Genomic DNA, 57,671 nt, shown 5'->3' on the forward strand with positions numbered 1-57,671 from the left:
TCACCCTCTCAGGTCGGCTACCCGTCGTCGCCTTGGTAGGCCATTACCCCACCAACAAGCTGATAGGCCGCGGGCCCATCCCACACCGCAAAAGCTTTCCACCAACCACCATGCGACAGTTGGTCATATCCGGTATTAGACCCAGTTTCCCAGGCTTATCCCAGAGTGCAGGGCAGATCACCCACGTGTTACTCACCCGTTCGCCACTCGAGTACCCAGCAAGCTGGGCCTTTCCGTTCGACTTGCATGTGTTAAGCACGCCGCCAGCGTTCGTCCTGAGCCAGGATCAAACTCTCCATGAAAAAACAGTGAAACAAAACCAACCCCACAAGGGCCGGCGTTTCAACACAATCAGGAAAGCACAACCTGACCAAAATAGACCTAGCAAAATGTGACACCCAGGACGGGGCCCGAGCGCCACACAAAAAACAAACATCTACATCCACAAAAGATGCACGATGCCAAATGGCATCAGACAATTCATCATCACACTATCGAGTTCTCAAAGAACACACACCCACCAGCTACCCACCCCAAAACAGGGCTCTCACCAGCAGACTTCGCATTCAACCTTGCCAGCCACCCCGTCTCCGGGGCAACTCTTCCAGCCTACCAGACCCATCCCGCAGCCCGCAACCCCGAAGAATTTCGGACTCAGGTGACCTGGCAGCCCCAACATCCTACCCGAAACACAAAGTCCCGAACCAGAACAAACAAGGGGCGGTCAACGACAAACCCGGTCTCCACTCCCCGCCATCAGACCCTTCCAGGTCCTCCGGGGCGGCGCCGTGGCTCGCTGACTCGACATAAGTTACGCACCGCCGTACCCGTCGTCAAATCGCCTGGTCAGAGTGGGTACGACGCGCGATGCGACGACCTCGGAGTGCAGACTTCGCAGACTGTTCGGTCGACAAGCCGCGACGGTGCCACGGGGACCGACCAGAGCGGAGGATCCGCCCGCTGATGCGGCCGCAGCCGGGCCTGCCCGGTTGGGTTCCCGAAGCGTCGGGCTTGTCCCGCCTTCGACAGGACCGCACATAACAAGAACCCCCGCCCGGGTGTCCCGGGCGGGGGTTCTTGGTGTTGGTAGCGGGGACAGGATTTGAACCTGCGACCTCTGGGTTATGAGCCCAGCGAGCTACCGAGCTGCTCCACCCCGCGTTGGTGAACACAACGTTACACACCGGTTTGTCAGCGATGCAAATCGATACTCCAACCCCACCCGACCTGGGGAAACGCCAGTGACGGCGGTCACTCGCACCTCGATTTCCCCAGGTGACGTGACGACCCGGACGACCCGTCCTTCGCCGCTGTTCAATGTGATGCCAGTCACATCAGGCGTACACTCGGCTCACGAGACGCCCCGCCGAGGAGGAACCATGAACACCCACCGCTTCCACCACGAGAGCCACGGGAACCATCCGATGAGTTTCGTCGGATTCGTCTTGGCACTGACCGGATTCGCCATGGCCGCGCTCTGGCTGGTCCACATGGCGGTCGGGAATGTCGGCCCCGCGATCATCTGCGGCCTGCTGATGGTCGCGGCTTTCACCACGGCGGTGTCGATCTTCTTCTCGCTGGGCCACCGGCACCACCACAGCCCGGTGCTCCCCGACAACACCCCCAACGAAACCGAGCGCTACCTGCGGAAATACCGCGGATAGCGGTATGACTCGCAGATAGCGCCCGGCCTGGGTCGTCGTTCGACTAGTTGGGAGCCGCCAGCGACTCGTAGCGGGCAACCGCCTGACTCAGCTGGTCGAGTGCCTCGCCGTACGCTGCGAAGTCGCCACTCTGCTGAGCCTGGCGTAGCGCCGTGATCGCGTCACTGATGGCGTTTGCCGCGTCGTCCCGCTCGGGCGAATCACCCTGCTGCGGAGGTTGATTCGGCGTCGGCGTGGCCGGTGCCGGCGTTCCGGCCTGGTCCGGCGCGGGCGGTGCCTGCTGATCTCCGGGGACCACTCCGGCAGCGGGCGTGATGCCGACCTGCCGCAGAGCCTCGCGGGTCGTGGGTGCATAACCGATCCCGGATACCCGGTCTGCCGATTCGAACCTCGTGATCACACGGAACAGACGGGGGAAGGCCTCTTCGCCCTGGGCCTGTGCGTACAACGGGACGACGTACAGGATGCCGTTGTCGCCCACCGGAAGCGTGAGGAGATTACCGAAGGTTACCGTCGCCGTGTTCTCGAGCGACTTCAGTGATTCCGCCACCGTTCGGTCGGTGCGCATCGGGTTGAACGCCTGCTGCGGACCGGACCGTTGGGAGTTGCTGGGCAACTGCTTGACCGTCATCTGACCGTAGTTCTCGGGATTCGACGACACGGTCACATAGGCGCCCAGGATCGGTCGGTTGAGTCGCGTCAGCACCGAGGTCAGCTGGAACGTCGGCTCACCGCTCTCCGGATCCGAGGCCACGAAGTAGTACGGGGGCTGGTCCAGTCCGCGCTGCTCGGCGTCCGGGTCCGTCGGATCGGAGGGCACCGACCAGAAATCGCTCGCCTGGAAGAACGTCTGGGGCGAATCGACGTGGTAGCGGGTCAGCAGCGACCGCTGGATCTTGAAGATGTCCTCGGGGTAGCGGACGTGATCCCGCAGGGAGGTCTGCGCGTCGAAGTCTGCGCGGGACTTGACCGTGTCGGGGAAGACCTCCATCCACGTCTTCAGCACCGGGTCATCGGTGTCGAACTGATACAGCTCGACCTCGCCGGTGTAGGCATCGACGGTCGCCTTCACCGAGTTGCGCACGTAGGACACGGTCTTGTTGATCTGCGTCCGACCGGTCTGCCCCGGGTTGAGGTCCTGGGCGTCGGCGGTCGCGCTCTGCAACGACGTGGGCTGCGAGTACGGGTAGTCGTCGAGGGTGGTGTAACCGTCGACGATCCACTTGATCGAGCCGTCCTCCATCACCGCGGGGTACGTCTTCGAATCGACCGTCAGCCACGGTGCGACCTGTTCGACGCGGTCCCGGGGATCGCGGTTGTAGATGATCTTCGATGCCGAGTTGATCTCGCCCGACAGCAGGAAGTTCCGCTCGGCGTATTTGCCGGCATAGAGGGCTCGGGAGAACCAGTTGCCGAGCGAGACTCCCGCCGGCCCCTGGTAGGTGTACTTGTCGTCCCCGATGTCGTGTTCCCGAGCCTGCCCGTCGTCGGAACCGACGATCGCGTAATCCGGGTCGATCTTCGCGAGCAGCTCGCCGAAGTAGATCCGCGGCTGTGACACCTTGATCGGGGCGTCCCGCTTGTACTCCTCGGTCTGGTAGTTCGAGGTGTCGCTGACGTAGTAGAACGGATCGCCGCCACCGTCGACGTTGTTGACGTCTGTCGACTCCTTCACCCGGTTGGCCGGGGCGGCGACGAACCCGTCGCCGTGGGTGTACACGAGGTGCTTGTTCAGCCAGTTCTGCTGGTTTTCGAGGTAGCGACTCGGATCGAGCTCGCGCACCGACACCACGAAGTCGCGTAGCTCGCCGTCGATGCGATAGCGGTCGACCGCCAGCTGCGTCGGGAATCCGTAGAAGTTCTGGCGCTGCTGCTGCTGGATGAACGTCGGGGACACCACATTCGGGTCCAGGATCCGGACGTTCGACAGCGTCGGTTCATCGCTGTTCACCAGCGCCGGGTTTGCCGGCCCGGCGGTCCAGCCCGGCTGGGTGATGACTTTGTCCGGCCCGATGCCGTACGCCTCGCGGGTCGAGGTGATCGCGCGTTCTATGTACTCGGCTTCCTTCTGCGCGGCATTCGGCTTGACCGAGAACTGCTCCATCGTCAGCGGCCAGCCGACCCCGATGAGCAACGCGGAGAACAACATCAAGACGGTGGCCAGTGCCGGCACCCGCAGGTCGCGGAGCACGATCCCGGCGAAGAACGCCACCGCACAGATGATCGCGATCGCCATCAGGATGAGCTTCGACGGCAGCACCGCGTTGATGTCGGTGTAACTCGCCCCCGGGAAGATCTCGGCCTTCCGCTGACTGGACAGCAGGGTGTACCGGTCGAGCCAGTAGGCGGCCGCTTTCAGCAGTAGGAAGGTGCCCGCCAGCACCGCGAGCTGAATGCGTGCCGCGGTCGTGACCGAACCACCGCCTTGCCCCAGGCGGATACCGCCGAACAGGTAGTGCGTGACCAGGTTCGCCAGGAACGCCACCACGACCACGACGAACAGCAGGTTGAGCACGAAGCGGAAGAACGGCAGGTCGAAGGCGTAGAACCCGATGTCGAGGTTGAACTGCGGGTCTGTCCGACCGAACGACTGACCATGCAGGAACATCTGGACGGTCGCCCAGGACCCCTGCGCGACCAGGCCGGCCAGGGCGCCGATGATCACCGCCGGAACGATGGCGAACCAGCGGACCTTGCCCATGATGGCCGTGCGGTACCGGGCGAGCGGATCGTTCGGGCCCGCGGTCGGTACGAACACCGGGCGGCTGCGGTACGCGAGGGAGACCGCCCCGAAGATGATGAGTCCGACGACGATCGTCGTGATCAGGAACAGGATCACGCGCGTCCAGATCACCTTGGTGAAGACGCTCGAATATCCGACGTCGGAGAACCAGAGCCAGTCGGTCGCGAGACCGATCAGGCGTGGCCCGACGAGCAACAGCACCAGGACGGCCACGCCGAGCCCGATGATGATCTTGCTCCTGCGTGACAGTGTCGGCATTCCCGCCGGCCCTCGGACGCCCACCAGACCCACTCTCCAAAGCTCTCAATCCGGACACCACCCGCGCACACGTGCCTGCTGGGCGTGGTGCCCACTGTACTGGCACCACCCGGGTGACCAACTCACTCGGGGCGCCCGCTCAACGATCGCCACACCTCAGCGGTTCCCTGGCGGCGTCGCAGACTCGCGGTCGCACCGCGATCCGGGGCAGGATGAGCACGTGCCCGACCTCCCGACGACCCCACGCGCCTTCTCCACCGACGATCTCGGCAGCGCGTTGAACGAGATCATGGAACACCTCGACTCCCGTGGCTGGGGTCAGTCACCGTCCGTGTTCGCGCTGGCGCCGACCGCCCTCCTCCACGCACAGCTTCCCGAGGTGATCGCCGACGACGGTTCGGTGTTCACCCCGGTGGAGGAAGACGTCGACGACCTCGACGAGTTCCTCGCCTCGGCGGTCTGGCCAGAGGAGGTCGCCGGGGCGGCGGTGAGTATGGAGATCGTCATCGCCGATCCCGAAGACGACGACGACCGGACGCCCCGCTTCGTGGTCACCGACACCGGCGATCACCATCCGGGCGAGGAGGTTGCGCGGCTGGTGGTCGGGGTGCTGCGCACCGGCGCCGATCTCGCGCTGATGCGTCTTCGACCCGAACCCGACGGGGAACCCGAACTGCTGACCCACCCGCAACTGGCACTCGAACTGCGGGCCGCGCTGCGCGACACCTTCGCTCCCGATCTACCGGAGTCGTCCGACCGGGGCTGACGCGGCAGTATTGGCAAGCCTCAGCAGGTCGGCGCCGGACGGCCCGCGCCGACCGCGTTCAGCGCGTCGACAGCGCCCTCGAGGGTGTCGACCTTCACCAGCTCCAGTCCGTCCGGTCGCTCCGAGACCGCCTCGGCACAGTTGCGGGCGGGGACCAGGAAGACGGTCGCGCCGGCGTCGCGAGCGGCCCGGGTCTTGTGCGTGATTCCACCGATGGGACCGACAACCCCCTCGTCGGTGATCGTGCCGGTGCCCGCGATGAACTTGCCGGAGGTCAGCTCGCCGGGACTCAGCTGGTCGATGACCGCGAGTGCCAGCATCATCCCCGCCGACGGTCCCCCGATGTCCCCCACGTTATAGGTAACCTCGAGGCGCGGATCGGCATCGACCACCTCCGGAACGACGCCCAGGTATCCGGCCTCGGAGTCGGCCGGATGCGTGCCGAGGGTCACCGACACGGTCTGCCGGGCACCGGCGCGGACGATCTCGATGGGCAGGACGGTCCCCGGCGGATTGTCGCCGACGACCTTCCGCAGCTGCTCACCCGTTTCCACCGGCACGCCGCCGGCCGCCACGACCTCGTCGCCGGCGCGCAGCACGTCGACCGCGGGCCCGTCGGGTGCGACGCTCGCGATGCGCAACGCGGTGGGACGATCGAGGTAACGGAGCGCGGCGACCGTCGCGTTCTCCTCGGACCCCGTCATCTGCTGCGCGTTCTCCTCCTGAACCTGCTCGGTGGTGCGGTCGGGCGGATAGACCTGGTCGCGCGGCGTCAGCGAGTAGGTGCCCGACACCCACATGCCCAGGGCGTCGAACAGCGAGATCCCGTCCCGCACCGAGACGGTGGTGAGGTTGAGGTGGCCGGTCGTCGGATCGGTCGGCGCACCGTCGATCTGCACGACCTTGCGCTCCACCACTGCCCCGTCGTCCTCCACCTTCGTCGTGCCGAGGGTGTTGAGGGTGGGTCCGGGCCCGAGCGCGGCGTAGGGCACCTGCACCTGCGTGCCGAGCACCAGCAACGCCAGCAGGACCACGGTGGAGACCGCGGCCGCGGCGATTCTCCGGAATCGGGGGCTCGAACTCATTCCGCACACGATAGTGCCCCGCAGCGACCACGAGTCGGATGCGCCGACGACCATGAGCCGACTACGCGCAGGGCGAACAGTCGTCGCCGTTTGCGGGCCTCACCGGGCGGTACGGTGGAGCCCATGAGTGATCTGCCCTTCGGCTTCTCGTCGTCCGGTGACGGCGATGACGACCGCGACAAGAACAGCGGTGACAAGAACAAGCCGGGCGACAATCCCGGTGGCAACCCGTTCGGCGGGGCCAACCCGTTCGGATTCGGGGGCGGGCAGGGGTTCGGCGGCGGTCCCGGCGGCGACTTCGACCCCTCGAAGTTCGATCCCAACATGATCGGCCAGATGTTCTCGCAACTGGGCAACATGTTCAGCGGTATGGGCGCGGGCATGGCGGGCGGCGGAAACGGTCCGGTGAACTACTCGGTCGCGACCAATCTCGCCCGGCAGCAGATCGGTTCGTTCACCCCGATCCTCGAGAAGGAGATCTCGGCCTCGGCCGATGCGGTCCGGCTCGCCGACGTCTGGCTCGACGACGCGACGAATTTCCCCAGCGGCGTCACCCAGACGGTGGCGTGGACACCGGTCCAATGGCTCGAGGAGTCGATGGACACGTGGAAGGGTTTGTGCGACCCGGTGGCCGAGCAGCTGGCCCGAACCTGGCAGGACAACCTCCCCGCCGAGGCGGCCCAGTTCGCCGGCCCGATGATCGGGATGCTGACCCAGATGAGCGGCATGGCGTTCGGCACCCAGCTCGGACAGGGGCTCGGTCAGCTCGCCAAGGAGGTGCTGACGTCGACCGACGTCGGGCTGCCGCTGGCGCCCGAGGGGATCGCCGTCCTGCTCCCCGAGGCGATCGCCAAGTTCGCCGAGGGTCTGGAGCAGCCGGCGCAGGAGATCATCGTCTTCCTCGCCGCGCGCGAGGCCGCCCATGTGCGCCTGTTCACCCACGTCGGCTGGCTGCGTCAGCGGTTGCTGACCACCGTCGAGGAATACGCCCGCGGCATCAGTATCGATTTCAGCGGTATCACCGACGCCACCGCCGGGATCGACCCGACCCAATTGCTCTCCGACCCTTCGAAACTCGAGGAGATCATCAGTTCATCGACGTCGTTCGAGCCGACCACGACACCTGAGCAGAAAGCGGCCCTCGGCCGTCTCGAGACCCTCCTCGCCCTGATCGAGGGCTGGGTGGAGCAGGTCGTGACCCGAGCGCTCGGCGACCGGATCCCGAGTACCGGGGCACTCACCGAGACCATGCGGCGTCGGCGCGCGTCGGGCGGGCCGGCCGAGCAGACATTCGCAACCCTCGTCGGTCTCGAGCTTCGGCCCCGCAAGGTCCGCGAGGCGTCGGAGCTGTGGCGCCGCGCGCTGGAGGCCACCGACGTCGCGACCAGGGACGGCGTGTGGGCACACCCTGATCTGCTGCCGGATGCCGACGACCTCGACAACCCTGCGGGTTTCATCGACCGGCTCCTGGGCGGCGACGACCTCGACGACCCGATCGCCCAGCTCGAGAAGACCATCGCCGAGGAGAAGGCGCGCGACGCCACCGACGAGTCCCGTAACGATGACGGCGGCGAATCGGCACGAGGCGGATCGTAGGAATCCACACCACCGGTGGAACACGCCATGCTGTGGATAACCTGCTCGCCGAGCGCCCGCGACGGCGTTCGGCTGGCAGAGTTGCCGCATGTCGCCAGCCCGGACGAGTTCCAGCGCCATCTCGGTGTCCCCCTGCGCTGTTCCGCCCGCGGTCCCGCGGCTGCTCCCGGGGACGCCCGTCATCGTCCAGCCGGGCAACTCGGTCCGCGTGGGCATCGATCCGGCCGACAGCCTGCTCCTCGACTTCGACGCCTCGGTGTCGGCGTATTCCGTCGCCGGGCTGCTTCGATCGTTGGAGGATCCGTGCACGGCGGACACCTTCGCTCGCCGCGCCCGACGGGCCGGCCTCCACGACGACGACCTCGATCTGGTCCTGAGCAGTCTGGTGTCGGCCGGCCGAGCGGTTGTCGACCGCCCGCCCACGGCCGCGGAGTTCCACATCCTGATCCATGGCCAGGGGCCGATCAGCGAACAGCTGTCGAATTCGTTGCGCAGCATGGGTTTGTCAGCTCGACGGACGATGCGGCGGCTACCCGACGGGACGCTCGATGCCGTCGACACCGACCTGGTGATCCTGACCGACTTCGTCGTCCACGATCCGCGGGTGGTGTTCGCACTGACCCGGGCCCGGATACCCCATCTGCTGGTCCGGGTCCGCGACGGGGTGGGCATCGTCGGCCCGCTGGTGCTCCCCGGACTGTCGAGTTGCCTCATGTGCGCGGACCGTCACCGGTCCGACGCGGACCCGGACTGGCCGGCCCTGGCCGTCCAGCTGATCCGGACGTCGGGTCAGGCGAGCCCGGCCGTGGTGGCGATGACCGCCGCGATGGCCCACTCGCAGATCGAGCAATTGGTGGAGGCCGTACGCGACCGGCCGCATGTGGAGCCACGACCCGATCCGCAGCTGCTCGACCATGTGTTGGAATTCCGAGATGACCCGACGCGGCTGGACATCAGACAATGGTCGCCGCACCCGGCCTGCGATTGTCGTCCCGCACCGGATCAGCAAGCCAGGTCGTCTATTGTGTGACGCGGAAAGGATGCTATGACCGACATCACCAAAGGACAGGGTCGCCGCAACGCGAAACTGGCCTCTCTTCCGATCGGTATGGCCGGGCGGGCTGCTGCCGGTTTCGGCAAGCGCATGGTCGGAAGGGACAAGGACGAGGTCAACCAGGAGCTCCTGGAGAAGTCCGCCGAACAACTGTTCGCCGTTCTCGGCGAACTCAAGGGCGGCGCCATGAAGGTCGGGCAGGCGCTCTCGATCATGGAAGCCGCGATCCCCGACGAGTTCGGCGAGCCGTTCCGCGAAGCGCTCACCAAGTTGCAGGCCGACGCCCCGCCCATGCCGGCCGCGAAGGTCCACAAGGTGCTCGACCAGCAGCTCGGCACCCGGTGGCGCGAGCGTTTCCGGGAATTCTCCGACGAGCCCGCGGCATCGGCGTCGATCGGACAAGTACACAAAGGAATTTGGTCGGACGGCCGTGAGGTCGCGGTCAAGGTCCAGTACCCCGGGGCCGACCACGCACTGAAGGCCGATCTGAAGACCCTGTCCCGCATGTCCGGACTCCTGCAGCGCCTGTCCCCCGGCACCGACGTCAAGGCGATGATGGACGAACTCATCGACCGGACCGAGGCCGAGCTCGATTACCTCGGCGAGGCCGACAATCAGCGCGCCTTCGCCAAGGCCTACGACGGCCATCCCGACTTCCTCATCCCCAAGGTCGTCGCGAGTGCACCCAAGGTCGTCGTCTCGGAGTGGGTCGACGGCGTCCCGCTGTCGAAGATCATCACCACCGGGGACCAGCAGACCCGCGACGACGCCGCCGCGAAAATGGCCGAATTCGAGGTCAGCTCGCCGTACCGGGTCGGACTCCTCCACGGCGATCCGCATCCGGGCAACTTCTTCCGGGCCACCGACGGGCGGTTCGGCGTACTCGACTTCGGTGCGGTCGGCCACTATCCGGAAGGCCTCCCGCCCGAGACCGGACCGATTCTCCGTCTGGCGCGGGACAAGAAGTACGACGAACTCAAAGAACTCATGATCTCCGCCGAGTTCATCCGCCCGTCCCACGCGAACAAGGTGACGAGTGCCGACCTCGAGGCCTACCTGCGTCCCTACGTCGATCCGCTCTACAGCGAGTCGTTCCACTTCACCCGGAAGTGGATGCAGCGGGCCGCGGGCAAGGCCACCGATGTTCGCGGCGAGGTGTACAAGACGTCACGAAACCTGAACGTGCCCAAGCGTTTCGTGATGGTCTTCCGCGTGCTCGGGGGCTGCGTCGGCATCGCCTCGCAGCTCGAGGCGCATGCCCCGTACCGGGCCATCATGGAGGAGTGGGTCCCCGGCCTGGGCGACTGACCCCACCCCGCAGACACGACACCGACGCCGCGAGCATTTCTGCTCGCGGCGTCGGTTTTGTTGTCATGCAACGTTCTTACGCGGGCGACCGCGGGGACGCTTGCGCGCGATGACGGCTCCGCGCTCGAAGATCTCGCCTCCCCAGACCCCCCAGGGCTCGGATCGATCGAGTGCGGCCTGCAGGCACTGGGCCCGCAACGGGCATTCGGCGCACATGGCCTTGGCACGCTCGAGGTCACGGGGGTCTTCGGCGAACCACAGATCTGCGTCGGCGACCTGGCAGGGCAGGTCGAGCCGGGCGGTCGCTGCGCGGTCCGCCGACATACAGGACTCGAGGACGCATTCGACAGTCATTGGTTTCTCCACATCTGCTCGTTTGGGGTGTTGAACCCGAGTCCTCGATGTGGCTCTGTGTCCGAGACCCCTGGATCGGGGTGGAGATTCGGTGACAGAAAAAGAGGGCCACGGGTGTCGCCTCTGCGATTCGCCCGTGGCCCGGAATGTCTCGGAGATCTAACTCCGGGAACTTCGGAACAGAACGGGGAACCGACGCGGCGCGGCTGCTACTGCTGCTGCGGGCGGTGCGATTCGCGCGACGCGCGCTTCGGCTGTCAGGTGCAGAGCCGCCGGCGGAACGGCGACCGGGCGTGCAAAGCTCGTGCACGCTCGGGCGACCGGCATCCAGGAGCGGGTGCGACCGGTACGCGCGATGGCGGGCTGATTCGGCTTCAGCGCATGCAATTTCGGCGCATACGTGTCGGCTGCTCTCAGGTTCGCCGCAGACTGGCAGATGCCGGCCTGGCTCACGGTGATTCCGTTCACTGATCCACTCCCTTCTGGTCTCGTGGCTTTCCGCGTTCGTGTCGGTCGTCGGTGACTGTGGCGGGCCGGTGTGACGGACGCACACAACCCATCCCCGTACTGACGGGACTCAGAGTAGACGCTGGGCCGAAACCCGCACAACCTATTTTTGACCTGCGGTTTTGACGAGTTCGATGATGTCGGCGCCGTACTCGTCGACCTTCTTCGCCCCGATTCCCGAGATCGCCACCAGCGCAGCGGTATCGGTCGGTCGTTGCTCGGCGATCGCGGTGAGCGTCTTGTCGGAGAAGACGACGAAGGCCGGCACCTTTTTCTCCTGGGCCCGCTCGCGACGCCACTCCTTGAGCGAGACCAGCAGTCCTTCGTCCAGATCCGACGGGCACCCGGCGCAGCGACCGAGCAGCGTCGCGGTCGAATCCATCAACCGGGAACCGCAGACCCGGCAGGTCGGTCCGCGGCGGGGCGCGCGCTCCTTCGCGATCGGCGACGCGGGTGAGTCGTCGGGCACGAGGTCGGCGAGGAACCGCGAGCGACGCCGGGCACGGCCGCCCTCGTTGCGGGCCAGGGCCCACGACAGGTGCAGGTGCTCGCGGGCACGCGTCACTCCGACATAGAACAGTCGCCGCTCTTCCTCGACCTCTTCCCAGGACCCCTTGATCGCCTGGCTGATGGGCAGCGACCCGTCGGTGAGTCCGACGAGGAACACCGCATCCCACTCGAGTCCCTTGGCCGCGTGCAGCGACGACAGCGTCACGCCCTGCACCGTCGGGGGATGGCGCGCCTCGGCGCGGGCGGCGAGTTCTGCCGACAGCTGCGGCAGCGTCAGTTCCGGGTTCTCGGCGACCATGTCCTCGGTCAGCTGAACCAGCGCTTTCAGTGATTCCCACCGGCTACGCGCCTGCGCACCGGACGGCTGCTCCTCGCTGAGACCCAGCTCGCCCAGCACCGCGCGTACGACGTCGAGGAGCTCCACGTCGGGTCTGACCTCGCGGCCAGCGACCGTCGCGAGCTGCCGCATGGCCTGCCGGACCTCGGTGCGCGCGAAGAACGCCTCGCCGCCGCGCACCTGGTACGGGATGCCCACCTCGGTCAGGGCCTGCTCGTAGTTCTCGGACTGTGCGTTGACGCGGTACAGGATCGCGATCTCGGCGGGCGCGACCCCCGATCTGATGAGGTGTTTGATCTCGATGGCGATCGCCGTCGCGGCGGCGGGCTCGTCGTCGTACCCGGCGAACTGCGGCGCCGGCCCGGGCGGGCGCTGTCCGATGAGCTGCAGGCGGGTTCCCGCGATGCGCCCCCGGGCGGCGCCGATGACGCGGTTCGCCAGATCGACGACCTGCGGGGTGGACCGGTAGTCGCGCTCGAGACGGACGACCGTGGCCTCCGGGAACCGGCGACTGAAATCCAAGAGATGGTTCGGCGAGGCACCGGTGAACGTGTAGATCGTCTGGTTGGCGTCACCGACGACCGTCAGGTCGTCGCGTTCCCCGAGCCAGGCGTCCAGCAGACCCTGCTGCACCGGCGTCACGTCCTGGTACTCGTCGACGACGAAACACCGGTACCGCGAACGGAATTCGTCCGCGGCGCCCGGTTCGACGGTGAGGATCTGGGTCATGTAGATGAGCATGTCGTCGAAATCGAGCAACCGGTCCCCGTCGGGCGAGACCTTGGCGTCCTCGTAGTGCCCGTACACGGCCGCGACCTTCGGCGGCGGTGCCGGGGACTCGCGGCCGAGCCGGCCGACCGCCTCGACGTAGTTCTCCGGTGAGATCAGCGAGGCCTTGGCCCACTCGATCTCCGACGACAGGTCTCGCAGCGTGTCGGTCGAGGTGTCGAGGCCGGAGCGGCGAGCCGCCCGCGAGATGAGCGGGAACTTGTTGTCCAGGAGCTCCCACCGGGCGTCACCGAAGGCACGCGGCCAGAAGTACCGCAGCTGACGCATGGCGGCCGCGTGGAAGGTCTGGGCCGCGACGCTGCCCCCCGTACCGCCGACACCGAGACTGCGCAGGCGGGTGCGCATCTCGCCGGCGGCGCGGGCGGTGAAGGTGACCGCCAGGACCTGGCCGGGATTGACCTGGCCGGTGTCGACGAGGTGGGCGATGCGCCTGGTGATGGTCCGGGTCTTGCCCGTGCCCGCCCCGGCCAGCACGCACACCGGTCCGCGCGGCGCCAGGACTGCGGCGCTCTGCTCGGGGTCGAGTCCCTCGACCGCGCCGCCACTCGCCGACACCGCGGCACGACGCGGGGACTCGGGTTTCGCGGCAGAAGTCGGGTGAGGCACGGCGTCCACTATGTCACCAACCACCGACGCCGCCGGCAGGCGAACAACGCGGACGGGAACAGCAGGCCCGGACATGGTGTTATGGGACCCATGAGCAACGTGATCGACGACGAGGCCGGCGCCCGCACCTCCGACTCCGGTGAGCTGACCATGTACACCACGTCGTGGTGCGGCTTCTGCGCGCGCCTGAAGCGCGGCCTCAAGAGCAGCGGTATCAGCTGGCAGGAGATCGACATCGAGCTGAACCCGGACGCCGCCGAGTTCGTGGGCAGCGTGAACGGCGGCAACCATGTCGTCCCGACAGTCCTCTACGCCGACGGCACCACCGCCACCAACCCGTCGATCGCCGACGTGAAGGCGAAGCTGGGCGTCTGAGTCCGGTCGGCCGGCGATGAGTCCAGCGCGACGGCGGCCCGTCTATCCGGCCGCCCAGGCCTCGATCATCGAACGAGCGATGGAGATCGATCCGGGGAGGCGCAGACGGTCGGCGTCGTCGGAACCCAGCGCCTCGGCGCGGGACCAGCCGTCGCCCCGGGTCAGCGCCGCCCGGACCTCGTCGCGATGGAACCACTGCGCATCGCCGATCTCGCCGTCGAGGAACGCCAACTCGTCGGCCGGGTCGCCGAGTGCGGCGAATCCCAGCATCAGCGACCTCGGGAACGGCCACGGCTGACTGCCGAGGTAGCGCGGTTCCCGCACCACGATCCCGACCTCTTCGTACACCTCGCGCAGGACGCACTGTTCGAGCGACTCCCCCGGCTCGACGAAGCCGGCCAGCGTCGAATACCAACCCTGCGGCCACACCGACTGGCGGCCGAGCAGGATGCGATCGGCGCCGTCGTGGACGACGGTGATGATCGCCGGGTCGGTCCGCGGGAACTCGTCGCGGCCGGAATCCACACTGCGCCGGACCCAACCACCGCGGGCCGGCCGGGTGACGGAACCGTCGACCGGTGAATGACTCGCGGTCGCATGCCAGTTCAGGATTCCCAGGGCGGTCGCGAGGAGCCCCGCCTCGTCGGCGGACAGTCGCGTCGCACCGCGTCGGGCGTCATCGGTCGGTCCGTCGATGTGGTCCACCCGGCGCGTCCACAGGTCGGCTCCACCGGCGCCGCCCGACCCGTCGAAGCCGAGGATCACCGCATCCCCGGGCGGCGCCTCGGCCACGGTCGGAGCCGCAACCCAGTGCAGCGCACCGGAATCGGTGACCGGGTAGCGGCCGGCCGCGTCGATCAACAGCACCTTGGCCGTCGGCCAGCCGGCGGCCATCCGCTCGGCGTCGTCGCGGATCGCGTCCGCCCGGTCGAACACCGCCCGCGACAGCAGCGGCGGCTGGGGCATGTCGAAATGCACGGTGACACGGCCTTTCTCGATGACGGAACGATCAGTCGTCGTTGGGGTTGGTGCGGACGTACAGCAGCCGGTCACCGACTTCGATCTGTTCGACCTCGCTGTCGTCGACGCGGTGCAGCACACCGTTCCGCACAACACCCAGGACGATGTCGCGGGTGTGGGCGGGCGATCCGCCGGTCTCGGTCGGGTCGACCTCGCGTTCGGCGATGGCATAGCCGGCGTCCGGGGTGAGGAGGTCCTCGATCACCTCGACCACCGACGGGGTCATCGTCGCGATCCCGAGGAGGCGGCCGGCGGTCTCCGACGACACCACCACCGAGTTGGCGCCGGACTGGCGCATCAGGTGGGTGTTCTCCGACTCCCGGATCGACGCGACGATCTTCGCCCGTGGATTGAGTTCGCGGGCGGTGAGCGTGGCGAGGACCGCGGTGTCGTCGCGGCTGGTGGCGACGACGATGCTGGCGGCGTGCGCGACACCGGCGAGGCGGAGCACATCCGACTTGGTGGCGTCGCCGCGCACGGTGACCAGCCCGTCGGAGGCGGCTGCCTCGAGCACGGTGGCGTCCGCGTCGACGACGACGATCTCGGAGGGCTTGATGCCGTCGCCCCGCATGGCGTCCACCGCGGTGCGGCCCTTGGTGCCGTAGCCGATGACCACGGTGTGATTGCGCACGGTATTCCTCCAACGCTGGATCTTGAGCGCCTGGCGCGACCGTTCGGTGAGCACCTCGAGGGTGGTACCGATCAGCACGATCAGGAACAGCACGCGCAACGGCGTGATGATGACGAGGTTGATGAAACGGGCGAACGGGGTGATCGGTGTGATGTCGCCGTAGCCGGTCGTGGAAAGGGTCACCGCGGAGTAGTAGAGCGCGTCCAGGTACGACAACTCGTTGTCCTGGGCATCGCGATAGCCGGCGCGATCCAGCCAGACCACAACCGAGGTGAACAGCAGGGCCAGGGTCGCCCAGAAGACGCGCCGACCGATCGCCCGGCTCGGGCTCTGCTGGAGTTCGGGGATGCGGACGACGCCGACCAGTGCGTGGTCGGGCCGGTTGGCCAGCTCGGTACCGCCGAAGCGTCGGCGCAGACGGTTAGCCACCGGCACGCACGCGCACGTCGAGTTCGCTCACACGCTGCAATGTAGCCCACCTCGGGGCATCACAAGGCATGTGGCGGGAGCTGTCCCGGGGCACCGGCGCGCTCAGCGGGCCAGCTTCGCGGCGAGGGTCGCCTCGTCGGGCAGGTCGTCGGCCTCCAGGGTGTGCCCGTCGCGCACATAGTGGAACGCGGCGCGGACCTTGGTCGGCTCCACCCCGGCCAGCTGCGCCCACGCCAGGCGGTACGCGGCCAGCTGGATGAAGAGTGATTCCCGGCGGGCGGGTTCGGGGATCACACCGGTCTTCCAGTCCACGACCGTCCACGAACCGTCCTTCTCGGCGAAGACCGCGTCGATCCGTCCGCGCACGACGATCCCGCCGATGACGGTCTCGAAGGGCACCTCCACCTCGGTCGGGCTGCGATTCGCCCACGGCGAGGAGAGGAACGCGGCCCGCAGTTCCTCGAGATCGGCGTCCGGGCTCGCGGTCGCGTCGGCGGCGCCGGGCAGTTCGTCGATGTCGAGGAGCCGTGTCGCCCCGAACCAGCGTTCCACCCAGGCGTGGAACGCGGTGCCGCGCCGGGCCATCGGGTTGGGCCGGAACGGGGTGGGCCGGCGGAGCCGGCGAGCGAACTCGGCCTCGTCGGCGTCGAGTTCGACCAGCTGGCTGACGGACAGATGGGTCGGCAACGACACCTCGACGAGCGCCTGGTTGGCCTGATGGTGCTCGGCGAGCAGGGCCGACACCTCGGCCTCCCACGCCCCGATCTCGTCTGCGGGGTCGGCCGGTGGCGTTGCGGGGGTCTCGGCGTCGGCGGGGCCGGACTGGGCAGCAGGTGTGTCGAACAGCGCGGGCGCCGCGCGGCCGGCGATGGCGTCGGCGACCAGATCGGCCGCCCGCTGTACCGAGTCGCGGCGGCCGGCGAGCGGATCACGCGGCCACGGCGCCGCGATCGCACGTTCGGCCAACGGATTCGGGCTGTCCGGTTCGGGCGGTGGCGTCCGCACCGCGATCGACAGACCGGTCGAGTCGACGCTCGGGTCGGCGATCGCCTCATCGATGCCGGTCATCAACTCGTCGAAGAATTCCGAACCGCCGCGGGGTTTGTCGCCGGTCTCCGACCAGTGGTGCGCCGAGATCAGCAGGTCGTGCCGGGCGCGGGTGAGCGCCACATAGAGCAGCCGGCGATCCTCCTCGAGTCGCCGTTCGCCGATCGCGGCCTTGTGGTCGGTCAGGGCGTCCTCGAGCTGCTTGCGGTCGGCGACGGTGTCGATCTTCAGGATCGGGAACCCCTCCGGCGCACCGTCGGCCGCCTCGGCCGGGATGGCCAGATCGCCGCGCAGGTCCGCCGGGAGTTCGCGCGCACTGCCCAGCCACGTGGTGTCGGCCTTGGCGCTGGGGAAGATCCCCTTCGCCAGGTGCGGGATCGCGACGACATCCCATTCCAGGCCCTTGGCCGCATGCACGGTGAGGATCTGCACCCGCTGTTCGGCCACCTCGATGCGGCCCGGTTCGAGACCCTTCTCGATCGTCTCGGCAGCATCCAGAAAGGCCAGCAGCCCGGGCAGATTCGCTCCCGGGCGATCGGCGTAATGACTGACGTAGTCGGCGAAGGCGTCGAGGTGTTCGCGGCCGGTGATCGCACCCCGCATGCGGCGCGCCCGGATCTGCGCCTCGACGCCGACCCCGATCGTGTTCTCGACGTCGGCGACGAGTTCGGGCAGCGGTTGTCCGATGCGACGGCGCAGTGACTCCAACTGCGCACCGAACGCCCGGATGCGGGCGTAACCCTCGGGGCTGTAGTCGGTGGGTTCGCCCGGGTCGACGACGGCGTCGGCGATGCCCGCCCGGTCGACGATCTCGGTGGGCAGCACCGCATCGAGTGCGGCGTCGAGCGCTTCCCTGCTGGTGACCACCCCGCCCGCCTCGGCGAAGCTCTCCGCCGCCAGGTTGGTGGCCCGACGCCACAGCGCGGCGAGGTCCTTGGCGCCGAGCCGCCAGCGGGCCCCGGTGAGCAGACGCATGACCGCGGTCCCGGCCATCGGGTCGGCCATCACGCGCAGGGTCGCGACGATGTCCTCGATCTCCGGGACGTGCAGCAGCCCGCCGATGCCGACCACCTCGGTGGGGATGCCCCGACTCTCGAGCTCGGCGGCCAGCGGCGCCGAATCCTCGTTGCGGCGCACCAGGATCGCGGTGGTCGGCGGCGCGACGTCCGCGGCCTCGGCCGCCCGGTATCGTTCCTCGATGGCGTCGGCGATCCAGTTCCGTTCGTCCAGAACCGTTTCGGTCAGAGCGATCGACGCCGTTCCGTGCGGGGCATCGGGACGCGGCCGGAGCACACTGACCGGGATACCGCGGCGTCGGAGCTCCGCGGAGATCTGATTCGCCAGCCGCAACCCCTGGGCCGAATTGCGCCAGCTGGTAAGCAGTTCGAGGCGCCGGGCCGGGGTCCCGTCGGGTCGTGGGAAGTCGCGCGCGAACCGCGGCAGGTTGGCCGCCGAGGCGCCACGCCACCCGTAGATGGACTGGATGGGGTCGCCGACCGAGGTGACCGCGACCGGCGCACGGCCGTGCCCGCCGAACAGGGTCGACAGCAACACCCGTTGCGAGTGGCCGGTGTCCTGGTACTCGTCGAGGAGAACCGCGCGGAAGGCGGTGCGCTCGGCGGTCACGACCTCGGGATTGGACACCACCAGCCGTGCCGCCAGCGACATCTGGCTGCCGAAGTCGAGCGCGGACTGGGCGCGCATCGTCTCGCCCAGCGCGATGACCATCGGGATCAGCTCGCGACGTTCGTCGATGACCTCCTGGACCTTCAGCAGCGCCTGGGTCGGTTTGTCACGCTGCTTGGGGCCCTTCGGGAGGGTGTCGACGAGTTCGTACAGCGTCGAACCCGCCTGCGCTAGGTCGGCGATGTCGACGAGGTGCTCGGACATCTCGCCGTACAGCTTGAGCACCGCCTCGGTGACACTCGCCGGCACCTTCTTGGTGTTCAGTTCGCCCGGCCACGCGGAGACGAGGGAGAACGCGAGCTGCCAGAGCTCGGTCTCGGTGAGCAGCGTCGACGACGGTTCCACCGGCAGCAGCAGCCCGTAGTCGGCGATCAACCGGCCGGCGTAGGCGTGGTAGGTGCTCACCTCGGGGTCGGCGCCGCGCAGGCGGGCGGCCAACGCGCCGTCGGGATCCCAGTTCCGCAGCGCCGGCGACCCGGCGAGCATCGATAGCCGACGCCGGATGCGGGCGCCGAGTTCGCTCGCGGCCTTGCGCGTGAAGGTGAGTCCGAGGATCTCGTCGGGGGCCACGAGTTGGTTGGCCACCAGCCACACCACGCGCGAGGCCATCGTCTCGGTCTTGCCGGCCCCGGCTCCGGCGACGACGAGCATCGGCTCCATGGGTGCCTCGATCACCGCCACCTGCTCGGGCGTGGGGTCGGGCAGACCCAGCGCCGCGGCCAGCGACTTCGCCCCGACCATCGGCCGTTCGGTCCGATCCTGCAGGTCAGTCATCGGTCACCGCCTTCCCCGGGATCTGGGCCGGACAGCTGGTGGTGAGGTTGCAGTGCACACAGCCCGGGTTGGGCGTCGCGCTGTACGTCGGACCGATACTCGCCCGGGCCGCGCGACGCACCACCCCGATCCACTCGTCGAGCAGCTCCGGCGTGAGCGGCGACTGAACACGCTCGGCCGCACCGGAATTACGGTTCGCGGTCGACACGTAGACCAGTCGGGCGCCGCCCGGCGCGGCGTCGCCGAACTGGGGCACGCCGCCGTGCGCCAGCGCCACCTGATAGGCCGCCATCTGCGCGTGCTCGTCGGCGTCGGCCTTGGTGATGGGGTTCTTCGAGGTCTTCACGTCGACGACGACCGGCCGGCCGGCGCCATCGGTCTCGAGGCGGTCGACACGCCCGCGCAGCCGGACCGCGGGCTCATCGGAATCCGGCCCCGAAGCCGCGGGAATGGTTGCGTCGATCGGCAATTCGACGCCCACCTCCTCGAGATCGGCACGCGAGATGCGCAGCCACTCCCGGAAGTGCCCGAGCATGCCCTCGGCGCGTTCGAGTTCGCGAGCCGAGTACCAGCCCGCCCCGGTGTCGACGCGTTCCCAGATGCCGCGCAGCGCCGCCGTCACCTCGGCCGGGTCGAGCTGGCCGGCGACCGCCTGGACGAGCGTGTGCACGAGACTGCCGGTCAGCGCGGGAGTGCCGTCGCCGTCGCGGCCGCCGTTGCGTTCGAGCACCCACCGCAGCGAACAGCGGGTCAGTGCATCGATATTCGACGGCGAGAGCGTCAGCGCCCCCGACTCCGGCGTCCACAGCGGATCGTCGGTGCTGGGTGCGGCGAGCCCGAACCAGTCGCGCGGGTGCGCACCCGGGATGTCGGAGTCGGCGAGCTCGGCCAGCAGACGCGCCGCGGCCTTCGTCCGGGGTGCATCGGGTTCATCGACGCCGGCGATCACCGCCGACCGCAGTGTCGCGACGAGGGACGGCAACGAGAGCACCCGGTCGACGCCTGGATCGAGCCGTACCTCGGCGCGGGCCGACTCGGCCGGATCGTCGGTGTCCCCCACCAGATCTGCGAGCTCGGTGATGAACCGCGACGGCGAGGCGTCCCCGCTGCCGTCCTCGACCGCGGTCACGAGCAGCCGGCTTCGCGCCCTGGTGCAGGCGACGAGGAAGAGCCGACGCTCGTCGGCGAGTGCCGTCGCCCCACGGGCGACGGTGTCCACGGCGTCGGCGGCCATGCCGTCGAGGAGGTCGACGAGTTGCCCGGTGGCGAGGACACCGCCCCGGCTGCGCAGCGACGGCCACAGTCCGTCCTGGACCCCGGCGACGGCGACGACCTCCCATTCCCGCCCCACCGCGGCGTGCGCGGAGAGCACGGTCACCGACTCGGTTGCGGCGGTGGCTGTTCGGCTGTCGCGCGGGATCTGCAACTGGGACAGGTAGTGCACGAATCCGGCGGGCCCGGCCGCGGGCAGCGTGTCGGTGAAATCCGCGGCGGATTCGAACATCGCCGTGACCGCGTCCAGGTCGCGGTCGGCCTGTTCACCGGCCGGGCCGCCGCGGACCGCCGATGCCGCCCACCGCCGCTCGAGTCCCGTGGCCTGCCACGCCGCCCACAGGGTCTCCTCGATCCCGCGGCGCGCGTCATGGACCCGCTGGGCCGCACCGACGACGTCCAGCACGCGGGCCAGCGGCGCCGCCTCGGTCTCGGTGAGCCGTCGGCGATAGCGCGCGCCGACCTCGGGGTCGAGGACGGCGCGGGTCAGCGACGTGAGCGAATCCGGTTGTCCTGCTGGGTCATCGGCATCATCGAGACGCCGCACACCGCGTCGGAGACGGCGCATCGAGCCCGGGTCGGCGGCCCCGATCGGACCGGACAGCAACGTGAGCGTGTCCTCGGTGGTGAAGAGCTCGCTGGTGAACGGGTCGGTGGTGGTGGAGTCGGTGGTGTCGGGCAGGTCGGCATCTGCTCCCGCGGCCGCCCGCGCGGCGACGGCGCGCAGCACCAGCATCAGTCCGATCACGGCTCGTTGCCGATGCAGGGGGAGGTCGCTCGCGGGCGTCGTCAGGGGTACGCCCGCGGACCGGAAGGCGCGTCGGAGCGGCGGCAGGGCCAGGGACACCGACCGGACGACGACCGCCATCTGCGACCACGGGACCCCGTCGAACAGATGCGCACGCCGCAGGAGGTCGGCGATGGCGGTGGCCTCTTTCGCGGCAGACCCGTACACGCGCACCGCGGCCGCGCCTCCCCCATCGGCAGCGCCCGGGTCGGCGTCGGCCGAATCCGTCACCGGGTCGGGATACGGGTGCGGGCGAGCGCCGGGCAGCCGGGCGGCGATCGCGCGCCCGAGGCAGGACAGCTCGGGCCGGGCGCGGTGATCGTGTTCCAGCAGGATGTCGAACGGGCTGCCCGGTTCGGACAGCCCGTCCGCGAATCGCGGACTCGCACCCCGGAATCCGAACACGGACTGGTCGGTGTCGGCGGCGATGATCGTCGAGAGGGTTCCGGTGCCGACCAGCGTGATGAGCTGCGCCGCCTGCGGGTCGAGATGCTGCGCGTCATCGACCAGCAGATGTCGGATACGACGGCGCTCGCCGCTCAGCAGGTCGGGATCGGTGGCGAAGGCCGACAGGGCCGACCCGATCAACTCGGCCGCGTCGACCGCGGGCGCCGAGGCCCCCGGGGTCTCGAGCCCGACCGCCCCGCGCAGCAGCATGTTCTGCTCGTACTGCGCGTAGGCACGGGCGGCCGCGGCCCACTCCGGTCGTTTCTGCGTACGCCCCAGCGCGGCAAGCTCTTCCGGACCCACCCCGCGTTCGGCGGCGCGCATCATCAGGTCGCGCAACGCCTGGGCGAACCCGTCGGTGCCCAGCGCGGGCCGTAGGTGGGCAGGCCAGTACCCGGCGCCGTCCTCGATGTCACCGGCGAGCAGTTCACGCAGGACGACATCCTGTTCGGACCCCGTGATGAGGCGCGGCGGCGGATTGTTGTGGGCCTGCGCCTGTAAGCGGAGGATCGCGAAGGCGTAGGAGTGCACGGTCCGCACCAGTGGCTCGCGCAGCGCACCGCCGAGCACCCGGCGACCGCTCGAGCCCGCGGACAGGACGCGCCGGGTGATCTCCTCCCGGAGCGCGACGGCGGCGCGTCGGCTCGACGCCAGGACGAGGACCGACTCCGGATCGGTGGCGGGGTCGAGCAGGCGGGCGACCGCGGCGTCGACGATCAGCGCGGTCTTTCCGCTCCCGGGGCCGCCGTGCACCCGCACCGGGCGCCACGCCTGCTCCTCGTCCGCCGGCCGACTCGTGGGCGGGTCGATCACCTGCGCCACCGACGGTGGCCAGTACCGGGGCCGGTCCGTCGGGTCGGGGGCCGCGACGAGTCGCGCACGCAGCGCGCTCCGCGGGGTCTGGGCACCCGGTTTCCGACTCATGCACCCATCGAATCACGGCCCACCGACGACCACGTCGGCCGTGCCCGCGACCTGTGTCAGAGTCCGCCGCGCGGCGTACGGCAGGATGGACGGGTGACAGCTCTCAACACGCATGTCTTCGGCAGCGGTCCTGCGGTTCTCGCGATCCACGGACTCACCGGGCACGGCCGCCGCTGGGCAGCGCTGACCGATCACCTCCCCGGCGTGCGCCTCGTCGCGCCGGATCTGATCGGTCACGGCCGGTCCCCGTGGCGACCGCCGTGGAGCATCGAGCACCAGGTGCGGGCGTTGTCCGCGGTGATCGACGAACACATCCCCGCCGATGAGCAGCCGGTGGTCGTCGTGGGTCACTCGTTCGGTGGCGCGCTGGCGTTGCACCTGGCCAACCGCCGCCCGGATGCGGTGAAGGGGCTGGTGCTGCTCGACCCCGCGCAGGGCCTAGACCCCGAATTCGCGCTCGACGTGGCCACCGACAGCCTCGACAACTGGGACTACGCGGATGCCGACACCGCCCGCGCCGCGAAACGTGCGGAGGGCTGGGCCGCCGTTCCCGACGAGCTCATGGAGGCCGAACTCGCCGAACACCTCGTCCCCCGGCCGCGCGGCCGGGTCGGTTGGCGGGTGAGCGCACCCGCCGCAGCGGCGTCGTGGAGCGAGATGGCAAGGCCCGCAGTGCTTCCGCCGCCAGGTGTGCCCACCCACGTGGTGGTCGCCGACCAGGTCCAGCCCCCGTTCGTGCGGTCGGCCTTCCTCGATGCGTGCGCGAGCGAGCGCGGCGACGAGGTCACCGTCCACCACGCCGACTGCGGCCACATGGTGCCGTTCCTCGAGCCCGGGCTCGCGGCTGCGCTGGTCCGATCGCTGCTGTAGCGACGACATCTGTCGAGGCGACGATGGCAGCCATCACCGAGGAGCAGGTCGAACGGGTCCGTGCACTCGTGTCGGCCATTCCGGCCGGCCAGGTGAGCACCTACGGCGACCTGGCCGCCGCGGCCGGGTTGTCCAGCCCGCGGATCGTCGGCTGGATCATGCGGACCGATTCGGCCGACCTGCCCTGGCACCGTGTGGTGCCCGCCGGCGGCCGGCCGGCGCCGCATCTCGCGACCCGTCAGCTGGAACGGCTACGGGCGGAGGGTGTTCCGATCACCGACGGGCGAATCCGACTGCGCGAGTGCCGGTGGGACCCCGCCACGTGACCGACCCGCAAACCCACCTGTTCTCGGCATACCCACCCCCTTGGAGGGTGCTGGATATGCCGAAAAAGGGTGGGTTTGCAGGGCAGCTCAGACGTGGCGCGGGACCGGCACACGTCGGTACGGACTGATGGCCGCGCGCATCCGCGTGACGATCAGGTCGACGATCCTGGGGTCCGGCCCCAGGGGTGCGGCGACCGCGTCCGCGCCGTAGGTGCTCAGGCGCTGATGGAACAGGCCCGGGGCGAGGAGGTGGCTGGCGATCACGACCCGCCGTCCCGTGCGCCGGGCCCGCTCGACCGCCTCGGGCACCGTGGGGGTCGCGGTCGTGATGAACCCGACCTCGACCCGTCCGCCGATCAGCGATTCCAGCTGCCGGGCGGCCAGATGAACCTGCCCGCAGGCACTCTCGTCCGACGACCCGGCGGCGGCGAGCACGACCGCATCGCCCGGTTCCCAGCCCGCTTCGGCCAGCCGGAGTCGGGCGACCGAGGCGATGGCCGGATCGGGACCCAGCGCCCGGGTGACGACGGTGTCCGCCCGGCCGGCGGCCGCGACGTGTTCGGGCAGGTCCTTGCGGACGTGGTAGCCCGAGGCGAGGAACGCGGGCACCAGCACCGCCGGACGCTCCAGGTCGGCGATGACCTCGCTCGGCGTCGGTCCGAGGACGTCGACGAATGCGGTGCGGGTGAGCCCGATGCGGGCGCTGACGGCTTCGGCGATCTCTGCGATCACGTTGACCCCGTGCGGGTTGCGGGTCCCGTGCGCGACCAGGACGGGGCTGTACCCCTGCAACCGGTCACCGTGCGGAAGCCGTACATGGTTGTCGTGCATGTGTTCTCGCTTCCTTCTCACTCGTCTTCGGCGTCGTACTCGAGGTCGACCGCGAGCCGGTAACCACGCTTGACGACGGTTTGCACCATCTTCGAATCCCCCAGTGCGGCGCGGAGTCGCGCAACGGCGACCTCGACCGCATGGGTGTCGGAGCTGTCGCCGGGCAGACCGGCGAGCAACTCCTGCCGCGAGACCACGCGACCGGGGTTGCGGGCCAACAGTTTGAGCAGGAGCAGACTCGTCGCCGACATCTCCCGGAGCTCGCCGTCGACCACGACGGCCTGGCCACGGATGGCCGTGTCGTGCCCGGCGACCCGCAGCAGGTGGCTCCGCCGCGGCAGTTCGTCGGTGATCAGGCGAGCGAGCGCGCCGAGACGGAACCGGCGCGGGTAGATCGTCGGGATCTGCAGCGCCTCCAGCGGACTGGCGGTCACCGAACCCACGCACATGACCGGTACCGCGGTCCGCAGTGCGTGGATGAACTGCTGCAGCTTGCCGAGTTCTTTGGCACGGGTCAGGATCGACGCCGCCGCCGGAGCGCTGGTGAAGGTGATCGCGTCGAGATCGCCGCGGAGCACCGCGCCGATCATCTTGTCGATGCGCGCCACGTCGGGGTGCATGTGCCAGCGGTACACCGGGATCGGCACCACCTCGGCACCGGCGGCGCGCAGCACCGTGCAGAAGTCCGGCAGCGGTTCCCACTCGCTGGTGGCACCGTGCAACTGCACCGCGATCCGGACGCCGTCGACGCCCTCTTCCAGCAGCCGGTCGAGGACCTCCGAGGAGGACTCGCTCTCCGGCGACCACTCCTCGCGCAGCCCCGCCGCCCGGATCGCGCCCTTGGCCTTCGGGCCGCGTGCGATCAGCCGGCTCTCGGACAGCGCCCGTAGGACGGCCTCGGCGTTGCCCCACCCGTCGGCGGCCTCGACCCACCCGCGGAAGCCGATACCGGTCGTGGCGACCATCACCTCGGGCGGGTGGGCGATGAGTTCCTCGGTCACCCGCTCGAGTTCGGTGTCGTCGACCAGCGGCAGGATGCGGATGGTCGGCGCCTGCATCACCTCGGCACCGCGTCGTTCCAGCAGTACCGCGAACTCCTCGGCGCGACGCGCGGCGGTGATCCCGATCGTGAAACCGGCGAGCGGCAACGGGTCGGGGTCCGGTGAGGTTGCGCCGGCAGGGTCTGCACCGGCGGGGGTCATGGTGTTCACGCCGGGAAGAACACCTCGACGATGCGGTTGACCACCCGCACACCGTAGCTGGGGACCGACACCGTCTCGTCGTCCAGGCAGATCCCGGTGCGCAGCGCGAAGACCTGTTTACCCAGCGGCGAGGCGACGGTGGGTTCGCCCCCGCGGTCGCCGGTGAGTCCCCGGGAGAGGACCGCGGCGCGACCGAACGGATCGATGTTGCCGATCGCGTACAGGCGGGAGCGCCCGGGCGCCGCCTCGCGATCGGACTCGGCGGCGGGCAGACGGAACAGCGCGGCCTGCACACCCTCGGGACCCAGCACGGCGACGCCGCGACCGACGATCAGGTCGTCGATCGAACAAGCGCGCACCCAGCTCCCCTCACACACCGTGGCGGCGCCGGTGGGTGTCGTCTCTGCGGACATGGTGTCGGCCTCCCCTGGCGCGATGGTCATGTGGGCACTCCTTCTCTCACCGGTCGCTCGCTCACTCCATCGGGGCCCGACCGAGCGGTCGCACCCGGACGGACCGCCGGCATGTCGAGCAGCACCGGCGCCTTGCGCTCGTACTCGGAGAACCGGATCGTCGGGTCGACGACATCGGGCGCATTCACGAACGAGACGAACCGCTTCAGCTTGTCCTCGTCCGCGAGCACCGCGGCCCACTCGTCCTGGTAACCGCCGACGTGGCGGGCCATCGCCTCCTCGAGTTCGGCGGCGAGCCCCAGGCTGTCCTCACACACCACGTCCTTCAGATGGTCGAGACCACCTTCGAGCGACTCCAGCCACGGCGCCGTGCGCTGCAGTCGATCGGCGGTTCGGATGTAGAACATGAGGTACCGATCAATGTAGGCGACGAGGGTCTCGTCATCCACTCCGCTGGCGAGCAGCACCGCATGCTTCGGGCTCTGGCCGCCGTTGCCGCCGACGTAGAGGTTCCAGCCGTGCTCGGTGGCGATGACACCGACGTCCTTGCCCCTCGCCTCAGCGCACTCGCGGGCACATCCCGAGACCCCGAACTTGATCTTGTGGGGTGAGCGCAGTCCGCGGTACCGCTTCTCCAGGAGCACGGCCATGCCGACCGAGTCCTGCACGCCGTACCGGCACCACGTCGAACCGACGCAACTCTTCACCGTCCGCAGGCTCTTGCCGTACGCCTGCCCCGACTCCATCCCGGCGTCGACGAGGCGCCGCCAGATCTCGGGCAACTGGTCGACGCGCGCACCGAACAGGTCGATCCGCTGCCCACCGGTCACCTTGGTGTACAGCCCGAAGTCGCGCGCGATCTCACCGATCACGATCAGCTGCTCGGGCGTGACCTCGCCACCGGGCATCCGCGGCACGACCGAGTACGAGCCGTTCTTCTGCATGTTCGCCAGGAAGTGGTCGTTGGTGTCCTGCAGCGCGGCCTGCTCGCCCTCGAGGATGTGGTCGCTGGAGGTCGACGCGAGGATCGACGCGACCGTCGGCTTGCAGATCTCGCAACCCTGCCCGCTGCCGTACCGGTCGACGAGTTCGGAGAACGTGCGGATACCGGTCACCGCGACGATCTCGAACAGCTCGGCGCGCGACTGGGTGAAGTGGTCGCACAGCGACTTGCTCAGTTCGACCCCGGACGCGGCGAGCAGCTGCTTGATGCTGGGCAGGCAGCCACCGCAGGTGGTGCCGGCCGAGGTGCAGCCCTTGACCGCGGCGATGTCGCACGCGCCGTCGGCGATCGCCGAGCAGATGGCACCCTTCGAGACGCCGTTGCACGAGCAGATCTCCGCGTCGTCGGGCAGTGCGTCCATACCCACCGCAGCGCCGCCCTCGGGTGCGATGAGGGCCGCCGGGTCGCCCGGGATCTCCCGGCCGACCATCGGCTTGAGCATCGCGTAGGCCGATGCGTCGCCGACCAGGATTCCGCCGAGCAGCGTCTTCGCGTCGTCGCTGACGACGATCTTCGCGTACCGGCCGGCGACCGCGTCGTGGTAGGTGATCTCCAGCGCGTTCTCGGTGGTGCCGAACGCATCCCCGAAGCTGGCCACGTCGACGCCGAGGAGCTTCAGCTTCGTGGACAGGTCGGCACCGGGAAATTCCGACGTCCCGCCGAGCAGACGGTCGGCGACCACCTCGGCGGTCGAGTAACCGGGGGCGACGAGGCCGTAGCAGCGGCCTTCGACGGCGGCGACCTCGCCGATGGCGTAGACGTTCTCGTCGTCGGTTCCACAACCGGCGTCGACGAGCACGCCGCCGCGCTCGCCGACGGCCAGTCCCGCGTCCCGAGCGAGCTGATCGCGCGGTCGGACGCCGGCGGAGAACACCACGAGCGAGGCGTCGATCGTCGACTCGTCGGACAGCGTGACCCGCAGGCCACCGTCCTCGGCGTCGGCGATCTCCGACGTGCCGACCCCGGTGTGGACCTCGAGTCCGAGCTCGGTCACCAGGTTCTTCAGGATCGCGCCGCCACCCTCGTCGACCTGCATCGGCATCAGACGCGGGGCGAACTCCACCACGTGCGGGGTCATCCCCATGAGCTTGAGTGCGTTGGCGGCCTCGAGTCCGAGCAGGCCGCCGCCGACGACCACACCCGTCGCACCCGGACCGGCGGCCTCGGCCGCGGCCCGGATGTCGTCGAGGTCGTCGAGGGTGCGGTAGACGAAGCACCGGTCGTTGTCGTGGCCGGGAACCGGCGGGACGAAAGCGTAGGAACCGGTGGCCAGAACGACTGCGTCGTAGTCGATCTCGCGACCGCTCGAGGTGACGACCCGGCGGGCGTCTCGATCGATGCCGGTGACGGTCTCGCCCAGATGCGTGACGACCCGATCGTCCCCGGCGTACGTGTTCCCCTCGAGTGCGAGAGAATCCCGAAGCCAGGCACCGACATACGAGGACAGCCCCACCCGGTCGTAGGCCGGGTCGATCTCCTCGCTGACGATCTCGATACGCCACAGGTCGGTCGCGTCACGCTCGCGGAGCGCCTGGACGAAGCGGTGACCGACCATGCCATGGCCCACCACCACCACTGTCTTGGTTGTGCGCGTTGCGGTTTCGCTGTTCACTGCTCTTTGCTCCCTTGCCTCGCCGGTCCCGTGAGGATCAGGCCAGCGCTTCCTTGGTTGCCTGCTTGTCGGTGCCCTCGGCGGCAGCACCGGTCGATGCGGTCCCGTCGACAGTCGGTGCCGGTTCGTCATGGGCACCGGTGACCGCGAGATCGGTGGTCTCCGCGATGACGATCGGGCGCCGGGCGTAGAACCACCAGGTCACGACCGCTGCCAGGACGTAGAAGAGCATGAACACCCAGAAGGCCATCGTCGCCGACTTGTTGGACTGGTAGCTGGCGCGCAGCACCAGGTTGATACCCACACCGCCGAGACCGCCTGCGGCACCGGCGATCCCGATGAGCGCGCCGGACATGCTCCGCGACCACTTCGTCTTCCCGAGCGAATTCAGTCCGCTCTGCGCCTGCGCCTTGTGCTCCCAGATGGTCGGGATGATCTTGTAGACCGACCCGTTGGCCAGGCCCGAGAGCAGGAACAGCAGGATGAAGCCGATGATGAAGGCCGTCAACGTGGCGCCGGTGATCGTCTTGCCGTTGTTGTCGGCGATCGTGCCGGCGACCACGAGGATCGCCGCGGAGAAGACCATCGCGATGAAGGTGTACAGCGTCACCTTGCCGCCGCCGACGCGATCGGCCAGTTTTCCGCCGTAGGGACGGATGACCGACCCCAGCAGCGGACCGATCCAGACGATCTGCGCTGCTGCCAGCGCCGGCTTCGCGACTCCGGCCTCGGTGAAGCTGATGTTGAGGACCTGGCCGAACGCGAACCCGAAGCCGATGAAGGAACCGAACGTACCGATGTAGAGCAGGCAGATCAGCCACGTGTCGCGGTACTTGAGGCAGTCGAGCATCGCCCGGCCGCTGGCCGTCTGGTGGTCCAGGTTGTCCATGTAGAGGGCGGCACCGATACCGGCGACGGCCAGGGCGACCAGGTAGATGGCGCACACGATCTCGGGTTGGTCGGCGGCGAGCCAGATGACCAGCAGACCGATGACCTGCACGACCGGCACGCCGATGTTGCCGCCGCCGGCGTTGAGTCCGAGCGCCCAGCCCTTCAGCCGTTGCGGGTAGAACGCGTTGATGTTGGTCATCGACGACGCGAAGTTGCCGCCACCGAAACCGGTGATGGCCGCGACGGCGAGGAACCAGCCGAACCCGAACTCGCCCGGGTTCATCATCAGCATCATCGTCAGCCCGGTCGGGATGAGCAGCACGACGGCGGAGAAGATCGCCCAGTTGCGGCCGCCGAACTTGGCGGTGGCCTGCGTGTACGGGATACGCAGGCAAGAACCGACCAGCGTCGCGGTGGCGGCGATGACGAACTTCTGGTCCATGCTGATGCCGTACTCGGGGCCCATGAACAGGGCCATCACCGAGAACAGGGACCAGATCGAGAATCCGACATGCTCACAGATGACCGACCAGATCAGATTGCGCTTGGCGATCGCGGCATTGCCGTTGTCCCAGGCGACCCGGTCCTCCGGGTCCCAGTCGGTGATCGTGTGGTCCCGTGTCAGTTGTGCTCTGAGATCTGCGAATGCCAAGGCTCCGCCTCCGATGGTTGCTGGTCTACGTGGTGTCACTGCCGTGCATAGGGCTGCGTGCAGTGGTGGCTGTCGTGGAAGACGCCGACACCGGTGTCGTGCGACTCGAGACCAAGTGTGAAGGGGGCGTGTTGCGCGGATTTTCCGCGAGGTGACCGCATCGTCACGTTGTCCTCACTCCGTCACGCGGGCGTTGTGAGAACCCTGTCAGCGGTCAGTCAGGGCTGTGAGCTGCGGTTATACGAGTAAACGTACATGTTCGACGACTCGCTGCAACCCGGGCAGTGCGCCCGAGGTCGACCGCGGGTGCAGCGCGTGGACTGCCAACCGGAACATCGTCGCCCGCAGCATCATCTGCGGCCACTCGGGCTGATCCGACCATCGCTGGATGAGTTCGGTGTCGGCACCACCCCACGCCAGGGCGTCGACCACCGCGACCGCCGCCGCCCACGGGGCGGGCCGCCAATACGGGACGATGTCGGTGATCCCCGGGGCCGCGGCACCGGCGAACAGCACCGTGCCGAAGAGGTCACCGTGCACGACCTGAGACGGCAGATCCACCGGCTTACGAAGCTTCGCAACGGTTTTCAGCATGTCGACGCTCTGCACACCGTCGGGTGCGGTCGGCTCGGCCATACCGGCGGCCCGGGCCGAGCGCAGCGGGACGTCCTCCCAGGCGGCACGATCGGCCGCGGTGAACACGTCGACGTCGGTGTGCGGCGGAGCAGGCGGCTGCAGCAGGAACCGGGGCCGTTCGAGCGAGGCGGTCGCCTCGTGCAGCCGGTCGGCGACCAGGACGACCTCGTCGTGCCGTGGTTCGGGCGTCCCGGCGATGTAGGTGTCGGCGCGCCAGCCCGACACCACGTACCGGCCGTCGGTGGCGCGGAACGGACGCGCGATGCGCATCCCCTCCACGAACAGGGATTCGCGCACCGACGCCGACCACGCGGCGCGCGCGTGGTCGGGGACCAGTGAGAGCACGACTTCGCCGACACGCCACCCGCCGACCCACGATTCCCCCATCGCGATGGGCGGGTGGGCGGTGAGCCCGAACGTGTTCAACACGTGTTCGGGCGGCTCGACGGTGTTCACGTCGGCCAGATTACCGAGCGCGGTTGTCCGTTTCGGGAAGGCACGCGGCAACCACCCGCACCGACGTGCGGATCGATGACCGGGCTCAGTAGACCGGCAACGTCTTGTCGACCTGGTTCGCCCACGCGGTCACGCCGCCCTGCAGGTGCGTGGCGTCGGCGAAACCGGCTCGCTTCAGCGCAGCGAGCGCCTCGGCGGACCGGATGCCGGTCTTGCAGTAGAGCACGGTGGGCCGGTCCTGCGGCACCTTGGCGAGACCCTCGCCGGAGAGGATGTCGCCCTTCGGGATGAGGGTCGCGCCGTCGATACGGACGATGTCCCATTCGACGGGCTCCCGGACGTCGATGATCGCCAGCTTCTCGCCCGCGTCGATCTTCTGCTTGAGTTCGACGGCGGTCAGCGTCGACCCCGCGGCGGCGTCGGACGCCTCCGAGGAGACGACACCGCAGAAGTCGTCGTAGTCGATGAGACCGGCGATCCGCTCACCCTCCGGATCCTTGCGGATCTTGATGGTCCGGTAGGTCATGTCGAGGGCGTCGTACACCATGAGACGACCGAGGAGGGGCTCGCCGATCCCACAGATCAGCTTGATGGCCTCGGTGCCCATGATCGATCCGATCGAGGCGCAGAGGATGCCGAGTACACCGCCTTCGGCGCAGGACGGCACCATCCCGGGCGGCGGTGCCTGCGGGTAGAGGTCGCGGTAGTTGAGCCCGCGGCCGTCGGGGGCGTCCTCCCAGAAGACCGAGGCCTGACCCTCGAAGCGGTAGATCGACCCCCACACGTAGGGCTTGTGCGCGAGGACCGCGGCGTCGTTGACCAGGTACCGGGTCGCGAAGTTGTCGGTGCCGTCGAGGATGAGGTCGTACTGCGAGAACAGTTCGATCGCACCCTCGGGCTCGAGCCGCTGGTCATGCAGGTTGACGGTGACGAAGGGGTTGATCTCCAGGATGGAGTCCCGCGCGCTCTCGGCCTTGGGCCGGCCGATGTCGGACTGGCCGTGGATGACCTGGCGCTGCAGGTTGGATTCGTCGACGATGTCGAACTCGACGATGCCGATCGTCCCGACCCCCGCCGCAGCGAGGTACAGCAGCGTCGGCGAACCCAGTCCGCCGGCGCCGATCACCAGCACCTTGGCGTTCTTCAGACGCTTCTGACCGTCCATCCCCACGTCCGGGATGATCAGGTGACGGCTGTAGCGGGCCACCTCTTCGTTGCTCAGTTCCGCGGCCGGTTCCACCAGCGGCGGCAGCGACCCTGTGGGCGACCCTTGCGATGACACGAACGCCTCCATTGTTCGGGCTGACTACGTACCCCCGGCACAACGGATGAGTCCGCGGCGGCATTCCCGGTCAGCGGGTGGGGAACGGCCAGGGATTGGGACGGCACACGAAGGTCCGGTTGGCCTTCATCTGTGGGTCGAGAGCCATGATCTCGGAGTTCGCGACGCCGAAGGACTGCTGCATCATGATCGGCGCGAGCGCGCCGTCCTCGCGGCACGCCTCGTGCGCCTCGTAGCCGATGCCGTGACCGACCTCGTGGTTGATGAGGTACTGCCGGTAGGCGACGTCGTCACCCTGATAGGACAGCGCACCGCGCACCCATCGGGCTTCGTTCAGCGTGACCCGCGCCTGCGGCGGGTAATAGCACGAGGTCTCCAGGCGGATCTGGTAGCCGCACAACTCGCGGGTGGTGCCGGTCGAGGTGAGCGAGATGCGGAGGTCGGGTTCGCCGCGGTCGACACGGCGGAAGGACACGCGGCCGTCGCCGATCCAGCTGCGCGGGTTGGCGAGCGTCGTGTCCACCATCTTCGCGAAGGTCGGGTCACCGCCGTAGTCCTGCGGGTTGAGGCCGTTCTCCACCTCCACCGTGTAGGTGTACACCTGCCCGCCGGTGCCGACGGGCGGACCGCCGCCGCGCAGGACCCGGAACGTCTTGCGGGCCCGGTCGGTGAACGGGCCGCCCTGGGGCAGCGTCCCGGCGGGCAGCGCGGCCGCCTGGATGTCGCCGGTGGGGGCACCGATCGGGCGGGTCTCCTTGCTGATGTCGGTGTTGCGCGCCGCGGAGTCGGGGCTGGCGGCCGCCGCCGGCTCGAGCGCATCGGTCCGGCCGTCCCGGATGGTGACGACGATCAGCGCGATCGTCAGGATCGTGAGCACCGGGATCGCATAGGCACGCCACCCATAGGTCGAGACGAACCGCCCGAGCGCCGACTGCTTCTTGTATTCCGGCTGGGCATCGCGGTCGACGCGGGGACGTCCGCTGTCGTCGGTCGGGTCCCAGCGCGCTCGTAGCGGCTGGTCCGGTCTGGGGCGTCCCGACGATCTCGGGCCGACATCCTTGGCACGCACCCGGCCACGCTCGGACCCGGGGCCACCGTCCTCTGTGCGGCTCACCGGTCAACTTTCTCACAGCAGACCACCGATACTGCGCAGGAAGCTCCGCCGAGTACTCTCTTGGGCATGTCGACCGCAACCAACGCGTCCGCCGTGCCCGGCCGCAGCACTCGCCTGCCGCGCAGCGCACGACGTATGCAGTTGCTCGACGCGGCCAGTGAGATCTTCGTCGAACGCGGCTACCACGCGGCCGGCATGGATGAGATCGCGGTGCACGCGGGAGTGAGCAAACCCGTTCTGTATCAACACTTCCCGTCGAAGCTCGACCTCTACATCGCGGTCGTGGACAGCCACGCCGAGAAGCTGGTCAGCGACGTCAACACCGCCCTGCGGACGACCACCGACAACCGCAAGCGCGTCCGTGCCGCGGTCCAGGCCTTCTTCGACTTCATCGATCAGGACAACTCGGGCTACCGGTTGATCTTCTCCTCCGACGCCTCCGATCCCGCCGTCATCCGCCGGGTGGAGGGCGCGACCGAGGCGTGCGTCGACGCCGTGTACGGCTTGGTCATGCACGATTCCGGTCTCGATCCGTACCGTTCGCGGATGCTCGCGTCGGGGCTCGTCGGTGCCAGCCAGGTCAACGCCCGCTACTGGCTCGAGGCCAAGCGCCCGGTCGACAAGCAGACCGCCGTGGACACCACGGTCGCCCTCCTCTGGGGCGGGTTGTCGCACTTCCCGCGACAGACGGCGTCGGCTGACGCGCAGCCGGTTGTCGAGCCGAGTGTGGCCGACGCGCAGCCGGATGCGACCGGCGCCGGGAGCGAAGCGAGCGGGCCGACTGTCAACGGCACTGCCTGAACCACTTGCGACACGAGAAGGGGCCTGCACGCCATCCGGCGTACAGGCCCCTTCTCGTCGATCTGGTTGCGCGGCCGGTCAGGAACCGAATCCGACGCGGCGGTTCTCCGACGCACCCACCTCGACATAGGCGATCTTGGTGACCGGGATCAGGTAGCGGGCGCCCTTGTCGTCCACGAGGGACAACAGCTGCTGCTTGCCACCCAGTGCCGCCTCGACCTCGGCGAAGGCCTTGTCGCTGGTCAGGGTCGACGCGATGGTCAGCTCCCGCGGGCTGTCGGTGATGCCGATCTTCACTTCCACGGCCATGTGCCGCCCTCCTCGGTGTCTGTCAACGCTTGCCGCACAAGGCTAGTGCAGCCGGGGTGCGGCGGGACAGCCACTCCGCTCAGAGCGAAACACCGTCGGCCTACTCCGCCGTGGTCAGGTCCGGCTCAGGCTAGGCCGAGGTCGGCCATCCGCTCGGCGTGTTTGCCGGCGACGACGTCGAAGAACCCGGCGACGCCGGTCAGCGAACTGGCCCCGGCGAAGAGCAGATCGGTGACCTCTTCCTCGGCGGCGAGAACCCACTGCGCATGGGTGATGGCCTCGCCGAGCAGCCGGCGGCCCCACAACACCAGGGCCGATTTGATCGACGGGTCGGCCTCGACGGCCGCCCGGACCTGTTCACGGGCGAACTGGGAGTTGGCGGTTTCCGACATCACCTCGGCCATCACGGCCTGCGAGTCCGGCGGCAGCATGTCGGAGAGCTCGGCGTAGAAGTCGGCCGCGAGTCCGTCGCCGACATACGCCTTGACCAGCGCCTCGTACCAGGTCTTCGGCGTCGTCGCGCGGTGATACTGATCGAACACCGAACGGTAGCGCTCGACGGCTTCCGCGGCGCCGAGGCCGGTCATCGCCTCCACCCGCTCGGCGAGCCGGTCGAAGTGGCCGACCTCGGAGGCCGCCATCCGGGCGATCGCGATGCGGCTGGGCACATCCGGCGCCATCGCCGACTCCTCGATGAGCCGGTGGAACGCGGCGAATTCGCCGGCGAGCAGCACGGCGAACAGCTTCCCGATCGCCGAATCCCGCATCTCGGCCGACGCCACCGAGGTGGACGTCGCAGGTGACGGGGTCGACTCGGACGGGTCGGATGCAGGCGCCATGAGGTGATGGTAGCGGGCCGCCGCGGGGCACCAAGTACACTCGACGGCGGTGCACTCCGACGGGACCCCCCGTCGCTTGCCCGCTGAGCTGCGCGTGGAGCGCGTGCTCGCCGGCGCGAGCGTGTGGATGTGACGACGGCGTTGCTCGCCGAACTGCGAGTTCCTCGCGATACCCGGTCACATCCCCGGTGCCACTACGACATATGCGCGTGCACTTTCGAGCCTTCTCCGTGCGCGCACCGAAACACATCGCGCGCAGACCGGCCCAGAAAGGCACACAACCGCACATGAGCGATTCCGCCGTGCAGACGACCATCGTCGACGACACCCACACCGCCCCCACCTTCGCCGAGCTCGGCGTCGACGACCGTATCGTCTCGGCCCTCGCCGCAGACGGCAAGACCCACACCTTCGCGATCCAGGAACTGACCCTGCCGCTGGCGCTCGAAGGCCACGACCTCATCGGCCAGGCCCGCACCGGCATGGGCAAGACCTTCGGCTTCGGCATCCCGCTGCTGCACCGGCTCGCCCATGCCGAGGAGTCCGGGGTCCGTCCGCTGGACACCACGCCCCGCGCGCTGATCATCGTGCCCACGCGCGAGCTGTGCGTGCAGGTGACCGGCGATCTCCAGGTGGCGGCGCCGTCGCTCGAGGTGACCCTGGCCGATGGGACGAAGCGACCGCTGAAGGTCACCTCGATCTACGGTGGCCGTCCCTACGAGTCGCAGATCGCCGAACTGCAGTCCGGTGTCGACGTCGTGGTCGGCACCCCGGGCCGGCTCCTCGACCTCGCCCAGCAGGGCCACCTCGTCCTCGGCAAGGTGTCGATCCTGGTCCTCGACGAGGCCGACGAGATGCTCGACCTCGGCTTCCTGCCCGACATCGAGCGCATCATGTCCGCACTGCCGACGCCTCGTCAGACGATGCTGTTCTCGGCGACCATGCCCGGTCCGATCGTCACCCTGGCCCGCACGTTCCTGAACCGGCCGACCCACATCCGGGCCGAGAACGCCAACGACTCCGCGGTCCACGACCGCACCAAGCAGTACGCCTACCGGGCGCACGCGCTGGACAAGGCCGAGCTCGTCGCCCGCATCCTGCAGGCCGAGGGTCGCGGCGCCACGATGATCTTCACCCGCACCAAGCGCACCGCGCAGAAGGTCGCCGACGATCTCGCCGAGCGCGGCTTCAAGGTCGGCGCGGTCCACGGCGATCTCGGTCAGGTCGCCCGCGAGAAGGCGCTCAAGCGGTTCCGCGACGGCACCATCGACGTGCTGGTCGCCACCGACGTGGCCGCCCGCGGCATCGACATCGACGACGTCACCCATGTCATCAACTACCAGTGCCCCGAAGACGACAAGACCTACGTGCACCGCATCGGCCGTACCGGTCGCGCCGGGCGCACGGGCATCGCGGTGACCCTCGTCGACTGGGATGAGCTGCACCGCTGGGAGCTCATCGACAAGGCGCTGAATCTAGGTATCCCCGATCCGCCGGAGACCTACTCGACGTCGGAACACCTCCGGTCGGACCTGTCGATCGACGAGTCGAAGACGGGGCGGATCGCCGCCGCCAAGCCGCCGCGCGACCCCGACGAGACGCGGGAGACGCGCGCGGACCGCGAGCCGCGCAAGCGCTCGACCCGCACTCGCCGTCGCACCCGGGGCGGGCAGACGGACGCCAATGGGACGTCCACCGAATCGGCCGCCGAGACCACGACAAGCGAGACCACGACGACCGAGTCCGGCGCCGACGCCGGAACGCCTGCCGCTGACGGCACCGCGAAGCCGCGCCGCCGTCGTCGCCGTCGAGGTGGCGCCAACCGCAAGCCCGCCGGCGAGCAGACCGCCGCGTCCGACGCCGGCGCGTCGGAGTCCACGGCAGCTGTCGCCGACTGACCACCGGCTGACCCGCGTGGCACGAGTCAGGCCCGAACGGCGCCGCCCGATCGATCTCGCGGTCACCGCGGCCATCGTGGTCGTCGTCGCGGCCCTGTGCGTCACCGCCTGGGCCCTCAGCCCGGTTCGCCACACCGCGAGCGTGCCGGCCGCGGCCGAACCCGCCGCGGTGCAGCCGGCACAGTCCGTGTCCGCGAGTTTCGTCGCGCGCTGGCGGGCCGACTCCGACGCCACCCGCGCCCCGGCGATCGGCACCTCCGCCGTCGTCACCGGGAACGGCGGACGGGTGGTCGGGCACGACCCGGCCACCGGTCGCGAACTCTGGTCGTACAGCCGCGATCTCGACCTGTGTGCGGTCGGCACCGCCTGGACCGGGAGCGCCGATCTGGCGCTGGCCGTGTACCGCAACAGCCGCGGCTGCTCGGAGGTGACCGCGCTCGATGCGGGCACCGGCAGCCGGAAGGGCGCCCGCACCAGCGACGCCGACCCGGAGGTCCGGCTCGCGACCGACTCGGGGTACGTCGTCGCGCAGGGCCCCCGCCGGATGGAGACCTGGGGTTCCAATCTCGTTCGCGGAATCGAATACGGCCGGGTCGAGGCGCCGGTCCGACCGGAGGACGCGCCCGATCGCGTCGACTGCGAGCTGTTCTCGTCGGTGGTGTCGGGAGATCGCGTGGCCGTCGTCGAACGCTGCGCCGACGACCCCGGGTATCGGCTCACGGTCCTCGGCGCGGTACTCGGCGACGACGAGAAGGTCGAACAGTACGGGTCGACCCTCATCACCGGCGACGTGAGCGGACCGCCGCCCGTGGTCATCGCGATGTCGTCGTCGGGGATCGCCGTGTACGACGGTGGCGCCGCACCGGCCGAACCGCCCACGTTCGACGCCGAGAGCGGGCCGGCGATCCGCCGGTTCGACACCGACGCGAACGCGGCGGGGACCAACACCGTCGCCGGCGACTCGACGCCACCCGCCGGCAGCGCCCCGATCTCCTCCGACGGGATCGTCACCTACTGGACCGGGAAGGCGACCGTCGTCCTGAATGCCCAGACACTGAATCCGATCTACCAGGTCCCCGGCACATTGGGACCCGGCCAGATCATGGCGGGACAACTCCTGCTGCCGAGCACCACCGGGATCAGCGTCCGCGACGTCGCGACCGGCCGGGAGGTCCGGTCCATCCCGCTCGCCCGGAGCGAACCGGCCGCGCCCGTGGTGAGTCTGCGTGTCCTCGGCGACATCGTCGTCGAACAGCACGGACCCCGGATCGAGGCCTTCGGCCCGGGCTGACCCCCACGGCCCCCGACCGCAGACCCGACTGTCAGACCTCGAAGGTGCCGACCTCGGCGCCCGCCTCCCAGTGCTTCCACAGATTCTCGGCGAGCGCGCGATATGCCGTCGCGCCCTTGTTCTTTCGGCCCCGCATGACCGACGTCCCGGAGGCGGAGGCCTCGGCGAAACGCACTGTGCGCGGGATGGGCGGGTCGAGCACCGGCAGGTCGTACCGATCGGCGACGTCGGCGAGAACGTCGCGGCTGTGCGTGGTCCGGGCGTCGAAGAGGGTGGCCACCGCACCCAGCATCGTGAGGTTCGGGTTGGTGATCTGCTGGACCTCCCGGACGGTGCGCAACAACTGTCCGACGCCGCGATGGGCGAGCGTCTCGCACTGCAGCGGCACGATCACCTCGTCGGCCGCGGTGAGACCGTTCAGCGTGAGGACGCCGAGCGACGGCGGGCAGTCGACGATCACGACGTCGAAGTCCTCGCTCACCTCCGCGAGTGCACGCTTGAGGGCATACTCCCGCCCCGGGCGCATCAACAGCAGCGCCTCGGCGCCGGCCAGGTCGATGGTCGCCGGCAGCAAGGTGACCTTGTCCTCGGTGTCGAGCAGGACATCGGCGATCTCCTCGTCACCGAGCAACACGTCGTGGACCGAGGAGGTGAGCTGATCGGGATCGTGCCCGAGCGAGAAGGTGAGACACCCTTGCGGGTCGAGATCGACGACGAGGACCGAGACGTCGAGATCGGCGAGGGCGGCACCGAGGGACTCCACCGTGGTGGTCTTGGCGACCCCACCCTTCTGATTGGCAATCGCGAGGATGCGCGTCATGCGCCCTACTGTACGACCGCCCGGGCGTGGATCGTCGGATGAGAGTCCACCTCGGCTGCGCGGCGTACCCGGACGGAGGAGAACCGGCCGGAGGAGGATGTCAGCGCTCGGGTTCGAGCTCGTCGGCGAGCCACCTCATGGACGCCGGACTGAACAGCATCACCAGGACCGCGAGCGCCGCGAGCGCCAGCGGCACGCCGAACACCGGCCATCCGCTCGTGAACAGGTAATACGCCACCGGCAGCAGCAGGATCTGCGCCACCATGGCGATCGAGCGTCCCCACCGCCGCCCCGAGAGCAGCGCCAGACCGCCGACCAGTACTCCCCCGCCGATGATGCCGAACCAGGCCGCGGTGCCGTAGCCGCTGATGGTGGTCTCCTCGTGCCCGGCCAGGCCGCGCACGACCAGGATCACCGCGACCGCAACACCGGCCAGACCCTGCAGCGTGGTCACCGCACCCGCGATCTTGATCTGGCGCGGGGTCACCAACGGATCGGTGTCGGACTCCGGACGGCCGTTCTCGGTGCTCACCGTCCCAGGATATTTGGTCCTCTCGCGCGGACCTCCGCGGGTGTGCGCACCGGAGCGATGGCGCCGTACACATCCGCGCGATTACGCGCGGGCGGCGACGACCCCATATCCTCGGGTGTCGTGCGTGTCATGCTCATCGTCAACCCGTTCGCCACCGCGACCAGTCCGGCCGGCCGCGACGCGCTGGCGCACACCCTGAGCGCGCATTTCCACCTCGACGTCGAACTCACCACGCACCGCGGGCATGCGTTCGAGCTCGCCGCGCGCGCCGCGGCCGAGGACTTCGACACCGTCATCGTGCACGGCGGCGACGGATCGGTGAACGAGGCCGCCAACGGACTGCTCGACCCGCCGTCGAGCAGCGATCCCGACCGGCGGCGGCCCGCCCTGGCCGTGATCCCCGGCGGTAGCGCCAACGTCTTCGCGCGCACGCTGGGGATCGATCCCGACCCGCTGCTCGCGACACAGCAGATCATCACCCTCCTCGACGCGGGACGCAGTCGCCGGATCGGACTCGGCCACACCGACGACCGCTGGTTCCTGTTCAACACGGGCATGGGCATGGACGCGGTTGTCATCCACGCGATGGAGGACAAGCGGCACGCGGGCAAGACCGCGACGCCGGCCCGATACCTGTGGACCACGATCACCAGCTTCCTGAAGCAGTCCGGTTCGTCGGCCACGTTCGACGTCGAGATCCCCGGCCGGGACCGGATCGTCGGCGCGCGTTACGGTTTCGTGTCCAACACCAGCCCGTGGACCTATCTGGGACCGCGTGAGATCCGAACCAACCCCGGCACCGGTTTCCACACCGGCCTGGGGGTGTTCGTGGCGACCTCCACCGGCGTGTTCCGTAACCTCCCACTGGCGACGCGACTCCTGTCACAGGCAGATCCCAAGGCACGCCACCTCTTTCGGGATGACGACGTCGACGAGGTGTGCTTCCGCGCGGAGGCCCCCATCGACGTCCAGATGGACGGCGACTACATCGGGGCCTTCCGCGACATACGTTTTCGTCATCGCCGCGACGCCCTCACGGTCATCGCACCGCCGATCAGCACCGCCGACATCACGACGTAGGGCAGCGCCGCCGCCACGAAGAGCCCGGCCGGACCCAGCCATGTCGACCCCAACGCCCAGCCGGCGAAGGCCAGGATCGCGACCACCTCCTCGCCCATCCCGGCCAGCGAGGTGACGGTGGCCCGCGATGCCGAACTCAGATGGTCCTGCAGCTCGGCGTCGGCCACGACACGCGCCCACCCCAGGATCCCGAACGCCGTCGCGACGCCCGCGGCCCCCACCGGGTGCCCCCACAGCGCTGACCCGATGAACACGACCGCGCCCACCCCCACCGCCGGCCCGATCGCGTCGACCGACCGGAACCGCCCCGCCGCGAGCGCGCCGCCGATGTCACCGGCCGACACCACGATCATGAGCAGCGCGACCGCCGCCGGATCGGGCTCGGCGGCGGCGTCGACCACGAACGACGCGATCAGCAACGGGAGATACTCGTCGAGCGCCGCGACCCAGGTCAGCGCCACGCCCAGCAGCAACATGCGCCGTGCGACCGGCTGCGTCCGCACCGAGCCCCAGCCGTGGCGGACGATCTCCCGCCAACCGAGGTCGGGGTCCGCGTCCTCGGGTTCCGGTGGATCGGCGGCCTCCCGAGCCTTCTCGGGCAGCATCGCCGACATCACCGAACACAACACGCAGGCGACGACGCTGGCGGCGCCCACGGCGTCGTAACCGCCCCACGCGAACAACGGTGCGGCCGCCGCGGTGCCGCCGATCACTCCGACGGCCCCGGCCGCCCGCATGAGCCCGGTCAGTCGGGCGTAGTCCTGCGAGCGCCCCAGCCGGTTCAGCTCGTCGTAGACCAGCGCCTGTGTCGTGCCGGACCGCAACGCTCCACCGAGGGCCCACAGGACGAATCCGGCGGCGAAGGCGACGAACGACGGCGCCACCGTCCACAGCGCGAAACCCGACGCGGTGATCAGCGGACCGGCGACCAGCAGCTTGCGTCGGGACACGCGGTCGGCCAGCACACCGGTGGGGACCTCGACGATCACCGACGACACCGACCAGATGACGAACAGCGCCGAGATCTCGGCGGGCCCGAGCCCGGCGCCCGGGATCCCGGGGTCGGCGAACAGGACGGCGTACAGCGGATAGAGCGGGATGAGGTCTTCGAGGAGGGCGGAGCCCACCGCCGCGGCTGTCAGCCTGCGGTGGGGCCGCCGGGGCGGTGTGGATCAACATCGTCGGCGCATGTGGTGAACACTACCCTCGGCGTCCGGCCACGTCACGAGCGTTTTCACCGGCGACGGGGTCCCGACCTGCAGAAAGTCGTCGACAGTACCGCCGCGAGACGCGTAGGCTACAACAAGGCCGTGAGACAAAGTGCCCGGACCCCCCTTCGGGAGTCCGCGACCGGAGTGCTAGGCGGGCGACGTGATGTTGCCCACGTGTGAAGCAAACCCATTGACTTCGGCCCGATTCGTGAAAGTATTCACAAGCAACAACGCGGAAACATTTGGTGCGCCGCGTGAACTGAGAGTTACAGCCGACAATCACCAGCAAGACGATCGAGTGGTGCGAACGCGCCCGAAGGAGTAGTGGAATGGACTGGCGTCACAAGGCCATCTGTCGCGACGAGGATCCGGAACTGTTCTTCCCCGTGGGGACCAGCGGCCCGGCCATCGCACAGGTCGCCGACGCGAAGCTCGTCTGCGCGCGGTGCCCCGTCACCGCCGACTGCCTGTCGTGGGCCCTCGAGTCCGGCCAGGATGCCGGAGTGTGGGGCGGCATGAGCGAGGACGAGCGACGCGCACTCAAGCGCCGTACCGCACGTACGCGTACCCGGAGCAGCGTCTAGGCCTCGACGGCCGGCGTCGTCCCGGACTCGAAGAAACCCGGCCACGGCCGGGTTTTTTCGTGCACTCGTCCCCACTGTCCGGCGGAAACCGCTGTCAGACAATGCGGTCCGCGACCACGGCTCACGAGCGTAGCGGAATGTAGACACCCACTTCGGTTCCCGGGCCACCCGGATTGGACCGGACATCGAGTTCACCGCCCAGTTCGATGGACACCAAGGTCTTGACGATCTGCAGGCCGAGATGGTCGGACGTGGCCAGATCGAAATGCTCCGGAAGACCGGAACCGTTGTCGCGGACCGCTATTCGAAGGCCGCGCACATCCCGCTCGGCGACGACCGCGATCTCGGCGTCATCGTGCGGCGCGCCGTCGAAGCCGTGTTCGATCGCGTTCTGGATGAGTTCGGTGAGGACCATCACCAGCGGCATCGCGAGTTCGGCGGTCAGCACGCCGAGCCGATCGCGATGGCGCACAGCCACCCTCGCCTCCCCCGACGCGACATCGACCAGGATCGGGACCAGACGATCGACGACCTCGTCGAGGTCGACCTCCTCGTCCACGCTGCCCGACAACAACTCGTGGACGAGCGCGATGGAGGCCACTCGGCGCACCGCCTCGTTGAGCGCCTCGCGGGCATCGGAGTTCGACGTGCGCCGCGCCTGTAGTCGCAACAGCGCCGAGACCGACTGCAGGTTGTTCTTCACCCGGTGGTGGATCTCGCGGATGGTGGCGTCTTTGCTGATGAGTGCGCGGTCGCGTCGCTTGACCTCGGTGACGTCCCGGATCAGGACGACGGTTCCGGTCGTCTCGCCCCGCGGACGGAGCGGCACGGCGCGGATCAGGGCCGTCGCGCGGCGGGCGTCTGCCTCCACGCGCATCCCGATGTCGCGGTAGGGGCCGGTCGGGATCTCGGCGACGCCGGCCGCGATGTCGAGCATCAGTGCGACGTCGTCGGCCTCGAACGGTTCGGTGATGAGTTGCTTGACGACGTCGGACAAGCGGGTGTGATTGAGTTCGGCGGTCCACCCCATCCGGTGGAAGGCCGACAGCGCGTTCGGGCTGGTGTAGGTGACGAGGCCCTGTCCGTCGAGACGGACGAAACCGTCGCCGGCGCGGGGCGTCGACAGCCCGCGCGGATTCCCCTCCTCGTGCGGAAAGGTGCCGTCGGCGACCATCTGGCACAGGTCGTCGGCCGAGTCCTGATAAGCGAGTTCGAGCGGCGACGGCAGGCGCGGGTGGGTGAGGTCGACAGCTCGGGTCGCCACGGCGATCACCTCGCCGTCGAAGCCGACCGGAACCGCTTCCTGCCGCATGGCCGTCGCGCCGAACCAGGTGGGGTCCTCGTCGCGCAGGATGCGGGCGGAGGTGAAGGCGCGCAACACCTGTGGATGGGCTTCGGTGTCGATGACGCGGCCGACCTCGTCGGTCGGGAAGACCGTCGAGGCCGTGTTGGGACGGCATTGCGCGACCGTGACGACCGCGGCCGCCTCCGTGCGCACCGACAACAGTAGGTCGGCGAACGAGAGGTCGGCGAGCAGTTGCCATTCGGCGACGAGGCGCTGCAGATGCGCGGCTGCCGAGTCGGACAGCGTGGTGTGTTCGGCGAGCAGGTCGGAGAGGGTGGACATCTCAGGACACGGGGGCGACGACGGGCCGGGGCCGGTTCACTACTCGTAGACGGCGATCACATCGCCGGCCTGGATGACGTCGCCGACCTCGACCTTGACCTCGGCGAGCGTGCCCGGCTCCTCGGCCAGCACGGGGATCTCCATCTTCATCGACTCGAGCAGGACCAGGGTGTCGCCGACCTCGATCTGCTCCCCCGCGGCGACGCGCACCTCGAGGACACTCGCGACGATCTCTGCCACAACGTCTTCTGCCATGCACCCAAATTAGCCCACGGCGTCGTACCCGGAGGGCCCGGTGCCGGGGGCGTCAGCAGAGGTGTTTTTGGTACGTGGAAGAATCCCTGAGACACTGTGATGTCCCGATCACCAGGGATGTCTTCCCCGGATGACACCAGGGATGTCCTCCCCGGCCGATGCCAGGGTTGTCTCAGCACAGCTGAACCAGTACACGGCGGGCCCGGTCCCACGGCGCCCGCCCCGCAATGAAGGAGATGCGTCATGGGAAAGCGCGGACGCAAGAAGCGTGCTCGTAAGAAGAACGCTGCCAACCACGGCAAGCGCCCCAACGCCTGATCACCGCACCACGCGGTCTCGGCGAGCGAGCAAGCCAAAAAGCCCGGGTACGGCCTTCACAGGCCGCCCGGGCTTTTTCGTGTGTTCTCGACGCGATCAGCGATCGGATTCGGAGACCTCGTGCACGATCACGGTCTTGCGGATCTCGATGCGCAGACGGTCGCGCAGGCTCTGCGGCGCCTGGTCGCCGCCGCACTTCCGGTTGACGAGCGCCTTGAGCTGCTGTTCGATGCCGTAGTGCGCCAGGCACGACGGGCAGGAGTCGAGATGGCCCTGGAGTCGTTCCCGGGCGTTCTGGTCGCACTCGTTGTCCAGCAGGAGCCAGACATCGGCGATGACGGCCGAGCAGTCGAGCTGGGTCAGCTCCGGATCGACGTCGCTCATCGCGCCACCTCCGCATCCGCCGCCGCACGTGCGGAACGATTGAACCCGCGCTCACGCGCGACGTCGGCCAGCAGCTCGCGCAGCTGACGGCGACCGCGGTGCAGTCGGGACATGACGGTACCGATCGGGGTGTCCATGATCTCGGCGATCTCCTTGTACGGCAGGCCTTCCACATCGGCGTAGTAGACGGCCATCCGGAAGTCTTCCGGCAATTCCTGCAGCGCGGCCTTGATCTCGTCGTCGGGGAGGGCGTCGAGCGCCTCGATCTCCGCCGACCGCAGCCCCTGCGAGGTGTGCTCGGCGGTCGCCGCGATCTGCCAGTCGGTGATCTCGTCGGTCGGGTACTGCGCGGGCTGACGCTGCTTCTTGCGGTAGCCGTTGATGTAGGTGTTGGTGAGAATCCGGTAGAGCCAGGCCTTGAGGTTGGTGCCCTCCCGGAACGACGCGAACGCGGTGAACGCCTTGATGTAGGTCTCCTGGACCAGGTCCTCGGCGTCGGCGGGATTGCGGGTCATCCGCAGCGCGGCACCGTACATCTGGTCGAGCAGCGGCAGCGCGTCACGCTCGAACCGCTCGGTCAGCTGTTCCGGCGACTCGTTCGGATCGGCCCGGCGAGGCGCCTTGGCGCTCCCGGTACGGCCGGAATCGGGTGACTCTGTGTCGGATGCTTCTGTGTCGGACACTACGATCCCTTCGATGGGAGGCATCACGGAGATGTTGTCGATCAAGCTTACCGACCCGTCCCCCACCGAGAGAGGCCTCGGTTCGACGCGCTGCGGGAGCTCCATCACGGCCGCTGTGCTCATATGCCTCTGACCTCCTTCGTGTCCGTCTTCATACGTCCGTTGTCCGATCAGTCCCAACAGAGCGCACCGCGCGGTTTGTTCCCGGCCCGCCCCCGCGATCGTCTCGGCGCGGATCACCGCGGCCTCGTGCGCACGCGCTCAGCCGCGACCCCGCTCACGACCAGGAGGTAACCGACCATGGCGTCCACCCCGGCGATCGCCGCGCTCGAACGCGCCCGGATCGACCACTCGGTGCACCGGTACGCGCACGACCCCCGATCGGAGGCCTACGGCGCGGAGGCGGTCGCCGCTCTCGCCGAAACCCTCGGTGTCCGTGCCGAGCAGATCTTCAAGACGCTGGTCATCGAACTATCCGGCGGGGACCGGCCCGGCCTGGCGGTGGCGGTGGTCCCGGTGCCGGCCAAGCTGTCGCTCAAATCGGCGGCCGCCGCACTCGGCGCGTCGAAGGCGAAGATGGCCGACGCCAAGGCGGTCACCCGGACCACCGGCTACGTTCTCGGCGGCGTGTCCCCGGTCGGCCAGCGGACCCGGTTGCCGACCGTCGTCGACTCGTCGGCCACGCGCTTCGACCGGGTGCTGTGCAGCGCCGGCAAGCGCGGGCTCGAGATCGAGCTGGCCCCGGCCGATCTGGTGTCCGTCACCGAGGCCGTCGTCGCCGACATCGCCGTCGCCTGATCGTCGGTCATCGGAACGGGCACTCATCACGAGGCCGGGCCACCATTAGGGCAGCATGGACACCATGTGCGGACGCTATGCGGTGACCACCGACCCGGCGAAGCTGGCAGCCGAGATCGATGCGGTCAACGAGGTACCCGAGCCGGCGGGTGCGGACTCCACCGATCTCGATGCGGCGCCCCGGTCACCGGGCGTGAACTACAACGTCGCGCCGACCACGACCGTGATGACCGTCGTCAAGCGACACTCGCCCGACGATCCCGACGACGATCCGCTGCTCCGCGTCCGCGCGATGCGCTGGGGGCTGGTGCCGCCGTGGGCGAAGGAGGTCGGGAAGGGGCCGCTGCTGTTCAACGCGCGCGCCGAGAGCGCCGCGGAGAAGAGTTCGTTCCGTTCGTCGGTCAAGTCGCGGCGTTGCCTCGTGCCGATGGACGGCTGGTACGAGTGGAAGAAGGGTCCGGCCGACAGCAAGGGCAAACCCACCAAGATCCCGTTCTTCATGTCGCCGCAGGACGGGACCCGGCTCTTCATGGCCGGGTTGTGGTCGGTCTGGCACCCCAAGACCGACCCCGAGTCGTCCGAGAAGGCCGCCCAGCCACTGCTCAGTTGTTCCATCCTCACCACCGACGCGGTCGGGGAGCTGCGCGACGTCCACGACCGGATGCCGCTGATCATGCCGTACGAACACTGGAATGCCTGGCTCGACCCGGACGGCCGGGCACCCGATGAGCTGTTCGCCCCACCCGCCGAGTCGCTGGTCGATGCGATCGCGATCCGCGAGGTCGCCCCGCTGGTCAACCGCGTCGCCAACAACGGGCCGGAGTTGCTGAACCCTTCGTGACGCGCCCTCCGCAAGCTCCGGGCGCTCCTCAGGGAGCAAGGGGTGAGGGCGGGCCCGCCGCAAACTCCGGGCGCTCCTCAGGGAGCTGTCGGAGAGGAGCGCTCAGCTGAACTCGTAGTCGCGCAACGGGAACGAGTCCATCTCGCGGAGAGTCCGCAGCGTCGAGGCCGGGCGGAGCAGCGTCGCCTCGCCGTGCTGGTTGAAGTAGTAACTGCGTGACGTCGCGCAGTCCCCGTTGTAGAACACCGAGGACTGCAGACGATCGGTCACCTCGTCGAGGAAGGCGTCGTTGGCCTCCTCGGTCACCTCGAACGTCCGTTGCCCGCGGCGGCGCAGTTCTCCGAAGAGGCGGGCGATGTGCTTCATCTGCCCTTCGATGGTCGTGAAGTACGACAGGCCGCTGTAGGAGTAAGGACTGTTGAGGGACAACAGGTTCGGGAACTTCGGGACGGTGACGCCCTCGTAGGCCTGGAAGCGGTTCTCGCGCCAGAACTCGCCGAGGTTGCGCCCGTCCCGGCCGACGATGTCGAAGGCCGGGAAGTTGGTGTCCCAGAGGTTGAACCCGGTGGCGAGAACGAGGGTGTCGATCTCGGTCCGGGTGCCGTCCGCGGCGAGGATCGCATCGGCTTCGAGGCGGGCGATGCCACTGGTCTGCAGGCTCACGTTCGGCTGGGCGAAGCTGGCGAAGTAGGTGTTGGAGAAGGTGGGGCGTTTGCAGCCAAAGTCGTAGTCCGGGGTGAGCTTCCGCCGTAGTTCCGGGTCGGCGATCTGGCGCCGCAGGTGCGCCTGGGCCAGTCGGGCGGCGAGTTTGTTGCCGGGCTTCACCTGCTTGTAGTGCAGGACGCCGAACACCATCAGCAGTTCGAGAAGCGACGAGTTCACCAGTCGCGCAGCACGCTGGGTGAGCGGGAACCGGCCGAACAGTTGCTGGACGAGCGACGGGATCGCGAAGTCGATCTTGGGCACCACCCAGATCGCGGTGCGCTGGAAGACGGTCAGGGCCTCGGCGCGGGCGGCGATCTCGGGGATGAGCTGCACCGCGGTCGCGCCGGTACCGATCACGGCGACCTTCTTACCGGTGAAGTCGAACCCGTCCTGCCAGTCCGCGGTGTGCAGGATCGTGCCCGCGAAGTTCTTGATGCCCGGGAACTCCGGGACGTGCGGCTGGGACAGGAACCCGGTCGCGGTCACCAGATAACGCGCCGTGCGTTCGGTGCCGGATGCGGTGCGGACGCGCCACAGCTGCTCGTCGGGGTCCCAGGTCGCGGACTCGACGACCGTTCCGAATTCCATGTGCCGCTTGAGGTCGTACTTGTCGGCGACGTGGTGGGCGTAACGCTTCAGCTCTGCTCCGGGGGCGAACAGCCGGGACCAGTACGGGTTGGGCTCGAAGGAATAGGAGTAGGTGACCGACGCGATGTCGACGGCGAGTCCCGGGTAGTGGTTCACGTGCCACGTCCCGCCCAGGTCGTCCTCCCGCTCGAGGATCGCGATGTTGTCCAAGCCCTGTCGCTTCAGTTCGATCGCGGCACCCATCCCGCCGAAGCCGGCACCCACGATCACGACGTCGAGTTCTGGTTGCATCCGACACCCCCTCGTCGCTCACCCTTAATTACCGTTACCGACAGTTACCGTAACCCAGCACACAGCCGGGAGACCAGGGCCGGACCCTCCCGGACGCGGCGGTAGCGTGTCAGCTGCCATGTCTGACCGTTCGCATACCCCCGCCTCCCCTGCGCCGACCGGCGCATCCTTCGCCGCGGCGGTCTACGCCTTCGCCGTGATCATGCTGGGCACCACGCTGCCCACACCGCTCTACGCGATCTACGGCGAGGAACTCGATTTCGGCGTGACCACCACGACCGTGATCTTTGCCGTGTACGCGGCCGGCGTCATCGCCGCGCTGATCGGCTTCGGACGCTGGTCCGACGTCATCGGCCGGCGCAAGATGCTCATCGCCGGCGCGATCCTGTCGGCGGTCAGCGCCGTCGTCTTCCTCACGGCCGGCCCGGTCTGGCAGTTGCTGCTGGGCCGGGTGCTGTCGGGTCTGTCCGCGGGCATCTACGCCGGCGCCGCCACCACCGCGGTCATCGAACTGGCCCCCGCGTCGTGGCGGGGACGCGCCCCGGCCGTGGCGACCGCGGCCAACATCGGCGGCCTGGGCCTCGGACCGCTGATCGCCGGAGTCCTCGCCGAGTACGCCCCGTCCCCGCTGCACACCCCGTTCGTACTCGATCTGGCGCTACTGGTCCTGGTCTTCCTCGGCATCTGGCGGCTGCCCGAGACGGTGGACGTCGTCCCCGGCGCCCGGCTGAGCATCCAGCGGCTGTCGGTCCCGGCCGACATCCGCGGCGTCTTCGTCCGGGCGTCGATCGCCGCATTCGCCGGATTCGCGGTGATGGGCACCTTCACCGGCGTGATGCCGTCCTTCGTCACGAACATCCTCGGCATCGACGACCACGCGTTCACCGGTTTCCTGGTGTTCGTCCTGTTCGCGTCCTCGGCGGTCACCCAGATCGTCGTGCGCCGGATGCCGACCGAACCGGCCCTGATCGCCGGCTGCGCCATCCTCATCCTCGGGACCGGCCTGTCGATCCTGGGACTGGTCGCCGCATCGACCCCGGCGTTGCTGGGCGGAGCGGTGATCTGCGGTGTGGGGCAGGGCATGTCGTTCAGCAAGGGACTGGCGTCGGTGGTCGCGGCGACCCCGGCGGGACGCAAGGCCGAGGTCACCTCGACCTACTTCGTCGTCGCCTACGTCGCGATCTCGATCCCGATCGTCGGCCAGGGAATCACCGCGCAGCACTGGGGTCTCCGGCCCGCCGGGATCGCCTTCAACATCGGGGTCGCTCTGCTGGCCCTCATCGCACTCGTACTGACCATCGTCTCGGTCAGGAACCTGGCACGCCCGACTCGTTGAGCACCGACACGAGGCGGCGGAAGCGCACGCTGCTGACGAGGTCCTCGACGAGCACGACGTCGCCCTCCGAATTGGCCAGCGGGACACACCAGTTCGGGTACTGACTGCTGTCGGTGCCCGGCTGGTTCTGGATTCGTCGCTCCCCCACCGCATCCACCAGGGCGACGCTCAGCAGTACCGACGGGCTGTGGGCGATCACGGCGTAGAGAGCGTCGACGACCTTCGGGTCGGTCAGCGGGGTGTCCCGGGACAGCAGGCCGCGTTCGTAGGCGAGTTCGAGGACGGCGTCGCGTTCACGTGCATCGCGCGCCCGCTCCGCGTCCTCCCCGGAGGCGAGCAGGCCCAGCCGCGATCGCAGCGTGATGTGGTCGCCCGCCAGATATCCCACGGTCGGGGGCAGATCGTGGGTCGTCACCGAGGTCAGACACAGCTCGCGGTAGTCCTCGGGCGGGGTCGCGGCGTCGGGCCCCTGTTCGAACCACAGGATCGACGTGCCGAGGATTCCGCGTTCGCGGAGTGAGTCCTGCACCGACGGTTCGAACACCCCGAGATCCTCGCCGACGACCACCGCGTCGGCGCGGTGCGCCTCGAGCGCCAGGATGCCGATCAGCGCCTCGCTGTCGTAGTGCACATAGGTGCCCTGGGCCGGGCTGCTGCCGTCGGGTATCCACCAGAGCCGGAACAATCCCAGGATGTGATCGACGCGCACACCGCCCGCGTGTCGGAGGACGGTGCGGATCATGTCGCGGTAGGGCTCGTAACCGGCCTCGGCGAGGCGTCGTGGATGCCACGGCGGTTGGTCCCAGTCCTGGCCCTGCTGGTTGAAACCGTCGGGCGGCGCCCCCACCGTCGCACCGGAGGCGAGCACGTCACCGAGGGCCCATGCATCGGCGCTGTGCCGAGCGACCCCGACCGCGAGATCGGCCATCACACCGATCTCCATGCCGGCCGATCGCGCCGCGTGCGCGGCGGTGGCCAGTTGCTCGTCGCAGATCCACTGCAGCCACATGTGGAAGTCGATGCGCCGGGCCATCTTTCGACGCTTCTTCTTCATGTACGCGGGGTCTGCGAACTTGCCCTGCCAGCGCGGGTCGTCGGCGTCGTACCGCTCGGCCAGCGCGCACCACGTCGCGAAACGCTTGAGGCCCTTCCCCTCCCGGCGCCGGAATGCGCGGTAGGCGTGCGCACGAGCCGGGGCGAGCGGGACGCCGTAGATGAGTTCGAGTGCTTCCAGCTTGGCGCGGAATGCCTTGTTGCGCCGGATCTTGTCGGTCGCGGTGTTCTCGTCGAGGAAGCTGCGCTTCAACGCCTTGACCCACTTGCGCTGCGACTTCGACAGCCCGTCCAGCTCGGGGATGTCGGTGATCCGGATGTAGAGCGGGTTGACGAATCGTCTCGTCACCGGCAGGTACGGCGACGCCTCGATCGGCGCTTTCGGCTGGGCGGCGTGAAGTGGATTGACCTGGACGAAGTCGGCGCCGTACGCACTGGCGGCCACCTCGCAGATCCCGGCGAGATCGGCGAAGTCGCCCACGCCCCACGAGTCAGCCGATCGGATCGAGTACAGCTGCGCCGCGAGTCCCCATCGCTTCCGGCCGATCAGCCGGTCGGCGGTGTGCAGTCGGCGCGGCGTCACGATCAGGGGCGCGCTCGAGGCCGATGAATCGTCGAGATCGAGCGCCTTGATCTGGTGATATCCGGTGGGGAGGTCGTCGGGCACCGCGAACGTCGCACGGCCGATCAGCACGCCGTCGACCTCGCGCGGCTCGACCCAGACATCGAGTTGGGGGGCCGCGACGTCGTCACCGGTTTCGCTGACCACCCACACCTTCACCAGGTGCCCGTGCGGAACATGCACGGCGAACGTGGCTCCCGAGCCCTCGGTCACGACGGTCACGGCCGGGACGAACTCACGCCACGGTTGTTCGTCGATCTCGCGAATCGAGTTCTCGATCTCCTCGGGCGAACCCGCGGGGACGTCTAGCGCCCGGAGCACCGCGACCAATGTGTCCGGATCCACCTCGTGCCGCTCGTCACCCCAGCCGACATAGCTGGAAGCGACGCCGTAGCGATCCGCCAGTGCGGTCAACCCATCGAGGTTCACATCAGCCACCCGTGCATGATCGCAGGATTTCCGTGCGCCCGCCGCCCGCGCCGCCCGGTTCGGTCCACCGGTACGGTCCTCACGGAAAGATCACCCCCGGGTTCAGGGTTCCCCGCGGGTCCAGCGCGTCCTTGATCGCGCGCATGGTCGCAAGGTCGGTGGCGTCACGGCCGAGGTGCGTCCAGGCCGACTTCGCGCGGCCGATACCGTGCTCGGCACTGATGCTCCCGCCGTTGGCGGCCACGATCCCGAACACGTGGTCGGTGACCGCGCCGGCCTGCGCCGGCGGGACGTCGAGCAGGTTGACGTGGATGTTGCCGTCACCCACGTGTCCGAAAAGAATAGGGCGACAGGGAAATTCGTTTTCGGAACCCACACGGGACAGTTCGGCGAATGCCTCGGGCAGTGCCCGGATCGGAACCGAGATGTCGAGCTTGACGACCGGTGTCGCGCTCGACCCGGCGATGGCCTCGGTGTGGCCCTCGCGACCGGACCACAGGGCGCGAGCCGGCGCCGGCGCGAGCACGGCGTCGATGATCCCGGTGGCATCACCGAAGAGCTCCGCGGTGGCGGTCTCGATGTCCCCGGTCCCCGACACCTCGAGAAGGACATAGAACGGTCCCGGCGTCGTCGTCGGGCGCCGGTGGCCGTACTCGGCGACGAGCGCAACCCCGGCCTCGGTCATCAGTTCGGCGGCCTCGACGGTCAGTCCCGCCGCCGACGCGGCGCCGATCAGCCCGATGGCGTTCTCGACGCGCTCGATCGAGGCGACCGCGACGGTCGCGGCCGAGGGCGGCGCGACGAGTCGGAACAGGACCCGGGTGATCACCGCGAGGGTTCCCTCGCTACCGGCCAGGAGGGCTGGAAGGTCGTATCCCACATTGTCTTTGACGAGGGATGTCCACCGGCGGAGCACGCGGCCGTCGGCCAGGACGGCCTCGATCCCCGCGATCTGCGACCTCGCGTTGCCCCGCCGGATCATCCGCGTCCCACCGGCATTGGTCGACACGACCCCGCCCGCGGTCGCGCTCTGGCGGGAGGCGAGGTCGATACCGAACGACAGGCCGTGCGCCGCGGCGCGGAGGTCGATGGATTCGACGGTCGCGCCGGCCTGGGCGCCGACACAACGACCGACGGTGTCCACCTCGTCGATGTCGGTCATCCGCACCGTCGACAGCACGATCCAGCGCTCGCCGACGGCGGCGGCCGGTGGCACCGAGCCGCCGACGAGTCCGGTGTTGCCGCCCTGCGCGCAGACCCGGATGCCCGACCGGTCGCATTCGGTGAGCACGCGCGAGACCTCGTCGGTGGTGCGGGGCCGGACCACCGCCTCCGCCGCTCCGCGATACCGCCCGGTCCAGTCGGTCAGGAACCCTGCCGTGGCGTCCGGGTCGGTGAGGACATGCGCGTCGCCGACGATCGCGCGACAAGCCGCGATAACGGCGGCAAGAGGGGAATCCGGCTCCTCAGGACCGTGGGAAGGCATCGAGGATCGGGGTGTCGCCGTCGTTGAACTCGATCACCTCGTGCACCGCCGCCGGATGGTCGAGAACGGCCGCCGCGACCTGGGCGACGTTGTCCCGGCTGACCTGGTCACCCTCGACCCGGTCGCCGCCGAGCGTGATGCTGCCGGTGCCGTTCTCGTCGGTCAGCTTGCTGGGTCCGAGGATCGTCCAGTCGAGTTCCGTGGACTTCAGGTACGTGTCCGCAGCCGCCTTGGCCTCGGCGTAGGCGTGGAAAGAGTTGTCCTCGGGCACACCGTGATCGGGTCCGGCGCCGAAGTAGGACACCATCACGTACCTGCGGACTCCGGCCCGCACGGCGGCGTCCATGGACCGGATCGCGGCATCGCGGTCCACGGCGTACGTCCGCTTCGGATCGCCGCCGCCGGCCCCCGCGGTCCACACCACCGCGTCGTGGCCGGAGATCGCGGTGGCGATGCCGGTGGTGTCGAGGGTCTCGACGTCGGCGACCACGGGAACGGCCCCGGTGTCCGCGACGTCTTCGGCGTGTTCGGGATTGCGGATGATCGAGGTCACCTCGTCGCCGCGTTCCGACAGAATCCGCGCCAGCCGCAGCGCTATCTTGCCGTGTCCGCCGATGATCGCCACTCGAGTCACTGGATGCTCACTTTCGGTTGCTCACTTGTGCGGTCGCCACTCTCGTACCCAATCCAACGTACGCATATGCCCCGGACACGGCCCCGACGCGACTCCGCCCCGGCTCGACGTTCGATGCGAACGTCGAGCCGGGGCGGAGATTCTCTGCTGTCAGACGCGAGTTCGACGACCGCGCCCGGTCACCAGCTTCACGATGAACAGCAAGATGCATGCACCAACGAGGCAGGTCACGAACGTGAGGAAGATGCCACCACCCTCCACGTCAAACAACGCCTGCAACAACCAGCCGCCCAACAAGCCGCCAACGACGCCCACAACGATGTTGAGGATGATTCCCTGTTGTGCATCGGTTCCCATGATTTTGCTGGCGATCCAGCCGGCGAGCCCGCCGATCACAATCCATACGAGGATGGCCCACATGTCTGCTCCTAAAGGGTCGTCGTTGATCCGTTGTGCAAATCGTTAGAGATCGCGAAGACCTCTCGAATCGCTACAAATCGGAACGTACCCAGCCCGACAGAGCGCCAAACAGCGTCCGGGGAAAATGTGTACACATCGAGACCGGACCGGTCACCGGACCGAGACCAAGCGGCGGAACCGGGATCAGGGGCAGGTCACCTTGATCTCGTAGGACTTGGTCACGGGCTCGGTCGGATTGGCGGGATCGATCCCGGATGCGTCGCCGGTGACCGTGTAGGTGTCCCCGTCCTTGGTGACCTCGCCGCTGCCGCCGCCGGCACCCTTCTGATAGGCCAGCACCACACCGTCGAGCGAGCCCAGACCCACGGATTCCACCTCGGGCGAGTCACCCGACGTCAGGACGACGCCGATACCCGAGCCCCCACCCGATCCGATCCCGATGGTCACCTTGCCCGCGGCGTCGGTGCACCCGACCGTCTTGTCCGCCAGTTCCAGTTCCTGACCGTCGACGGTCACGGTGGCCTCCGCGTCGGTGCCACCCGACGCCGAGTCATCGGAACCGCACGCCGTGAGGGCGACGGCCAGTGCTGCGGCGCCGAGAACCGAGGTGATGTGCACTTTGCGCATGATGGGAGCTCCTGAGGAGTCGAACGAGGCGCCACCGGTCGGCGGCTGAGATGAACTTAGACGCCTGAGCTGCGGTTCGGCGTCGGTCGATCGAATGGGCCGCGGGAACTCGGAACCGCCCCCGAGAGTTCGGCCCGAGCGAGTTCGGCCCGAGCGAGTTTGGCGTCGGCCTCGACCATCACGGCGCGGGTCAGATCGCGGAACTGTTCGTAGTGGCCGTGGTAGCCGTACTTCGCATGCAGGCTCGGCCAGGTTGCGAAGTCGGCGGCGGCACCGATCGCATTGCCCTCGTGCAGGTAGGTCGGCAGGACGTTCTGGATCGAGGTGTCCCGTCTCAGTCGCCGCACCGTGTCCTGATGAAGCGTCGACGCCGCCCGGTACTTGGTGATCACCACCCCCAATTCGACGATTTCCCGCCCCAATTCGGTGCCGAAATCGGCGACCTGACGCTGGATGTGCGGAATCGCATATGTGGACAGGACATCCGGGATGGTCGGGATCAGATATGCGGCGGCCATCGCCAGCCCGTTGAGGCTGAACGGTCCGACGTTGGGCGGGCAGTCGACGAGGATGTAGTCGTATTGCCCGGCGATCGGGGCCAACGCGTTCGTCAGGACCTCGACGGCCGCCAGATGGTCGTCCGCAGCAACCCGGTGAGCACTGAGCTCCTCGGCCAGTTCGATGAGGTCCAGAGACGACGGCAGCAGGTCGATCCCGGTGAGCCCGGCCACGGTCGAGACATCGCGCTGCACGCTGCCCTCGAGGTCGAACGATTCCGTGCCGTCGAGCAGGTCGGTGAAGAGTGTCGCGACGGTGTGCCGCCGGGCGTTGCACGTCAGCCAGTGTTCCTGCCCGATCATCATCGTCGTCAGGTTGGTCTGGGCGTCCAGGTCGACGAGCAGCACCTTCTTGCCGAAGACGCCGGCGAGGAAGTCGGCGAGGCCTCCCGTGA

49 protein-coding genes, 1 tRNA gene and 1 rRNA gene (1 of these 51 running past the window's edge) are annotated in these 57,671 nt (G+C 68.8%); 17 read left to right on the forward strand and 34 right to left on the reverse strand.

Annotated features, from left to right (window positions below; all coding sequences use genetic code 11):
• A 16S ribosomal RNA gene (locus AS181_RS12250) occupies positions 1-302 on the reverse strand; the annotation flags it as partial.
• A gap of 782 nt (positions 303-1,084) precedes the next feature.
• Positions 1,085-1,161, reverse strand: a tRNA-Met gene (locus AS181_RS12255).
• Positions 1,162-1,379: 218 nt separating this feature from the next.
• On the opposite strand from AS181_RS12255, the gene AS181_RS12260 reads away from it, so the two are divergent.
• Positions 1,380-1,664, forward strand: a complete 285-nt coding sequence (locus AS181_RS12260) for a hypothetical protein (protein ID WP_058251883.1) — start codon at positions 1,380-1,382, stop codon at positions 1,662-1,664.
• 43 nt (positions 1,665-1,707) lie between these two features.
• Here AS181_RS12260 and AS181_RS12265 read toward each other — a convergent pair whose 3' ends face one another.
• A complete protein-coding gene (locus tag AS181_RS12265; protein ID WP_231742396.1) occupies positions 1,708-4,665 on the reverse strand; it encodes a UPF0182 family protein in 2,958 nt (985 codons plus the stop codon).
• Positions 4,666-4,885: 220 nt separating this feature from the next.
• Here AS181_RS12265 and AS181_RS12270 point away from each other — a divergent pair, with 220 nt between their 5' ends.
• Positions 4,886-5,431: a PPA1309 family protein gene (locus tag AS181_RS12270; protein ID WP_058251885.1), complete on the forward strand. Its 546-nt coding sequence runs from the start codon at positions 4,886-4,888 to the stop codon at positions 5,429-5,431.
• A gap of 20 nt (positions 5,432-5,451) precedes the next feature.
• Here AS181_RS12270 and AS181_RS12275 read toward each other — a convergent pair whose 3' ends face one another.
• Positions 5,452-6,516, reverse strand: a complete 1,065-nt coding sequence (locus AS181_RS12275; RefSeq protein WP_058252007.1) for a YlbL family protein — start codon at positions 6,514-6,516, stop codon at positions 5,452-5,454.
• Positions 6,517-6,639: 123 nt separating this feature from the next.
• Here AS181_RS12275 and AS181_RS12280 point away from each other — a divergent pair, with 123 nt between their 5' ends.
• The 3 genes from AS181_RS12280 (at position 6,640) to AS181_RS12290 (ending at position 10,474) form a co-directional block, all read left to right on the forward strand.
• Positions 6,640-8,112: a zinc-dependent metalloprotease gene (locus AS181_RS12280; RefSeq protein WP_058251886.1), complete on the forward strand. Its 1,473-nt coding sequence runs from the start codon at positions 6,640-6,642 to the stop codon at positions 8,110-8,112.
• 88 nt (positions 8,113-8,200) lie between these two features.
• The gene (locus AS181_RS12285) at positions 8,201-9,142 is read left to right on the forward strand and encodes a hypothetical protein (RefSeq protein WP_091344360.1); all 942 of its coding nucleotides are present in this window, start codon (positions 8,201-8,203) and stop codon (positions 9,140-9,142) included.
• 15 nt (positions 9,143-9,157) lie between these two features.
• Positions 9,158-10,474 carry an ABC1 kinase family protein gene (locus AS181_RS12290; RefSeq protein ID WP_058251887.1) on the forward strand — a complete coding sequence of 439 codons (1,317 nt, stop codon included), beginning with the start codon at positions 9,158-9,160 and terminating at the stop codon, positions 10,472-10,474.
• Between the two features lie 63 nt (positions 10,475-10,537).
• On the opposite strand, the gene AS181_RS12295 is transcribed toward AS181_RS12290, so the two are convergent.
• On the reverse strand, positions 10,538-10,828 hold the full coding sequence (locus AS181_RS12295) for a WhiB family transcriptional regulator (RefSeq protein WP_058251888.1): 291 nt from the start codon (positions 10,826-10,828) through the stop codon (positions 10,538-10,540).
• 610 nt (positions 10,829-11,438) lie between these two features.
• Positions 11,439-13,586, reverse strand: a complete 2,148-nt coding sequence (locus tag AS181_RS12300; protein WP_058251889.1) for an ATP-dependent helicase — start codon at positions 13,584-13,586, stop codon at positions 11,439-11,441.
• An 81-nt stretch (positions 13,587-13,667) separates the two neighbouring features.
• On the opposite strand from AS181_RS12300, the gene AS181_RS12305 reads away from it, so the two are divergent.
• Complete coding sequence (locus AS181_RS12305) at positions 13,668-13,952, forward strand: mycoredoxin (protein WP_058251890.1); 285 nt, start codon at positions 13,668-13,670, stop codon at positions 13,950-13,952.
• 42 nt (positions 13,953-13,994) lie between these two features.
• On the opposite strand, the gene nudC is transcribed toward AS181_RS12305, so the two are convergent.
• The 4 genes from nudC to AS181_RS12325 all read right to left on the reverse strand — a co-directional run bounded on the left by nudC (position 13,995) and on the right by AS181_RS12325 (position 22,969).
• A complete protein-coding gene (gene nudC / locus AS181_RS12310) occupies positions 13,995-14,918 on the reverse strand; it encodes an NAD(+) diphosphatase (RefSeq protein ID WP_442902780.1) in 924 nt (307 codons plus the stop codon).
• A 43-nt stretch (positions 14,919-14,961) separates the two neighbouring features.
• Complete coding sequence (locus AS181_RS12315; RefSeq protein ID WP_058252009.1) at positions 14,962-16,032, reverse strand: potassium channel family protein; 1,071 nt, start codon at positions 16,030-16,032, stop codon at positions 14,962-14,964.
• 102 nt (positions 16,033-16,134) lie between these two features.
• Positions 16,135-19,539, reverse strand: a complete 3,405-nt coding sequence (locus AS181_RS12320) for an ATP-dependent helicase (RefSeq protein ID WP_058251892.1) — start codon at positions 19,537-19,539, stop codon at positions 16,135-16,137.
• On the reverse strand, positions 19,532-22,969 hold the full coding sequence (locus AS181_RS12325; protein ID WP_058251893.1) for an ATP-dependent helicase: 3,438 nt from the start codon (positions 22,967-22,969) through the stop codon (positions 19,532-19,534). The genes AS181_RS12320 and AS181_RS12325 overlap by 8 nt, the downstream gene beginning before the upstream one ends.
• Positions 22,970-23,062: 93 nt before the next feature.
• Here AS181_RS12325 and AS181_RS12330 point away from each other — a divergent pair, with 93 nt between their 5' ends.
• Both AS181_RS12330 and AS181_RS12335 read left to right on the forward strand, forming a co-directional pair.
• On the forward strand, positions 23,063-23,839 hold the full coding sequence (locus AS181_RS12330; RefSeq protein ID WP_058251894.1) for an alpha/beta fold hydrolase: 777 nt from the start codon (positions 23,063-23,065) through the stop codon (positions 23,837-23,839).
• Positions 23,840-23,862: 23 nt separating this feature from the next.
• On the forward strand, positions 23,863-24,165 hold the full coding sequence (locus AS181_RS12335; RefSeq protein ID WP_058251895.1) for an MGMT family protein: 303 nt from the start codon (positions 23,863-23,865) through the stop codon (positions 24,163-24,165).
• Positions 24,166-24,252: 87 nt separating this feature from the next.
• Here AS181_RS12335 and AS181_RS12340 read toward each other — a convergent pair whose 3' ends face one another.
• From AS181_RS12340 to AS181_RS12375, 8 genes are all read right to left on the reverse strand, one after another.
• Positions 24,253-24,996 carry a sirohydrochlorin chelatase gene (locus tag AS181_RS12340; RefSeq protein ID WP_055475542.1) on the reverse strand — a complete coding sequence of 248 codons (744 nt, stop codon included), beginning with the start codon at positions 24,994-24,996 and terminating at the stop codon, positions 24,253-24,255.
• Positions 24,997-25,013: 17 nt separating this feature from the next.
• The gene (locus AS181_RS12345) at positions 25,014-26,198 is read right to left on the reverse strand and encodes a uroporphyrinogen-III synthase (RefSeq protein WP_058252010.1); all 1,185 of its coding nucleotides are present in this window, start codon (positions 26,196-26,198) and stop codon (positions 25,014-25,016) included.
• Between the two features lie 5 nt (positions 26,199-26,203).
• The gene (locus tag AS181_RS12350) at positions 26,204-26,641 is read right to left on the reverse strand and encodes a nitrite reductase (NAD(P)H) small subunit family protein (protein ID WP_058251896.1); all 438 of its coding nucleotides are present in this window, start codon (positions 26,639-26,641) and stop codon (positions 26,204-26,206) included.
• Entirely contained in the window at positions 26,638-29,226 is a 2,589-nt protein-coding gene (gene nirB, locus AS181_RS12355; RefSeq protein ID WP_082652928.1) for a nitrite reductase large subunit NirB, read from the reverse strand. The genes AS181_RS12350 and nirB overlap by 4 nt, the downstream gene beginning before the upstream one ends.
• A gap of 37 nt (positions 29,227-29,263) precedes the next feature.
• Positions 29,264-30,769: a nitrate/nitrite transporter gene (locus AS181_RS12360; protein WP_058251897.1), complete on the reverse strand. Its 1,506-nt coding sequence runs from the start codon at positions 30,767-30,769 to the stop codon at positions 29,264-29,266.
• Between the two features lie 237 nt (positions 30,770-31,006).
• A complete protein-coding gene (locus AS181_RS12365) occupies positions 31,007-31,861 on the reverse strand; it encodes a TIGR02569 family protein (protein ID WP_058252012.1) in 855 nt (284 codons plus the stop codon).
• Between the two features lie 85 nt (positions 31,862-31,946).
• Entirely contained in the window at positions 31,947-33,155 is a 1,209-nt protein-coding gene (gene moeZ / locus AS181_RS12370; RefSeq protein ID WP_055475546.1) for an adenylyltransferase/sulfurtransferase MoeZ, read from the reverse strand.
• Positions 33,156-33,213: 58 nt separating this feature from the next.
• On the reverse strand, positions 33,214-34,257 hold the full coding sequence (locus tag AS181_RS12375; RefSeq protein ID WP_055475547.1) for a DUF3152 domain-containing protein: 1,044 nt from the start codon (positions 34,255-34,257) through the stop codon (positions 33,214-33,216).
• Positions 34,258-34,323: 66 nt separating this feature from the next.
• On the opposite strand from AS181_RS12375, the gene AS181_RS12380 reads away from it, so the two are divergent.
• Positions 34,324-35,058: a TetR/AcrR family transcriptional regulator gene (locus AS181_RS12380; RefSeq protein WP_058251898.1), complete on the forward strand. Its 735-nt coding sequence runs from the start codon at positions 34,324-34,326 to the stop codon at positions 35,056-35,058.
• Between the two features lie 78 nt (positions 35,059-35,136).
• Here AS181_RS12380 and AS181_RS12385 read toward each other — a convergent pair whose 3' ends face one another.
• Together AS181_RS12385 and AS181_RS12390 are read right to left on the reverse strand one after the other, a co-directional pair.
• Positions 35,137-35,367 (reverse strand): DUF3107 domain-containing protein, encoded by a 231-nt coding sequence (locus AS181_RS12385; protein ID WP_004023442.1) that lies wholly within the window; start codon positions 35,365-35,367, stop codon positions 35,137-35,139.
• Positions 35,368-35,492: 125 nt separating this feature from the next.
• Positions 35,493-36,206, reverse strand: a complete 714-nt coding sequence (locus AS181_RS12390; RefSeq protein ID WP_078113366.1) for a ferritin-like fold-containing protein — start codon at positions 36,204-36,206, stop codon at positions 35,493-35,495.
• A gap of 287 nt (positions 36,207-36,493) precedes the next feature.
• Between AS181_RS12390 and AS181_RS12395 the strand changes: the two genes are divergently transcribed.
• Complete coding sequence (locus AS181_RS12395) at positions 36,494-38,104, forward strand: DEAD/DEAH box helicase (RefSeq protein ID WP_058252014.1); 1,611 nt, start codon at positions 36,494-36,496, stop codon at positions 38,102-38,104.
• 16 nt (positions 38,105-38,120) lie between these two features.
• Positions 38,121-39,395: an Rv3212 family protein gene (locus AS181_RS12400; protein ID WP_058251899.1), complete on the forward strand. Its 1,275-nt coding sequence runs from the start codon at positions 38,121-38,123 to the stop codon at positions 39,393-39,395.
• 31 nt (positions 39,396-39,426) lie between these two features.
• On the opposite strand, the gene AS181_RS12405 is transcribed toward AS181_RS12400, so the two are convergent.
• The gene (locus AS181_RS12405) at positions 39,427-40,215 is read right to left on the reverse strand and encodes a ParA family protein (RefSeq protein ID WP_055475550.1); all 789 of its coding nucleotides are present in this window, start codon (positions 40,213-40,215) and stop codon (positions 39,427-39,429) included.
• Between the two features lie 100 nt (positions 40,216-40,315).
• Positions 40,316-40,747: a hypothetical protein gene (locus AS181_RS12410; protein ID WP_058251900.1), complete on the reverse strand. Its 432-nt coding sequence runs from the start codon at positions 40,745-40,747 to the stop codon at positions 40,316-40,318.
• A gap of 129 nt (positions 40,748-40,876) precedes the next feature.
• Between AS181_RS12410 and AS181_RS12415 the strand changes: the two genes are divergently transcribed.
• Positions 40,877-41,827 (forward strand): diacylglycerol/lipid kinase family protein, encoded by a 951-nt coding sequence (locus tag AS181_RS12415; protein WP_175401173.1) that lies wholly within the window; start codon positions 40,877-40,879, stop codon positions 41,825-41,827.
• Here AS181_RS12415 and AS181_RS12420 read toward each other — a convergent pair.
• Positions 41,764-42,954: an MFS transporter gene (locus AS181_RS12420; protein WP_058251902.1), complete on the reverse strand. Its 1,191-nt coding sequence runs from the start codon at positions 42,952-42,954 to the stop codon at positions 41,764-41,766. The two genes, AS181_RS12415 and AS181_RS12420, sit on opposite strands and share 64 nt — an antisense overlap.
• A 413-nt stretch (positions 42,955-43,367) precedes the next feature.
• On the opposite strand from AS181_RS12420, the gene AS181_RS12425 reads away from it, so the two are divergent.
• Positions 43,368-43,622, forward strand: a complete 255-nt coding sequence (locus AS181_RS12425) for a WhiB family transcriptional regulator (RefSeq protein ID WP_004023450.1) — start codon at positions 43,368-43,370, stop codon at positions 43,620-43,622.
• A 121-nt stretch (positions 43,623-43,743) separates the two neighbouring features.
• Here the strand turns inward: AS181_RS12425 and AS181_RS12430 are convergent, their stop codons facing one another.
• Complete coding sequence (locus tag AS181_RS12430; protein ID WP_058251903.1) at positions 43,744-45,249, reverse strand: sensor histidine kinase; 1,506 nt, start codon at positions 45,247-45,249, stop codon at positions 43,744-43,746.
• A 39-nt stretch (positions 45,250-45,288) separates the two neighbouring features.
• Entirely contained in the window at positions 45,289-45,504 is a 216-nt protein-coding gene (locus tag AS181_RS12435) for a biotin/lipoyl-binding carrier protein (protein WP_055475555.1), read from the reverse strand.
• Positions 45,505-45,747: 243 nt separating this feature from the next.
• Between AS181_RS12435 and AS181_RS25760 the strand changes: the two genes are divergently transcribed.
• Positions 45,748-45,822 (forward strand): 50S ribosomal protein bL37, encoded by a 75-nt coding sequence (locus tag AS181_RS25760; protein ID WP_369758845.1) that lies wholly within the window; start codon positions 45,748-45,750, stop codon positions 45,820-45,822.
• Positions 45,823-45,918: 96 nt separating this feature from the next.
• Here AS181_RS25760 and rsrA read toward each other — a convergent pair whose 3' ends face one another.
• A complete protein-coding gene (gene rsrA, locus AS181_RS12440; protein WP_055475556.1) occupies positions 45,919-46,206 on the reverse strand; it encodes a mycothiol system anti-sigma-R factor in 288 nt (95 codons plus the stop codon).
• The gene (locus AS181_RS12445) at positions 46,203-47,012 is read right to left on the reverse strand and encodes a sigma-70 family RNA polymerase sigma factor (protein ID WP_058251904.1); all 810 of its coding nucleotides are present in this window, start codon (positions 47,010-47,012) and stop codon (positions 46,203-46,205) included. Before AS181_RS12445 ends, rsrA begins: the two co-directional genes overlap by 4 nt.
• Before the next feature lie 177 nt (positions 47,013-47,189).
• On the opposite strand from AS181_RS12445, the gene ybaK reads away from it, so the two are divergent.
• Positions 47,190-47,687 carry a Cys-tRNA(Pro) deacylase gene (ybaK, locus tag AS181_RS12450; RefSeq protein ID WP_058251905.1) on the forward strand — a complete coding sequence of 166 codons (498 nt, stop codon included), beginning with the start codon at positions 47,190-47,192 and terminating at the stop codon, positions 47,685-47,687.
• Between the two features lie 64 nt (positions 47,688-47,751).
• Positions 47,752-48,528: an SOS response-associated peptidase gene (locus AS181_RS12455; protein ID WP_058252015.1), complete on the forward strand. Its 777-nt coding sequence runs from the start codon at positions 47,752-47,754 to the stop codon at positions 48,526-48,528.
• Between the two features lie 102 nt (positions 48,529-48,630).
• On the opposite strand, the gene AS181_RS12460 is transcribed toward AS181_RS12455, so the two are convergent.
• Complete coding sequence (locus AS181_RS12460) at positions 48,631-50,112, reverse strand: flavin-containing monooxygenase (protein ID WP_058251906.1); 1,482 nt, start codon at positions 50,110-50,112, stop codon at positions 48,631-48,633.
• A gap of 118 nt (positions 50,113-50,230) precedes the next feature.
• Between AS181_RS12460 and AS181_RS12465 the strand changes: the two genes are divergently transcribed.
• Entirely contained in the window at positions 50,231-51,448 is a 1,218-nt protein-coding gene (locus AS181_RS12465) for an MFS transporter (protein ID WP_058251907.1), read from the forward strand.
• On the opposite strand, the gene malQ is transcribed toward AS181_RS12465, so the two are convergent.
• The 6 genes from malQ to AS181_RS12495 all read right to left on the reverse strand — a co-directional run.
• A complete protein-coding gene (malQ, locus tag AS181_RS12470; protein ID WP_058251908.1) occupies positions 51,420-53,552 on the reverse strand; it encodes a 4-alpha-glucanotransferase in 2,133 nt (710 codons plus the stop codon). The genes AS181_RS12465 and malQ overlap by 29 nt on opposite strands.
• A 79-nt stretch (positions 53,553-53,631) precedes the next feature.
• The gene (locus tag AS181_RS12475; protein ID WP_082652929.1) at positions 53,632-55,038 is read right to left on the reverse strand and encodes an FAD-binding oxidoreductase; all 1,407 of its coding nucleotides are present in this window, start codon (positions 55,036-55,038) and stop codon (positions 53,632-53,634) included.
• A complete protein-coding gene (locus tag AS181_RS12480; RefSeq protein WP_165629752.1) occupies positions 55,019-55,672 on the reverse strand; it encodes an SDR family oxidoreductase in 654 nt (217 codons plus the stop codon). The genes AS181_RS12475 and AS181_RS12480 overlap by 20 nt, the downstream gene beginning before the upstream one ends.
• Positions 55,673-55,822: 150 nt before the next feature.
• Positions 55,823-56,092 carry a GlsB/YeaQ/YmgE family stress response membrane protein gene (locus tag AS181_RS12485; RefSeq protein WP_058251910.1) on the reverse strand — a complete coding sequence of 90 codons (270 nt, stop codon included), beginning with the start codon at positions 56,090-56,092 and terminating at the stop codon, positions 55,823-55,825.
• Between the two features lie 183 nt (positions 56,093-56,275).
• Entirely contained in the window at positions 56,276-56,719 is a 444-nt protein-coding gene (locus AS181_RS12490) for a lipoprotein LpqH (protein ID WP_058251911.1), read from the reverse strand.
• A gap of 56 nt (positions 56,720-56,775) precedes the next feature.
• On the reverse strand, positions 56,776-57,671 hold the 3' portion of the coding sequence (locus AS181_RS12495; RefSeq protein ID WP_058251912.1) for a ParA family protein. The gene runs 55 nt beyond the window's last position; only the last 896 of its 951 coding nucleotides appear in the window; the start codon falls outside the window, past its right edge; its stop codon occupies positions 56,776-56,778.

The organism is Gordonia sp. SGD-V-85 (genome assembly GCF_001456905.1).
In the GTDB taxonomy this organism is placed as follows: Bacteria; Actinomycetota; Actinomycetes; order Mycobacteriales; family Mycobacteriaceae; genus Gordonia; species Gordonia hongkongensis.

Bases quoted from the DNA above. Each gene is read 5' to 3' on its own strand.
- AS181_RS12455 (WP_058252015.1), top strand. From the start codon at position 47,752: ATGTGCGGACGCTATGCGGTGACCACCGACCCGGCGAAGCTGGCAGCC.
- AS181_RS12260 (WP_058251883.1), top strand. From the start codon at position 1,380: ATGAACACCCACCGCTTCCACCACGAGAGCCACGGGAACCATCCGATG.
- AS181_RS12345 (WP_058252010.1), bottom strand. From the start codon at position 26,198: ATGACCCCCGCCGGTGCAGACCCTGCCGGCGCAACCTCACCGGACCCC.
- moeZ (WP_055475546.1), bottom strand. From the start codon at position 33,155: ATGGAGGCGTTCGTGTCATCGCAAGGGTCGCCCACAGGGTCGCTGCCG.
- AS181_RS12335 (WP_058251895.1), top strand. From the start codon at position 23,863: ATGGCAGCCATCACCGAGGAGCAGGTCGAACGGGTCCGTGCACTCGTG.
- AS181_RS12325 (WP_058251893.1), bottom strand. From the start codon at position 22,969: ATGAGTCGGAAACCGGGTGCCCAGACCCCGCGGAGCGCGCTGCGTGCG.
- AS181_RS12295 (WP_058251888.1), bottom strand. From the start codon at position 10,828: ATGACTGTCGAATGCGTCCTCGAGTCCTGTATGTCGGCGGACCGCGCA.
- AS181_RS12465 (WP_058251907.1), top strand. From the start codon at position 50,231: ATGTCTGACCGTTCGCATACCCCCGCCTCCCCTGCGCCGACCGGCGCA.
- AS181_RS12425 (WP_004023450.1), top strand. From the start codon at position 43,368: ATGGACTGGCGTCACAAGGCCATCTGTCGCGACGAGGATCCGGAACTG.
- AS181_RS12305 (WP_058251890.1), top strand. From the start codon at position 13,668: ATGAGCAACGTGATCGACGACGAGGCCGGCGCCCGCACCTCCGACTCC.
- AS181_RS12380 (WP_058251898.1), top strand. From the start codon at position 34,324: ATGTCGACCGCAACCAACGCGTCCGCCGTGCCCGGCCGCAGCACTCGC.
- AS181_RS12385 (WP_004023442.1), bottom strand. From the start codon at position 35,367: ATGGCCGTGGAAGTGAAGATCGGCATCACCGACAGCCCGCGGGAGCTG.
- AS181_RS12265 (WP_231742396.1), bottom strand. From the start codon at position 4,665: ATGCCGACACTGTCACGCAGGAGCAAGATCATCATCGGGCTCGGCGTG.
- AS181_RS12395 (WP_058252014.1), top strand. From the start codon at position 36,494: ATGAGCGATTCCGCCGTGCAGACGACCATCGTCGACGACACCCACACC.
- AS181_RS12405 (WP_055475550.1), bottom strand. From the start codon at position 40,215: ATGACGCGCATCCTCGCGATTGCCAATCAGAAGGGTGGGGTCGCCAAG.
- ybaK (WP_058251905.1), top strand. From the start codon at position 47,190: ATGGCGTCCACCCCGGCGATCGCCGCGCTCGAACGCGCCCGGATCGAC.
- AS181_RS12280 (WP_058251886.1), top strand. From the start codon at position 6,640: ATGAGTGATCTGCCCTTCGGCTTCTCGTCGTCCGGTGACGGCGATGAC.
- AS181_RS12475 (WP_082652929.1), bottom strand. From the start codon at position 55,038: ATGCCTTCCCACGGTCCTGAGGAGCCGGATTCCCCTCTTGCCGCCGTT.
- AS181_RS12430 (WP_058251903.1), bottom strand. From the start codon at position 45,249: ATGTCCACCCTCTCCGACCTGCTCGCCGAACACACCACGCTGTCCGAC.
- AS181_RS12435 (WP_055475555.1), bottom strand. From the start codon at position 45,504: ATGGCAGAAGACGTTGTGGCAGAGATCGTCGCGAGTGTCCTCGAGGTG.
- AS181_RS12340 (WP_055475542.1), bottom strand. From the start codon at position 24,996: ATGCACGACAACCATGTACGGCTTCCGCACGGTGACCGGTTGCAGGGG.
- AS181_RS12445 (WP_058251904.1), bottom strand. From the start codon at position 47,012: ATGAGCACAGCGGCCGTGATGGAGCTCCCGCAGCGCGTCGAACCGAGG.
- AS181_RS12285 (WP_091344360.1), top strand. From the start codon at position 8,201: ATGTCGCCAGCCCGGACGAGTTCCAGCGCCATCTCGGTGTCCCCCTGC.
- AS181_RS12415 (WP_175401173.1), top strand. From the start codon at position 40,877: ATGCTCATCGTCAACCCGTTCGCCACCGCGACCAGTCCGGCCGGCCGC.
- AS181_RS12350 (WP_058251896.1), bottom strand. From the start codon at position 26,641: ATGACCATCGCGCCAGGGGAGGCCGACACCATGTCCGCAGAGACGACA.
- rsrA (WP_055475556.1), bottom strand. From the start codon at position 46,206: ATGAGCGACGTCGATCCGGAGCTGACCCAGCTCGACTGCTCGGCCGTC.
- nudC (WP_442902780.1), bottom strand. From the start codon at position 14,918: ATGCCCCAGCCGCCGCTGCTGTCGCGGGCGGTGTTCGACCGGGCGGAC.
- AS181_RS12290 (WP_058251887.1), top strand. From the start codon at position 9,158: ATGACCGACATCACCAAAGGACAGGGTCGCCGCAACGCGAAACTGGCC.
- AS181_RS12485 (WP_058251910.1), bottom strand. From the start codon at position 56,092: ATGTGGGCCATCCTCGTATGGATTGTGATCGGCGGGCTCGCCGGCTGG.
- AS181_RS12275 (WP_058252007.1), bottom strand. From the start codon at position 6,516: ATGAGTTCGAGCCCCCGATTCCGGAGAATCGCCGCGGCCGCGGTCTCC.
- AS181_RS12320 (WP_058251892.1), bottom strand. From the start codon at position 19,539: ATGACTGACCTGCAGGATCGGACCGAACGGCCGATGGTCGGGGCGAAG.
- AS181_RS12390 (WP_078113366.1), bottom strand. From the start codon at position 36,206: ATGGCGCCTGCATCCGACCCGTCCGAGTCGACCCCGTCACCTGCGACG.
- AS181_RS12490 (WP_058251911.1), bottom strand. From the start codon at position 56,719: ATGCGCAAAGTGCACATCACCTCGGTTCTCGGCGCCGCAGCACTGGCC.
- AS181_RS12460 (WP_058251906.1), bottom strand. From the start codon at position 50,112: ATGCAACCAGAACTCGACGTCGTGATCGTGGGTGCCGGCTTCGGCGGG.